The 57,413-nt window shown below is 61.4% G+C and carries 47 protein-coding genes (1 of these 47 running past the window's edge); 10 read left to right on the forward strand and 37 right to left on the reverse strand.

Annotated features, from left to right (window positions below):
- Positions 1 to 164: 164 nt before the first annotated feature.
- Positions 165 to 473: a hypothetical protein gene (locus QMK33_RS18310; RefSeq protein ID WP_283566068.1), complete on the reverse strand. Its 309-nt coding sequence runs from the start codon at positions 471 to 473 to the stop codon at positions 165 to 167.
- Positions 474 to 594: 121 nt separating this feature from the next.
- Positions 595 to 1,842 carry an S-adenosylmethionine:tRNA ribosyltransferase-isomerase gene (locus tag QMK33_RS18315; RefSeq protein ID WP_283566069.1) on the reverse strand — a complete coding sequence of 416 codons (1,248 nt, stop codon included), beginning with the start codon at positions 1,840 to 1,842 and terminating at the stop codon, positions 595 to 597.
- 66 nt (positions 1,843 to 1,908) lie between these two features.
- Between QMK33_RS18315 and QMK33_RS18320 the strand changes: the two genes are divergently transcribed.
- On the forward strand, positions 1,909 to 3,966 hold the full coding sequence (locus QMK33_RS18320; RefSeq protein ID WP_283566070.1) for a peptidylprolyl isomerase: 2,058 nt from the start codon (positions 1,909 to 1,911) through the stop codon (positions 3,964 to 3,966).
- Between the two features lie 27 nt (positions 3,967 to 3,993).
- On the opposite strand, the gene QMK33_RS18325 is transcribed toward QMK33_RS18320, so the two are convergent.
- Entirely contained in the window at positions 3,994 to 5,400 is a 1,407-nt protein-coding gene (locus QMK33_RS18325) for a glycosyltransferase family 39 protein (protein ID WP_283566071.1), read from the reverse strand.
- Positions 5,401 to 5,692: 292 nt separating this feature from the next.
- Between QMK33_RS18325 and QMK33_RS18330 the strand changes: the two genes are divergently transcribed.
- Positions 5,693 to 6,490 carry a mechanosensitive ion channel family protein gene (locus QMK33_RS18330; RefSeq protein ID WP_283566072.1) on the forward strand — a complete coding sequence of 266 codons (798 nt, stop codon included), beginning with the start codon at positions 5,693 to 5,695 and terminating at the stop codon, positions 6,488 to 6,490.
- A 122-nt stretch (positions 6,491 to 6,612) separates the two neighbouring features.
- Here QMK33_RS18330 and rsmG read toward each other — a convergent pair whose 3' ends face one another.
- From rsmG to QMK33_RS18345, 3 genes are all read right to left on the reverse strand, one after another.
- Positions 6,613 to 7,227, reverse strand: coding sequence for a 16S rRNA (guanine(527)-N(7))-methyltransferase RsmG (gene rsmG, locus QMK33_RS18335; protein WP_283566073.1), 615 nt, complete (start codon positions 7,225 to 7,227; stop codon positions 6,613 to 6,615).
- 119 nt (positions 7,228 to 7,346) lie between these two features.
- Positions 7,347 to 7,970: an RNA polymerase sigma factor gene (locus tag QMK33_RS18340; protein WP_283566074.1), complete on the reverse strand. Its 624-nt coding sequence runs from the start codon at positions 7,968 to 7,970 to the stop codon at positions 7,347 to 7,349.
- Positions 7,961 to 9,076, reverse strand: coding sequence for a glycosyltransferase (locus QMK33_RS18345; RefSeq protein WP_283566075.1), 1,116 nt, complete (start codon positions 9,074 to 9,076; stop codon positions 7,961 to 7,963). Before QMK33_RS18345 ends, QMK33_RS18340 begins: the two co-directional genes overlap by 10 nt.
- Before the next feature lie 84 nt (positions 9,077 to 9,160).
- On the opposite strand from QMK33_RS18345, the gene tgt reads away from it, so the two are divergent.
- The 3 genes from tgt to QMK33_RS18360 all read left to right on the forward strand — a co-directional run bounded on the left by tgt (position 9,161) and on the right by QMK33_RS18360 (position 12,562).
- Positions 9,161 to 10,291 (forward strand): tRNA guanosine(34) transglycosylase Tgt, encoded by a 1,131-nt coding sequence (gene tgt, locus QMK33_RS18350; RefSeq protein ID WP_283566076.1) that lies wholly within the window; start codon positions 9,161 to 9,163, stop codon positions 10,289 to 10,291.
- Positions 10,292 to 10,509: 218 nt separating this feature from the next.
- Positions 10,510 to 11,589, forward strand: a complete 1,080-nt coding sequence (locus tag QMK33_RS18355; protein ID WP_283566077.1) for an LptF/LptG family permease — start codon at positions 10,510 to 10,512, stop codon at positions 11,587 to 11,589.
- Between the two features lie 40 nt (positions 11,590 to 11,629).
- A complete protein-coding gene (locus QMK33_RS18360; RefSeq protein ID WP_283566078.1) occupies positions 11,630 to 12,562 on the forward strand; it encodes a DMT family transporter in 933 nt (310 codons plus the stop codon).
- Positions 12,563 to 12,564: 2 nt separating this feature from the next.
- On the opposite strand, the gene QMK33_RS18365 is transcribed toward QMK33_RS18360, so the two are convergent.
- From QMK33_RS18365 to ispE, 13 genes are all read right to left on the reverse strand, one after another.
- Positions 12,565 to 14,007, reverse strand: coding sequence for a phytoene desaturase family protein (locus QMK33_RS18365; RefSeq protein ID WP_283566079.1), 1,443 nt, complete (start codon positions 14,005 to 14,007; stop codon positions 12,565 to 12,567).
- 83 nt (positions 14,008 to 14,090) lie between these two features.
- Entirely contained in the window at positions 14,091 to 14,858 is a 768-nt protein-coding gene (locus QMK33_RS18370) for an ABC-2 transporter permease (RefSeq protein ID WP_283566080.1), read from the reverse strand.
- A 21-nt stretch (positions 14,859 to 14,879) separates the two neighbouring features.
- Positions 14,880 to 15,779 carry an ABC transporter ATP-binding protein gene (locus QMK33_RS18375; protein WP_283566081.1) on the reverse strand — a complete coding sequence of 300 codons (900 nt, stop codon included), beginning with the start codon at positions 15,777 to 15,779 and terminating at the stop codon, positions 14,880 to 14,882.
- 60 nt (positions 15,780 to 15,839) lie between these two features.
- A complete protein-coding gene (locus QMK33_RS18380; protein WP_283566082.1) occupies positions 15,840 to 16,358 on the reverse strand; it encodes a hypothetical protein in 519 nt (172 codons plus the stop codon).
- Between the two features lie 42 nt (positions 16,359 to 16,400).
- Positions 16,401 to 17,372, reverse strand: coding sequence for an HTTM domain-containing protein (locus tag QMK33_RS18385; protein ID WP_283566083.1), 972 nt, complete (start codon positions 17,370 to 17,372; stop codon positions 16,401 to 16,403).
- 14 nt (positions 17,373 to 17,386) lie between these two features.
- Positions 17,387 to 18,061, reverse strand: a complete 675-nt coding sequence (locus QMK33_RS18390; protein WP_283566084.1) for a DUF5819 family protein — start codon at positions 18,059 to 18,061, stop codon at positions 17,387 to 17,389.
- 156 nt (positions 18,062 to 18,217) lie between these two features.
- A complete protein-coding gene (locus tag QMK33_RS18395; RefSeq protein WP_283566085.1) occupies positions 18,218 to 18,508 on the reverse strand; it encodes a hypothetical protein in 291 nt (96 codons plus the stop codon).
- A gap of 59 nt (positions 18,509 to 18,567) precedes the next feature.
- Entirely contained in the window at positions 18,568 to 18,858 is a 291-nt protein-coding gene (locus QMK33_RS18400; RefSeq protein WP_283566086.1) for a hypothetical protein, read from the reverse strand.
- 41 nt (positions 18,859 to 18,899) lie between these two features.
- Positions 18,900 to 19,193, reverse strand: coding sequence for a hypothetical protein (locus QMK33_RS18405; RefSeq protein WP_283566087.1), 294 nt, complete (start codon positions 19,191 to 19,193; stop codon positions 18,900 to 18,902).
- 234 nt (positions 19,194 to 19,427) lie between these two features.
- Complete coding sequence (locus QMK33_RS18410) at positions 19,428 to 19,721, reverse strand: hypothetical protein (RefSeq protein ID WP_283566088.1); 294 nt, start codon at positions 19,719 to 19,721, stop codon at positions 19,428 to 19,430.
- 41 nt (positions 19,722 to 19,762) lie between these two features.
- The gene (locus tag QMK33_RS18415) at positions 19,763 to 20,062 is read right to left on the reverse strand and encodes a hypothetical protein (protein ID WP_283566089.1); all 300 of its coding nucleotides are present in this window, start codon (positions 20,060 to 20,062) and stop codon (positions 19,763 to 19,765) included.
- Positions 20,063 to 20,239: 177 nt separating this feature from the next.
- A complete protein-coding gene (locus QMK33_RS18420) occupies positions 20,240 to 20,980 on the reverse strand; it encodes a LytR/AlgR family response regulator transcription factor (protein WP_283566090.1) in 741 nt (246 codons plus the stop codon).
- Between the two features lie 495 nt (positions 20,981 to 21,475).
- The gene (gene ispE / locus QMK33_RS18425) at positions 21,476 to 22,303 is read right to left on the reverse strand and encodes a 4-(cytidine 5'-diphospho)-2-C-methyl-D-erythritol kinase (RefSeq protein WP_283566091.1); all 828 of its coding nucleotides are present in this window, start codon (positions 22,301 to 22,303) and stop codon (positions 21,476 to 21,478) included.
- Positions 22,304 to 22,487: 184 nt separating this feature from the next.
- On the opposite strand from ispE, the gene QMK33_RS18430 reads away from it, so the two are divergent.
- Positions 22,488 to 23,114 (forward strand): sugar transferase, encoded by a 627-nt coding sequence (locus QMK33_RS18430; protein ID WP_283566092.1) that lies wholly within the window; start codon positions 22,488 to 22,490, stop codon positions 23,112 to 23,114.
- A gap of 31 nt (positions 23,115 to 23,145) precedes the next feature.
- Here QMK33_RS18430 and QMK33_RS18435 read toward each other — a convergent pair whose 3' ends face one another.
- Positions 23,146 to 23,547: a hypothetical protein gene (locus tag QMK33_RS18435; protein WP_283566093.1), complete on the reverse strand. Its 402-nt coding sequence runs from the start codon at positions 23,545 to 23,547 to the stop codon at positions 23,146 to 23,148.
- A gap of 273 nt (positions 23,548 to 23,820) precedes the next feature.
- Between QMK33_RS18435 and QMK33_RS18440 the strand changes: the two genes are divergently transcribed.
- Together QMK33_RS18440 and QMK33_RS18445 are read left to right on the forward strand one after the other, a co-directional pair.
- Positions 23,821 to 24,522, forward strand: coding sequence for a head GIN domain-containing protein (locus tag QMK33_RS18440; RefSeq protein WP_283566094.1), 702 nt, complete (start codon positions 23,821 to 23,823; stop codon positions 24,520 to 24,522).
- A 72-nt stretch (positions 24,523 to 24,594) separates the two neighbouring features.
- Positions 24,595 to 25,314, forward strand: coding sequence for a head GIN domain-containing protein (locus QMK33_RS18445; RefSeq protein WP_283566095.1), 720 nt, complete (start codon positions 24,595 to 24,597; stop codon positions 25,312 to 25,314).
- Positions 25,315 to 25,391: 77 nt separating this feature from the next.
- On the opposite strand, the gene QMK33_RS18450 is transcribed toward QMK33_RS18445, so the two are convergent.
- From QMK33_RS18450 to QMK33_RS18475, 6 genes are all read right to left on the reverse strand, one after another.
- Entirely contained in the window at positions 25,392 to 26,096 is a 705-nt protein-coding gene (locus QMK33_RS18450; RefSeq protein WP_283566096.1) for an SAM-dependent methyltransferase, read from the reverse strand.
- 77 nt (positions 26,097 to 26,173) lie between these two features.
- The gene (locus tag QMK33_RS18455) at positions 26,174 to 26,992 is read right to left on the reverse strand and encodes an alpha/beta fold hydrolase (RefSeq protein ID WP_283566097.1); all 819 of its coding nucleotides are present in this window, start codon (positions 26,990 to 26,992) and stop codon (positions 26,174 to 26,176) included.
- Positions 26,993 to 27,131: 139 nt separating this feature from the next.
- Positions 27,132 to 27,728 carry a PH domain-containing protein gene (locus QMK33_RS18460; RefSeq protein WP_283566098.1) on the reverse strand — a complete coding sequence of 199 codons (597 nt, stop codon included), beginning with the start codon at positions 27,726 to 27,728 and terminating at the stop codon, positions 27,132 to 27,134.
- A complete protein-coding gene (locus tag QMK33_RS18465) occupies positions 27,725 to 28,939 on the reverse strand; it encodes a lipopolysaccharide biosynthesis protein (protein WP_283566099.1) in 1,215 nt (404 codons plus the stop codon). The genes QMK33_RS18460 and QMK33_RS18465 overlap by 4 nt, the downstream gene beginning before the upstream one ends.
- An 11-nt stretch (positions 28,940 to 28,950) precedes the next feature.
- Positions 28,951 to 30,147 carry a glycosyltransferase gene (locus tag QMK33_RS18470; RefSeq protein WP_283566100.1) on the reverse strand — a complete coding sequence of 399 codons (1,197 nt, stop codon included), beginning with the start codon at positions 30,145 to 30,147 and terminating at the stop codon, positions 28,951 to 28,953.
- 127 nt (positions 30,148 to 30,274) lie between these two features.
- A complete protein-coding gene (locus QMK33_RS18475; protein WP_283566101.1) occupies positions 30,275 to 33,706 on the reverse strand; it encodes a TonB-dependent receptor in 3,432 nt (1,143 codons plus the stop codon).
- 738 nt (positions 33,707 to 34,444) lie between these two features.
- On the opposite strand from QMK33_RS18475, the gene QMK33_RS18480 reads away from it, so the two are divergent.
- Positions 34,445 to 35,353, forward strand: a complete 909-nt coding sequence (locus tag QMK33_RS18480) for a YicC/YloC family endoribonuclease (RefSeq protein ID WP_283566102.1) — start codon at positions 34,445 to 34,447, stop codon at positions 35,351 to 35,353.
- Between the two features lie 323 nt (positions 35,354 to 35,676).
- Positions 35,677 to 36,219, forward strand: a complete 543-nt coding sequence (locus QMK33_RS18485; RefSeq protein ID WP_283566103.1) for a hypothetical protein — start codon at positions 35,677 to 35,679, stop codon at positions 36,217 to 36,219.
- Positions 36,220 to 36,375: 156 nt separating this feature from the next.
- Here the strand turns inward: QMK33_RS18485 and QMK33_RS18490 are convergent, their stop codons facing one another.
- The 11 genes from QMK33_RS18490 to QMK33_RS18540 all read right to left on the reverse strand — a co-directional run.
- Positions 36,376 to 38,124: a VanZ family protein gene (locus QMK33_RS18490; protein WP_283566104.1), complete on the reverse strand. Its 1,749-nt coding sequence runs from the start codon at positions 38,122 to 38,124 to the stop codon at positions 36,376 to 36,378.
- 144 nt (positions 38,125 to 38,268) lie between these two features.
- Positions 38,269 to 38,649, reverse strand: a complete 381-nt coding sequence (gene gcvH, locus QMK33_RS18495) for a glycine cleavage system protein GcvH (RefSeq protein WP_283566105.1) — start codon at positions 38,647 to 38,649, stop codon at positions 38,269 to 38,271.
- 153 nt (positions 38,650 to 38,802) lie between these two features.
- A complete protein-coding gene (gene sov, locus QMK33_RS18500; protein WP_283566106.1) occupies positions 38,803 to 46,671 on the reverse strand; it encodes a T9SS outer membrane translocon Sov/SprA in 7,869 nt (2,622 codons plus the stop codon).
- Between the two features lie 181 nt (positions 46,672 to 46,852).
- Positions 46,853 to 47,458 (reverse strand): Holliday junction branch migration protein RuvA, encoded by a 606-nt coding sequence (gene ruvA, locus QMK33_RS18505; RefSeq protein WP_283566107.1) that lies wholly within the window; start codon positions 47,456 to 47,458, stop codon positions 46,853 to 46,855.
- A gap of 167 nt (positions 47,459 to 47,625) precedes the next feature.
- A complete protein-coding gene (locus QMK33_RS18510; RefSeq protein ID WP_283566108.1) occupies positions 47,626 to 49,899 on the reverse strand; it encodes an NADP-dependent malic enzyme in 2,274 nt (757 codons plus the stop codon).
- A 159-nt stretch (positions 49,900 to 50,058) separates the two neighbouring features.
- Positions 50,059 to 52,287, reverse strand: a complete 2,229-nt coding sequence (locus tag QMK33_RS18515; protein ID WP_283566109.1) for a LysM peptidoglycan-binding domain-containing protein — start codon at positions 52,285 to 52,287, stop codon at positions 50,059 to 50,061.
- Between the two features lie 116 nt (positions 52,288 to 52,403).
- Complete coding sequence (gatA, locus tag QMK33_RS18520) at positions 52,404 to 53,840, reverse strand: Asp-tRNA(Asn)/Glu-tRNA(Gln) amidotransferase subunit GatA (protein WP_283566110.1); 1,437 nt, start codon at positions 53,838 to 53,840, stop codon at positions 52,404 to 52,406.
- A gap of 12 nt (positions 53,841 to 53,852) precedes the next feature.
- On the reverse strand, positions 53,853 to 54,377 hold the full coding sequence (locus QMK33_RS23520; protein WP_349361784.1) for a Sec-independent protein translocase subunit TatA/TatB: 525 nt from the start codon (positions 54,375 to 54,377) through the stop codon (positions 53,853 to 53,855).
- A 42-nt stretch (positions 54,378 to 54,419) separates the two neighbouring features.
- A complete protein-coding gene (locus QMK33_RS23525; protein WP_349361785.1) occupies positions 54,420 to 54,773 on the reverse strand; it encodes a Sec-independent protein translocase subunit TatA/TatB in 354 nt (117 codons plus the stop codon).
- Positions 54,774 to 55,168: 395 nt separating this feature from the next.
- Positions 55,169 to 56,683 (reverse strand): lipopolysaccharide biosynthesis protein, encoded by a 1,515-nt coding sequence (locus QMK33_RS18535; protein ID WP_283566111.1) that lies wholly within the window; start codon positions 56,681 to 56,683, stop codon positions 55,169 to 55,171.
- A gap of 95 nt (positions 56,684 to 56,778) precedes the next feature.
- Positions 56,779 to 57,413 carry the 3' portion of an enoyl-CoA hydratase/isomerase family protein gene (locus QMK33_RS18540; RefSeq protein ID WP_283566112.1) on the reverse strand. Its footprint extends 160 nt past the window's final position, so 635 of the gene's 795 nt are visible here — the last part of the coding sequence; its start codon lies beyond the right edge, outside the window — the gene reads right to left on this strand; its stop codon occupies positions 56,779 to 56,781.

A 57,413-nucleotide genomic window follows, 5' to 3' on the forward strand; every position in this document is an offset into this window, starting at 1 on the left:
TCTGCGCCCACACGTGCGCCTGGCCAAACTGCGTCGAAATACTCATACCCGAAAGCTACTGCCAGCACCCAAAAAAAGCGCTGGCCGGGAGGCCAACGCTTTTCTGAGTTTTGGGTAAGGACAAGGCCGAAGCCAGGGCTTTTGTAGCCGTATGCAAGCTAAACCTACTCGGTTTTGGCTTCCATTTTGTTGGTGCTTTTCTTCAGCTTGCGGCTGGCTTTGAGGCTAGTACGCTTTGTGGCACGGGCAGCCTTCTTGGCACCGCTCTTAACGGCGTGGCCGGCATCGCTGGCAAGGTTGCCAGCTGCGTCGGTCGTATTTTCAAGGGCTTGGCCCACGTTGGTCTTACCAGTTTTGGTCACTACTTTTTTCGTACCGTTATCACGCACCTTCACTTCGGTGGTGGGGGTAGTCTGAGCAAACGAAACAGTGGTGAAAGCACAAGCGGCGAGCAGCAGAATTACTTTTTTCATGGCTAAGGAGGAAAATATTTTTCAAGGTCTTGTACGCGGCAGCCCAACCTGAGTTGCCGTACCCGACGGGGCTAACCTTTTCAAAGCGCGTGCCAAAATAAAAAGGCCGCCGGCCGGCCGGCTAAGGCAAAAGCAGCGAGGAGTCGCCGTAGCTCAGAAAACGGTAGCCGTGGCCCAAGGCGTGGTCATACACGGCGCGCCAGCTGGGGCCCAGCAGCGCCGACACTAATAGGAGTAGGGTGCTTTCGGGCTGGTGAAAATTGGTAATCAGCCCCTGCACCAGCCGGAAGCGGTAGCCGGGCGCAATGAGCAGCTGCGTGCTGGCCTCAATGGCGGCCGAGCCCGTGGCTTCCAGGTGCGCCAGCAGGGCTTGGAGGGCAATTTCGGGCGTAATCTCGGCTTCGCCGGGCAGCAGCTCGGCGTAGGGTTGCCACTGGCTCACGCGCAGCTCGGCGGCTGAGGTGGCCGGCTGGCGGGCCAAGGCCGCGCCCAACCAGTAAAGACTTTCGAGGGTGCGCAGGCTGGTGGTGCCTACGGCGATAACCGGCTGCGGCCGGTGCGCCAGTAGTTGTCGCAATAAGCTGGCTTGCACAATGATAGGCTCGGCGTGCATGGGGTGCTCGGCCATTGTGTCAGCCTTTACGGGCTGGAAGGTGCCGGCCCCCACGTGCAGCGTAACCTGGCCGGTGGCGATGCCGCGCGCGGCCAACTCGGCCAGCAGCTCGGGGGTGAAGTGCAGGCCGGCGGTGGGGGCGGCCACCGCGCCCTCGTGGGCGGCGTACACGGTTTGGTAGCGCATGGCGTCGGTGGCAGTGTCGGGGCGGTGCAGGTAGGGCGGCAGGGGCAGGTGGCCGGCCGCGCGCAGCACCTCGGCAAAGGGTAGCGAGCTGGGCGTCCAGCTGAAGTCAATCAGGCTTTCGCCGCTGGTTTCGTGGGCCTGGCGTATGGCGGTGAGGGTGGCGGGCTGGCCGGCAAACTGAAACTCCAGCTGCACGGAGCCGCTTTTCCAGCGGCGGCCGTTGCCTACCAGGCAGCGCCAGGTGCAGGCGGCAGTTTGCTGCAAGGCCAGCTCCAGGGAGCGGTGCGGGGCCACGGGCTCCAGGCAAAATAGCTCGACCACGCCGCCCGTGGGCCGCTGCGTGAGCAGGCGGGCGCGCACTACGCGGGTATCGTTGAAAATGAGCAGGCTGCCGGGTGGCAGCTCGCCGGGCAGGTCGCGAAACGTTTTGTCGGTGAGGGCACCGTGGCGGCTCACCAGCAGGCGGCTGGCGGCGCGGTCGGCCAGGGGCTCGGGCGCGATGCGGGCGGCGGGCAGCTCGTAGTGAAAATCCTGAATGCGCAGCTGGTGCGGGTCGGTAGGAGTGGGCATGGGAGGCAGCTTGAAGGGGCAAAGGTCGGCCCGGCCGCGTTACTTGCGGCCTCAACCCCGTGCCCCATGCGTCTGCTCTCCCTGCTTTTTGTTGCGCTGCCGCTGCTGGCGGCCGCCGCGCCGCCCGCCCACCTCTACGCCGACGCCATGCGCCGCCGCATTGCTACCGCCCAAGACGAGCGCCACACGACTGCCCTGCTGCCCTTCCTCACCCATAAAAACGCCACCTACCGCGCCGCCGCCGCCGAGGCCCTGGCCTCGGTGCAGGATAAAAAAGCCGTGCCCGCCCTGCTGCCGCTGCTGCACGATACCCGCACCGCCGTGCGCCGCGCCGCGGCCTACGCCCTGGGCCAAACCGGCGACAGCCTCGCCGTGCCTGCCCTGGCCCAGCGCCTGGCCCAGCCCGAAGCCAGCGCCGCCGCCCGCCGCACCATCTACGAAGCGCTGGGCCGCTGCGTTACGAAGCAGTCAGTCAATACGTTGTGGAGTATCAGGCTGCCCGACTCGGCGGCCGCGTCCGGGCAGGCCTGGGCGTTGTACCGGGCCAGCCTGCGCGGCCTGGCCACGCCCGAAGTGGTGCGCCACGCAGTGGCGCGGCTGGCGCAGCCGGGCGCAGGGCTGGCCCCGGCGCGGGCCGGCGCGTCGGCCGCCCTCACGCGCATGCGGGGCCAGGACTCGACGCTGGCGCGAGTGGCGCTGCCGGTGCTGCTGCAAGTGCTGGCGAGCGACCCTAGTTATTTTGTGCGGGAGAATTGTGCCACGGCCCTGGGCCGGGTGGCGCGGCCCCAGGCCCTGGCGGCCCTGCTAAAAGCAGCCAGCCAAGATGCCGACTACCGGGTGCGCATTGCGGCGGTGCGGGCGCTGCCCACCAATTTGCTAACCGTAGTATCGGCCACGCAACGGCCAGGCAGCAAGCCCAATGAGGTAATTCGGCTGCTTAAAATGCGGCCTGCTGATAGCCTGCGGGTGCGCGGCGCCGGCCGGATGCTGGGGGCCCGGCTGCCGCAAGAGTCGCTCACCGCGGCCGAGTGGTTTCTGAAAACCGCCCACGACACCTCTACCGCCGATAACGTGCTGGACTGGGGGCGGTACGTGGAGGGCATCCGGTATTCGGCGCGGGTGGCCACACACTGGCGCACCCGCGCCACGCTGCTGCAAGCTGCCCTGCGCCACGCCCCCGCCCGCCAGCGCCCCGCGCTGGCCGATACCATTCGGCAGCGCTACCAAGCTACTGAAAATCAGTATGAAAAGGCTGGCCTGCTCACCGCCCTCAGCGAAGACCCGGCGCAGCTGGATTTCCTGGCCAAGGAAGCAGCCCTCACTACCGGCCCGGCCATTGTGCCCGGCACGGCGCTGGCCGCGCTGGTGAGCCTGCGGGGTAATAAGAGCTTCCCCGCCGCCCAGCAGGCCGATTTTACGGCTGCCCTGCGCCGGGCGCTGGCCAGCGCCGACGTGGCCCAGCTGGCCACCGCCGCCGAGGCCTTTGCCAACCCTGCCCTGGTGCCCGCGCCCCAGCCCGAAGACCTCGCCGCCCTGCGCCAGGCCCAAAGCAAGCTCACGCTGCCCCGCGAAATGGAGGCATGGCTGGGCTTGCAGCAGGCATTAGATAAGCTGGAAAAGAAGCCCACCCCCACGCCGGCCCCCTTGGGCACCGCTAGCCAGCACCCCATCGACTGGGCGCTGGTGCAAACCATTGCGGTGGGCCAGCGCGTGCGCATGACTACCAGTAAAGGCTTGATTATACTGGAGTTAAAAATAGTAGAAGCCCCCGGCTCAGTAGCCAGCTTCGTGCGCTTAGTCAAAAGCCACTTCTACGACGGGCTTTACTTCCACCGTGTGGTGCCCGACTTCGTGGCCCAGGGCGGCGACCCGCGCGGCGACGGCTCGGGCAGCACGCCCTACAACTTGCGCTCCGAGTTGGCGCAGCTCAACTATGGCGCGGGGGCAGTGGGCCTGGCCTCGGCCGGCAAGGATACCGAGAGCTGCCAGTTCTTTTTCACCCACCAGCCCACCCCGCACCTCGACGGCCGCTACACCATTTTTGCCCAGGTAGTGCAGGGCATGAGCGTAGTGCAGCAACTCGAAATCGGGGATAAAATTCTGACGGCCACACTCAGTAAGTAAGTACTTATAATAGTGCAGGTTACCTTATTATTGCGCTGGGACATCCCGTAAGGCCCAAACGCGAAACCCACCCACGCGCTTCACCTCGTGGGCCAGGTTGGGCAGCAGTTTCGGGTCGCGCAGGCCCAGGGTATCAGTGGTGTAGAGGTAGCGGGCACCACCGGCCACGCAATCAGCCAGGTAGGTTTTGCCGCTGTAGGTGCTGGCCGCCATCTGCCCCGGCTCGTCGAAGCCAAAGCCTTTCTTGTGTAAAAAATAGAAGCTGATGCAGCCCGAATCGTCGGGCCCTACTACGCAGAGCGCGCCGGGGGGCGTGGCCGCCTCCAGGGCCGCCCGGGTGGCGGGGGCGAACAATTCTGGGGCCACATCGGGACCGTGGTTGAGCCACCGCCCCCAGTCGATGCGCGCCACGGCCCATAAAGGCTGAATCAGCAGCGCAACCAGCAGCAGGGGGCGGGCCCGCGGAAACCGACGCAGCCACGCGCCGCCCCACACGGCCAGCAGCAGCAGCACGGGCAGCAGCGGTAGCAGGTAATAGGCGTGATTGCGCATTTGGTTTAGCTCGATAAAGTAGTACGCCAGCAGCCCCGCGCCCCAAGCCAGCCCCGGCCCAAACCACGGGTGCTGCACCGGTGCCCGGCGCGCCAGCCGCCACAGCCCCACCACGAACAGCACCAGCGAGCCATAACCCAAAATCACTTCGGGCAGGTCGGATATCAGGTTGCGCTTGAGAATAAACCAGCCAGTGGCTAAGTCTGTCGCCGGCCGGATTTCGAGGCCAAAGTCGGCCAGGCCCGAGCTGGCAATGAGTCGGAGCGCATACGCATACCAAGCCAGCGTAACGCCTACCGATGTTGCGGCGTAGCCAACCAGCTGCGCCACTTGCAGCCCCGAGTAACGCCGCTGGAGCAAATCGCGCAGCACAAAAACGGCAATTGGGAAGCCAATCACCAAAAATTGCAGCTTAGTAAGGCCAGCCAGCGTAACGAATAATAAGCTGATTACCAGGGTACTAACGCGCCGGTTTTCGCGCCAGCGCCCAAACCACAGCAGGCCCGCTATGGAGGCCGTGAGTGCCAGAATATCGGGTAGGGCATTTACGCCGTGGTAGTATACTTCGGGGCTCCAGGCAAGGCCCCACGCGCCCACCGCGCCCAGCCACACGCTACCGCTCACTTGCTTGGCTAAGTGGTAAAAGGCCACCACTCCCAGCATATAAATCACCCAATTGACTAGGCGCGGCAGGGCTTCGTGAAAGCCAACTGCTTTATAACCAATGGCCACCAGGTACTCATAGGAAGGAAACTGCATGCCCGTTACGCCGTTCGTAGCGTTGCGCCGGTCTACGCGCGGCGCCAAAATATTCATGCTCTCCTCGTAGAAATTGCGTGCCACGGCCATTGTGTTGCACTGCCGCCACACGTGCAGGCTCATAGGCGGCAACTGGAAGAAGGGGGCATGCAATAAAAAATTTAACCCTATCAATACCGGCCAAAACCAGCGCGGAAGCCGCTGCGCCTGTAAAATGCTACTCCAATTCATGCCCGCAAGATAAGGATAGAAGTAGTGAATGAAGATTTCAAATGTATATTAATAAATAATAAATTATTATTGAGATTGGTGCTCAGCTTTGAGGCGTGGTGAGTAGCCGTAGCCTCTTGCTGCCCACCCTAAAACCTCTATCTGTCGTAAATACTGACTTGCCCAAACTTATCCTAGTTGCCTTATGCCTTTGCCCGAAGCTCTTTCTGCCTCACAATTAAGTATTTATACCGAGCGCCTGATGAGCCTGGTGGTGCTCTACCTGCCCCGGCTGTTTTCGGCGCTGCTGCTGCTGGTGGTGGGCTGGTGGGTTATTGGCTGGGCCAGCCGGCTGGTATCGGCGGCGGTGTCGCACTTCGATGTGTCGCTGCGCTCGTTTCTGAGCAGTATGTTCAGCATTGCGCTCAAGGTGCTGCTGCTTATTTCGGCGGCGGGCATGGTGGGCTTCGAAACCACCTCGTTTGTGGCCATTCTGGGGGCGGCGGGCCTGGCCGTGGGCCTGGCCTTGCAGGGTACGCTGGCCAACTTTGCGGGTGGCGTGCTCATCCTGGTTTTTAAGCCCTTTACCGTGGGCGATGTTATTGAGAGCCAGGGCAAAAGCGGTACCGTGCAGGCCATCCAGATTTTTAATACGTTGCTGCTCAACTCGCAGGGCGACCTCGTTATTCTGCCCAACGGCGCTACCTCCAACGGCGTTATTACCAACCGGGCGCACCCCATGCGCGCCCTGGTAGAAGTACCCCTCGACCTGCCCAGTACCACCAACCTCGATTACCTGCGTGCGCAGGTAATTCCACTGCTCCAGTCGCTGCCCGATGTGCTGCCCACGCCGCCGCCGCAGGTCAGCATCACCACCCTCACGCCGGGCGCCAACATGACGCTGTCTTTCCAAACGCACACCACGCCTGGCAAAGAGGATGCCCTGCGTAAAGCCATGATTGAGAGCTTGCAGCAGTTTTTTGCGGAACCACTCCAAGGATAAAAAGAACGCCGGGCAGACTGAAGAAAAGCCACTCGTTCGCATCGTTGGGTTGATATCCCAGCGGCGCGAGCGAGTGGCTTTTCTTCAGTCTGCCCGGCGTTCTTTTTATCCTTGGCTCAGCCCTACACGGGCACTACCACTACCTTTTTCGTCTCGAAAAACTCTTCCTCGAAAAAATCACTCACATTTAGTACCCGCGCTACGAGGCCGCTTTCGGCGATTTCTTCGGTGAGGTCGCCGCCTTTGAGGTAGTAAAGGCCCGCGCCCGGCGCGGGGTGTTTTTTGTAGCTGTGCATTATCCAGGGGTGGAAGGTGGCGAGGCGGGCCACGGCGCGGCTCACTATGAAGTCAAACTTCTCGCGCACGTCCTCGGCCCGGATTTGCTCGGCCGTTACGTTGTGCAGGCCCAGGTCGGCGGCCATAAACTGCACGGCCCGAATCTTTTTGCCAATGCTATCGACGAGGTGAAACCTCACCTCCGGGAACAGGATGGCCAGCGGCAGGCCAGGCAGGCCGCCGCCGGTGCCTACGTCAAGCACCGCGCTACCGGCCGGGAAATCAATCACCTTGGCCAGCGCCAGCGAGTGCAGAATGTGGCGCTCCACGAGGTTGTCGGCGTCGGTGCGGGCCACCAGGTTTATCTGCGCGTTCCAAGCCTTAAATTCGGTTTCGAAGCGCGCAAACTGCGCCAGCTGGGGCTCGGTGAGGTGGGGGAAGTACTTGGTAAGCAGTTGCATACGCTATAAATAAAAACTGTCATCCTGAGCTTGCGAAGGACCTTATGCCCAGCGAACGATTTGTTCGGGCGGGATTAAGGTCCTTCGCAAGCTCAGGATGACAGCTGGGTGCGAGTCAGTTAAATAAACTCTTTCTTGTCCTTCACCATGTCGTAGAGCAGCTCACGGGCGCGGTGCAGCTGGGCTTTCACGGTGCCGAGGGGGGCTTTGAGCTCGGTGGCGATTTCCTCGTAGCTCAACTCATCAAAATAGCGCAGGCTCACGAGGCGCTGGTATTTATCGGGCAGACGCGACACGACGTGGCGCATGATTTCGATTTTCTGGTTCTTAATCGTGGTGTCGGCCGGGTTGAGGTCGTTGTCCCGAAATTCAAGCTGAATCTCGTCGCCGTCGCCCATTTTCACGGCCGAGTCGATGCTCATGGTCTTGATTTTATTCTTGCGAATAAAGTCGATGCAATTGTTGGTGGCAATGCGGAAGAGCCAGGTGCTGAACGCAAACTCGGGGTTGAATTTGTGCAGGTTCTTAAACGCCTTGGCGAAGGCCTCGATGGTGAGGTCCTCGGCATCGTCAGGGTTGCGCACCATCTTGAGCACCACGTGAAACACGGGCTTCTTGTAGATGTGCATCAGCTCGGCGTAGGCCTTCTCGTCGCCGTGGTCCACGGCGGCGCGAATCAGCTTAAAGTCGTGCTTGGCTTTAGTCGAAAATTGCTTCTGGATATCGGCAGGATTTACTTCCATTGGAGCGGGCGGCGGCGGGCTAAGGAGAGGCCCCAGGCGCAATAAAAGGCAAAGTAGAGAAAGTCGAGCGCTGGCAGGGTCAGCGGGGGCAGCGCGGTGCCCAAGCGGCGCGCCAGCGGTACGTAAGCTGCCAGCACCAACAATGTTCGCGCCAACCAGATTATTCCCAAAGATACCAAGTTTTCCCGGGACAATCCAACTGCCAGAACGACCGGCGTGGCCAAATAAAACAGCACGTTGCTGCCCATAAACAGGGCCAGGCGGCGGCGGTCGGCGGCCCGGTAGCGGCCCCCGGCCGAGAGGTGCCGCCGCTTCTGGCGCCACCAGGCGGCCCAGGTTTCGGCGGGCTGGCTCAGGGTCTGCGCCTCGGGGTCGGCCACTACGGCGGCGCGCGCGCCGGCGGCTACCGCGTCCTGCACCAGCAGGTCGTCGTCGCCACTAAGGCGCCTGATGTGACTGGCGAAGCCCTTGGTACTGTGGAAGGTAGCCTTGTTGTAGGCCAGGTTGCGGCCCACGCCCATGTAGGGCCGGCCGGCCCAGGCCAGGCCCAGGTACTGCGCGCCGGTGAGCAGCGTTTCGTAGCGAATGAGCTGGTTGAGCAGGCCCGGCGCTTCGGCGTAGCCCGAGAAACCAAGCACCATGCCGGCCCCGCCGCGCTGGGCAAAGCCGCGCTGCATCAGCCGCAGCCAGTCGGGGCTGCCAGGGCGGCAGTCGGCGTCGGTGAACAGCAGGCGCGGGTGGCGGGCCGCTTTTATGCCCAAAGTGAGCGCATATTTTTTGGGCGAGAAGCCGGCCGGCGTGTGCGTCACGGTCACGAGCCGGAAGCGGCCGGGGTAATACTGGCTCAGCTGCTGGGCAAACAGGTAGGTATCGTCCTGGCTGCGGTCGTCGATGAGCACCAGCTCGAAGCCGGCTGGGTACTCTTGGCGCAGCAGCAGCGGCACCAACTCGCGCAGGTTGTCGAGCTCGTTGTGGGCGCACAAAATGAGCGACACCGGCTCGGCATCGGGGCCGGGCTCGGTGGCCGCGGCTTCGGCGGGCCGGCGCACAAAGGGCCGGAAATAACGCAGCCAGAACCACGCCTGCACCAGCAGCAGCGGCAGCAAAAGCAGGGCAGGCGGAAAGTGGGGGAGCGGGGGTAACAACACGGTACTAGCCTACAAAGGTAAGCCGGCGGTAATTTTGTAGGAATGACTTTTGACCTCCAAGCGCAAGACCCCGGCACCAAGGCCCGCGCCGGCCGCCTCACCACGGCCCACGGTACCATCGAGACGCCCATTTTTATGCCCGTGGGCACGGCTGGCACCGTGAAGGGCGTGGGCCAGCGCGAACTGAAAAACGAGGTGCAGGCCCAGATTATCCTCGGCAACACCTACCACCTCTATCTGCGCCCGGGCCTCGACGTGCTGCAAGCCGCCGGCGGCCTGCACAAGTTCAACGGCTGGGACGGCCCCATTCTCACCGATAGTGGTGGCTACCAGGTGTTTTCGCTCAGCGGCACCCGCAAGATTAAGGAGGAGGGCGTCACGTTCCGCTCGCACATCGACGGCAGCCAGCACCTGTTTTCGCCCGAGGGCGTGATGGATACGCAGCGCCGCATCGGGGCCGATATCATCATGGCCTTCGACGAGTGCACGCCCTGGCCCTGCGAGTACGACTACGCCCGCCGCTCGCTGGATATGACGCACCGCTGGCTCAAGCGCTGCATCACGCGCCTCGACAACACGGAGCCGCTCTACGGCTACGAGCAGTCGCTGTTTCCCATCGTGCAGGGCAGCACCTTCAAGGATTTGCGGGTGCAGTCGGCCGAGTTTATTGCCGCGCAGGGCCGCGCTGGCAACGCCATCGGCGGCCTCAGCGTGGGCGAGCCCGCCGAGCTCATGTACGAGATGACGGAGCTGGTCTGCGACATCCTGCCCAAGGATAAGCCGCGCTACCTCATGGGCGTGGGCACGCCAGCTAACATATTGGAAAACATTGCGTTAGGCGTCGATATGTTCGACTGCGTGCTGCCCACCCGCAACGCCCGCAACGGCATGCTCTTCACCACGCAAGGCATTATCAACGTGACGAATAAGAAGTGGGCCGACGATTTTTCGCCCATCGACGAGGAATTGGGCGGCTACGCCAGCACGTTTTATACCAAGGCCTACATGCGCCACCTGCTGCAAGCCAAGGAGATGCTGGGCGCGCAAATTGCTTCTATGCACAACCTTACGTTTTATCTGTGGCTGGTGAAGGAAGCGCGCAAGCAAATCGTGGCCGGCACGTTTGCAGCCTGGAAAACAGTGATGGTGGAGAAGCTGATGCGCCGCCTGTAATCGCAGATTTAGACGGATTGCGCTGATTTCGCTGATTCGAACGGCGCTATTTGCGCAGTCTGCCTGAATGTAAAGCGGGCTTGCGAGTTTTTATTCATAATAAACTATATTATAAGTAGTTAGCTCATCATTCTATCCGCACTCAACAAGCTCATGACCAGCCAAGTAGTGCCGTTCGAATCAGCGAAATCAGCGCAATCTGTCTAAATCTGCGATTCATGAAGATTCTCGATAAATACATCATCAGCAAGTTTCTCACCGCGTTTTTTTTCACGGTGATAATGCTCGTGTCAGTGATTTGCGTGATTGACTACACGGAAAAGAACGACGACTTCCTGCACCATAACCTCACGTTCTGGCACGTGCTCACGCACTACTACGTGTACCTGTTTCCGTATTTCGCTAATCTGCTGGCGCCCATTACCATCTTTATTGCGGTGGTGTTTGTGACGTCGCGGCTGGCGGCGCGCACCGAGCTGGTGGCCATGCTGTCGAGCGGCATGAGCTTCGAGCGGCTGCTGGTGCCCTACACGGTGGGGGCGGCCATTATCGGGGCGCTCACGTTTGGCCTCATCAGCTGGATTATCCCGAAGGGCACCAAGGAAATCGTGAAGTTTGAGAACCTGCACGTGCAGGAGCCCTGGAAATACGAGGGCCGTAATATTCACGTCAAAATCGGCCCGCGCACCTACGCCTACCTAGAGAGCTACGACGCCACGCACAACATCGGCTACCGCTTTGCCCTCGAAACCATCGACAGCACCAGCCTGCGCCGCCGCCTCACGGCCGATGCCATCACCTGGGACTCGGTGAAGCAGGCCTGGAAAATGACTACCCAATCGGTGCGCACCTTCCACGGCCAAACCGGCGAAACGCTCGTCAGCCAGCCCGCCCGCGACACCACGCTCAACCTCTACCCCAAAGACTTTGCGAGCACCTACCGCCTCGCCGAAACTCTCACCTCGCCTGAGTTGAGTGCCCTGATTGACAACAAGATACTGCGCGGGGCCAACGACACGGCCCAGTACTTGAGCGTGAAGTACGAGCGCTACGCCTACCCCTTCGATACCATCATTCTGACCCTCATTGGGGTGGTGCTGAGCGCCCGCAAGAGCCGCGCTGGCGTGGGCGGGCAAATCGCGCTGGGCTTCGTACTGGCCTTCGTGTTCATCATTTTTGTGATGCTCTCGCGCAATCTGGCCTCGGTGGGCAGCGTGCCGCCCATAGTGGCCGCCTGGATACCGGGGGCCGTATTTTCGACCATCGGGCTGTTTTTGTACCGGGTGGTGCCTAAATAAAGAAGCAATTGTACTAAAATAAAGGTCATTGCGAGCGCATATGTTAAAAGACTACCTCAAGCTGCATTTTATCGTCCTGTTGTGGGGCTTCACCGCTATCCTGGGCAAGCTGCTCACGGTGCCGCCCGTGGAGCTGGTGTTTTGGCGCACGCTGCTGGCCAGTACGGGGCTGGCGGGCCTGCTGCTGGCGCGGCGCACGGGCTGGCGCGTGGCTCCCGCCGAAGCCTTCAAGCTGCTGGGCGTGGGCGCGCTGGTGGCCGCGCACTGGATTACGTTTTTCCTGGCCGCGCGCCTCTCCTCGGTGAGTGTGTGCCTGGCCGGCTTGGCCACGCTGGCCCTATGGACCTCCCTGCTGGAGCCGCTGCTGCTGTGGCGGCGCGTGCGGCCCTACGAGGTGGGCCTGGGTTTGCTGGCCATGCTGGGCCTCTACCTGATTTCGCAGGCCGAGCTGACGCAGCTCACCGGCCTGCTGGTGGCGGTGGCCTCGGCGGGGTTATCGGCGCTGTTTAGCGTGCTCAACTCGCAGCTGGTGAAGCGCCATGCGCCCACGCGGCTCACGTTTTACGAGATGCTGGGGGCCTGCCTGAGCATCGTGCTGTTCTTCCCCATTTACAGCCGGTATTTCACGCAGGGGCAGGGCTTGCAGCTGGCCTGGCACGGGCTCGACTGGCTGTGGCTGCTGCTGCTGGCGGGCGTGTGCACGGTGTACGCGTTTTCCACTTCGGTAGAACTGATGAAGCGCATTTCGGCCTTCGTGGTGAATCTGACCATCAACCTGGAGCCGGTATACGGCATTGTGCTGGCGCAAATCATGTTCGGGCTGCGCGTTCCGGGCTTTGGGCAGGAGCGCATGTCGGGCGGCTTCTACGCGGGCACGGTGCTCATTCTGGCCAGCGTCCTGGTGCACCCGGTGCTCGACCGCTGGAACCAGCGGCACGTAAGGCGTGCGGCCCTGGGTGAGGTGGTGCGTTGAGATTATTCCTGTACGCCTAGCCTTTTGGCGATGCTTTGGGCTGCGTAGTAGCCACACATGCCATGCACGCCCCCGCCCGGCGGGGTAGAAGCGGAGCAGATAAAGAGGGCTGGGTTGGGCGTGCTATACGGATTGGGGCGGGCTACGGGGCGGGTAAAGAGCTGCCAGATATCGGCGGCGCCCCCGGTGATGGCACCGCCTACGTAGTTGGGGTTGTAGGCGCACAGGTCGCGGGTATTCATGGAGCGCCGGGCCACTACCACGTCGCGGAAGCCCGGCGCGAAGCGCTCAATCTGGCTTTCTATGAGGGGAGTCATATCCTTGGTCGAGCCAGCCGGCACATGGCAGTAGGCCCAGCCCGTGTGCTTGCCGTGGGGCGCACGGGTGGCATCAAACTGGCTTTGCTGGCAGAGCATCACAAAGGGCTTGTTGGCGTGCTGCCCGGTCCAGGCCGCTTTTTCGCTTTGGGCAATTTCAGCAAAGGTGCCTCCTACGTGCACCGTCGAGGCTTGCAGGCACCGGGGGTCTTGCCAGGGTATGGGCCCGGCCAGGGCGTAGTCAATCTTAAAAATGCCTGGGCCAAAGCGGTAGCGCGCCAAGCGCTGGCAATAGGCAGCCGGTAGCTGCTGCCGCGCAATGCTGGCCAGCTGCAAGGGGTCAGTATCAAATAAATACGTTTTGGCCGGTGGTAATTCCTCGAATCTGGTAATGCGTTTCGAGAAGATAATTTCTCCGCCCAGCCCAGTGAAGCAGGCCGCTAGCGCCTGGGCAATATGCTGCGCGCCGCCCTTCGGGAAAGCCCAGTTCTCGGCGTGGCCGGTTACCAAAAAAAGCAGGCCAACGGCCGAGGTAAATACCTTGTCGAGCGGTAGTACGCTGTGGGCCGCGCAGCCCGCAAACAGCGCGCGGGCGCGCTCACTTTTGAAAAAAGCCTTGGCAAAAAGCGTGGCTGGCAAGGCCGCTTTCAGGCCAAACCGGGCCAGTAGCAACGGGCTGCGCGGCATTCCCAGCGGCTTCAGGGTGTCGGCCAGCAGGTCTTCGATGCGGGCTGCGAACGGCTGCACCAGCTCCTGGTAGTTAGCGGCATCCCCGCCCAGGTTCTGCGCCGTGGCCGCCACCGACTTGGTAAGCAGCACCGCCTCCTCGTGGTCCAGCGGATGGGCCACGGAAGCCTCCGGAATTACCCATTCCAGGCCGTGCTTCTCCAGCCCCAGCGTTTTGAAGTACGGCGATAAATAAGCCATGGGGTGCACTGCCGAGCCCACATCGTGCAGGTAGCCGGGTAGCGTCAGCTCCTGGGTGCGGGTGCCCGCGCTCAGGGAGTCGGCGGCTTCCAGAATTAATACACGCAAGCCCTTGGAAGCCAGGTAAATGCCCGCGCTCAAGCCATTGGGCCCCGAGCCGATAATGACCGTGTCCCAGGGCGGGCGTGTGTTAGTAGTCATAGTAGTGTTGGGTGGCGTGCACGCCGCCCGGGGAAATAATGATTGCCCGAGCCACAAAGGCTGGCTGCTGCCTTCGCAAAGGGCTATAAGTCGCGCCGCCGTAGCAGCCAGTAGCTCAGGCCCCAGCAGGCGGCCATGTAAAGCAAGGCTACCAGCACCAGGGGTAGTGCATGGCTCAGTAGGCCGGGGCCAGCGCTGGCCGGCAGCTGGTGGCTGGGGTCGGGGGTGAGGTCGAGAAATACCCGGCAGGGTAGCCAATGCCCCACGGCTGCCGGCAGCTGGCTGCGCAGCAGTGGCTCTACTACAAACAGGTAGAGCACAAACAGCAGAATACTGAGCCCACCCTTGCGCACGCCAATGGCCACCAGGCCGGCCAGGGCCATAAAGCCCAGCGTTTGCAAGCCAGCCAGCAGCACGGGCGCGCCCTGCGCAGGGGCCAGCTGCCAGGTGCCGGCCGCGTACCAGCTGCCCAGCCCCAGGCCAATGGCCAGCAGCACTACCAGCCCAGCGCCTGCCAGCAGTACCGACGCGGCAATCTTAAAGCCGATGAGCTGCCCGTGGGTGGCACCGTCGATAAACTGCTGCCGAAGGGTGCGGTACTGAAAATCATCCGTGACCAGAATAATAAACAAGACAACGAGTAGCACCGTGCAGCCCGCCCCGGTAGTAGCCAGCTTGGCCCAGAGTGTCGGAAACGCATAAACCTGCGCTGGCGGCAGCCCCCCGGCGTGTCTGGTGCCATAAATGGTAACTACCGCGAATAAAAACAGTGCCGCGTACAGGCCCAGAATAATGCGGGCGGTGGGGTAGTGCCGGAGCTTCTGAAATTCGAGTTGGAGGGCAGGTAGCATAAGGAAAAGCAAAGAGAATAGTTAATCGGCCACCAGGCTCAGGAATTCTGTTTCCAGGGTTTGGCGCACCGTGTGCAGCTCGGCCGCTACAAGGCCGTGCCGGAAGAGCTGCTCGTTGAGCTGGCCGGTATCGTGGCCGGGCGCCAGGTGAAAGCTGATGCTGCCATCGGGGTCGCTACGCACCGCGCTCACCCACGGCAGCGCGGCCAGGGCCGCAAGCACCCGCTGGCCCGAGGTAGCGGCGGCCGGGCGCAGCACCGTGCGGCTGGTCGGGGCCAGCAGGTCGGCTACCAGGCCGCTGGCCCTGAGCTGGCCCCGGCTGAGGATGGCGACGTGCGTGCATATCTTCTCTATCTCGTCGAGCAGGTGGCTGGCAATGAGGATGGTAGTGCCCCGCGCGGCCAGGCTGCGGATAAGCTCCCGAATTTCGACAATGCCTTGGGGGTCGAGGCCATTGGTGGGCTCGTCGAGCACCAGCACCTCGGGCTGGCCCAGCAGCGCGGCGGCCAGCGCCAGGCGCTGTTTCATGCCCAAGGAAAACCCCTGAAAACGGTCGTGCTGCCGCTCGGCCAGGCCGGTAGCCGCCAGCGCCGCATCAATGGCGGTCGGTGCCACGCGCTTGATAGCGGCCGTTTGGTGCAGGTTTTGGCGGGCCGTGAGGTAGGGGTAAAAATTGGGGGTTTCCAGCAGCGTGCCGATGCGCCGGCGGCTGGCCGCCGTAGGGGCTTGCCCAAACCAGCGCACCGTGCCGCTGGTAGCGCGCAGCACGCCCAGGGCAATGCCCAGGGTGGTTGTTTTGCCGCCGCCATTGGGGCCCAGCAGCCCAAACACGCTGCCCTGCGGCACACGCATCGTCAGGTCTTGCAGGGCCAACCGGCTGCCATACCGCTTGGTAAGGTTTTCTACTTCGAGAACATACATGGCGAAAGCGCTTGGCTGACTTGCCGCTGGCAAGGGCAAGAATAAAAAAAACGTGACCGACTAGGCAAACTGGGGCCGCTTGAGCAAGGCCTGGGCCACCGGCAACGCAATGATATACCCGAGCACCACACTAATGCAATTAATGCCAAGGTTTTGCGAGAAAAACGGCGTTTTGGCAAATTGCAGCAACTCTGCATCTGGCACCACCATCGTGCTGCCGCTTAGCATAGCGCGCATTCCGCTGGCGTAGGCCTCCGGCAACGAGCTGTCGGCCAGGGTAAAAAAGCAGTAATCGAGCGAAAAGGCTAGGCCAATCGTGAGTGCTGCCAGGGCTACTAAAACGTACTTCTTTGGTATGGCCGGCTCGGTGGCGGCGGCCTGGCAGTAGGCGTGGCTGCCCACAACCACCGTTACCAGCAGGGCCACGAGCCCCGGCACGATGGAGAGCAGCGACGCGTGAATGGAGCTGCAAGCGCCATCTTCTATCCAAGAGTAGCCAATGCCGTACATGCCCACGAGTAGGACCAGGGCGGCCAGCAGTGCTTGCGGCAGCAGGATGGGAATAAAGATTTTTTTCATGACGAGAGGAGAAGTAAAAAACAGGCTGGCGACCAGGGGCCGCTACTCTGAAATGAGGGGGGTGGCTTCGACCTCGGCAGCCAGCGCTGCGGGCTGGCGAGGCTTCAGCCACGAGCGCACCAGCAGCCGGGCGCGGTCGAAGGCGCGGGCACCCAGGCGGTATTCCTGGTTCGTGACGAACACGAAGTAGGTACCAATCATAATCCACGAGAAGTTATCGATGCGCATGAAAAACCAGATGCCTACGTGCAGCGCTACTCCACACAGCAGTACCAGCAGCCGGGTTCTGCGAAACCACACCAGAAAGGCAAAAGACAATTCCCAGAGTACCGTGAAGTAAGTGCTCAGTACCACGAAGTAGTGGTTGTTGGTGAGGGGAATATTCCAGGCCGTTTGCCGAAACTCCTCAACCCGCATGGTGTAGTAGGTAGCCGTGCCATTGAGCCACATCGAGCCCTGCATTTTGGCAATGGCCGTGAAAAAATAGATAAAGCAGACCTGAATCATGAGGGCCCGCGCGGCCCAGGTAGCGCCGGTCGAGGTAAATAGAGCCACCCAGCGGTTGCGCTGCAGACCATCGAGCGCCCGCAGGCGCACATCATAGACGAAGTAGTTGTAGGAGTGCGCCAGCACCAAGAAGGGCAGCGTCACCTGCATCACGTTGTCGGAGCCATCCAGAATAAAATTATTCCGCAGATTAAGCACCATCAGCGACAGGCAAAACAGGGTGCCCACCACCCGCTTATAGATACCAAACAAGAATAGAAAAGCCAGCACGAACACCAGGAAAATGTAGGCCTTGGCTGCATAGGGTAGCTGGAAAGGATATTCGAGCCAGGCCAGTACACTGCGGTTGATAATCTGGTGGTAGAGCTGATAATTTACCATCGTATCGGCCCCGAACATCTCGTCGGCCGTGCCATAGTAAAAAATCATGTTCTTGATGACCAGGAACGACAGGATTACCCGGTAAATGGATAAGCCGATGGTGTGGGAATCGGGAGAATTTTTCATGGAAAAGCAAGGACTTAGTGAGCAGGACGGGTGGTGAGCAGCGTGTAGCGCCGGCTCATAATCTGCGAGTAAGTGTAGTTTTTGGTGTCAAAGTAATCGAGGTTGCGTTTAGAAAACCGAGGGAAGTAGGCGCACTGGATGTCGTAGCGAAAAGCTACCGAATCGGGTGATTGGAACGCCGCCGGCAGGGCCATGCGGGCATACACAAACTGCGAGTACTGCACCAGTGCATTGTGCCCCGAGCACTCGCGTAGTGCCCGGCCATAGAAGCGGTCGAGCTTGGCCGGGTTGTTTTTGAGCGTGTCGTTCTCCGCCGTCAACTCCTTGAACTTGCGGTTGAACTCCATAATGTCCATAATGCCCGACGACATGTGCTTGAGTACCCGCTGCACGGGCGACCAGAAGGAGGTGCGCTTGGCGTACACGAGCGGCGTCACCACATCGAGCCAGCTCGTGGTGTACAGCTGGCCGTGGCGGTACACCTGGTACTGGTATTTCACCGTCCAGTTGGAGCTGACGGGGTTGGGAGCAAACAAATTCCAGTTTTGCTGAAATAGCGGGGTCGTGTAGCGCGCCATCTCATACTTGTACTGGTGCTTAATCGGGTTGTCAGGCAACAGGGAAAAAGCAATAACCAGAAAGTGGGCTGCCAGCAGGGTGCCAAAAAATAAGTTAATGGCTGTTTTCATAAAGCAAAAAAATTAACTAGTGGAAAAGGCGTAGGAGACGCCGGGAAAAATGCCCGCGCATCCTGCAAGGCAGTGGGCAGGGCGCACGGGCATTTCCTGGCTAGTGTTGAGTGGTTGTTTTAAGCGCGGTTGGCTGACCCCAAAGGCCAGCCCGGCTTAGTCGAAAGTCGAGAAGTCGGTGCTTTGGTAGTGCTGCATGGCCACCAGCGTATTCTGCTCGCTGAACTGCGGCGAGCGTTGCAGCCCATCGACAATGCCCTGAACAAAATCGCCGGTGATGGCGGCCCACCACATTTGGGCTTGCATCGAAGTGGTTGTCGTGGGAACGGTAGCGGTAGTGGCATTGGCCGCGCCTAGTGCCACCTGGTTGCCGGAAGAAGCTACCAGCAGTACGGCAGCCAGGGCGCCCGCACTCAGGGCCTTCGAAAAACGGGAGAAAATTTTCATGAAGTAAGTATTTGAAAGTAAGTAAGTTGAAATGAATTTAAAAAAGTACTTGCCGCTACTTAGTCGAAGGCTGAGAAGTCAGTTGTGTGGTAATTGGCGGCTACCACCTGCGTTGCAGTGGTAGTCTGACCTATCATACCCCACAAGACGGGTTCTCCTATCAGTACGCCCCCTATCTGGATGTACTGCTCCTGCTGCTGGCTAGAAGCTAGCATCGTGTGCTGCCCTTTGGCTGCGGCCGCGGTATTGGCCGCGCCCAAGGCTGCCTGGTTGCTGGTGGCGGCTACCAGCAGTAGGGTAGCCAGGGTGCCCATGGTGAGGGCTTTCGAAAAACGGAAAAGGGATTTCATGAGAAGCTAAGTAATTGAACGCGAGAAGAAAGCAGTTGAGACTAGTCGAAAGTCGAAAAGTCGGTAGCCTGGTACTTGGCCACCGGCAGCTGCGTACTATTGCTAAGCTGCGCCTCCGCTTGGGGGGCATAGCCCGCCAGGTTGAGCAGCGCCCCAATGATGTAGCCAATATTATAGGCATACTCTGCCGCCACCATATTGTCGGCACCGCCGGCAGGAGCAGCGCTATTGATAGCGGCACCCAGTACCGGCGTGTTAGCCGAAGCCATCCCGAACAGGCCGGTACACAGTAGGGATACGGAGAGAAAACGACGGAATTTGCGTAGGTTTTTCATGAATGAGGAATATTTAACTGATTGATTAAAAAGAGTATGGGCGCCGAAATGCACCGCAGTCAACTCGCTTTTTTAGCCACAAGGCTGGAAAGCGGAGCTGCTATACAAATCCCTCCGGCCAAAGCCGCACAACTAGCTGACAATCCGTCAAATGGCCATTTGAATGGCGGGGTGCAAGTCGCTCGGGCGCAAAAAGGGTAAGCTTATACCAAGGCAGTGCAATCGGCGCCTTTACTACATCGGGGCGCCGTCGAACTGCGAAAAGTCAGCGCTTTGGTAGTGCTCCATGGCTACCAGCGTGTGCTGCTCCTGCGATTCGGTAACGCCCACTTGGTTGAGGGCGGCGCGGAAGCCCGCCAGGAAGTCGGCCCAAAAGCCTGATTCCTGGGCTACGGCGGTAATGCCTACCGGCATGGAGGTAGCGCGCGCCGCGCCTAATGCAACCTGGTTGTTGGCCGAAGCCAGCACCAATAGGCTGGCTACTACGCCCACGGTAAGGGCTTTTGAAAAATGAGAGAGAGACTGCATAGAAAAGAAATTAGTGATGAGCAGGTCGGCGCTGGACGTGGCTACTTATCGAATGAGGAAAAATCCGCCGCTTGGTAGCGGGCAGCGGCGAGCTGGTCAGTGCTCATGTTGGCGGTTTCAACTTGCGGCGAGCAAATGCCAGCTGCCGCCGCAATCACGCCAAAAAAGTATCCGATGTTGTAGCCCCAGGCAGCTACAACCATGGTTTCGGACGAGCCCGTAGGGGCGGTGCCCTGCGTAGATGCGCCCAGGGCGGTGTTGTTGACCGAGGCCAACCCGAACAGGCCGGTGCACAGCAGCATAACAGCTAGCAGGCGGCGGATTTTGTGCAATCTCTTCATGTTTGAAAAGGGGGGTTAAGGTGGATGCCCCGCAAGTAGCGCACATAAAATGGCCCGCCGCCAGATAATCTGACGAGTGGTAAAAAATAGCTGGTGAACTGCGCGCATACCCCGCGAGTTGCGAAAAGGTAGCAGTAGAAGCCTGGTAGTGTGGCACTCTGCCAGACTGCTGGCTGGCTACCTCAATACATTAATGCGGATTCTTAATTCCTCCTGGCACGAGCGACTAACCGGGATTTGATAGCGGCCAAGCACTACAGAGCTCTCTTGATACGATTTAATGTTATCTAAATTAACTATATAAGAACGGTGCGTTCTGAGGAAGTAGTCCGGTAGCTTCTGGCCAAAATTTTTGAGTGTAGAATCGACAACGAAATTATCGGTATCGGTGTAGACGCGCACGTAGTTTTGGAATGATTCTATGTATAAAATATCCTTTAAAAATAGCTTTACATGCTCACTACCCTTTCGAACAAAAATGAACTGGCTAAACCCAGCTGGTACAGCCTTGGGAAGTGTGGGAACGGCTCGCTGCTGGGCCAAAAAAGCCGGCTGAGATTTACTCATTGCCAACTCCAGCGCGGCCCGAAGCGAAGAATCGGTGTAGGGTTTGACCAGGAACACGGCTGGCTGCGCTGCCCGGATATGTTGCAGAATGCTGGAGGCGCTGGGAGTGGTTAGAAATAGTATCGGCGTAGCAAATAGGCTGCATACATGCAACGCTGTTGCAATTCCATGGCATCCTCCGGCAACGCTGACATTCATCAGGACCAACTCAATGGTATTGGTAGCAAGCAGGGCCCGCACCTGGCTACAATCCTGCACAGGACCGACCGGCAGGTGCCCGAGGCGTACTACTGCGCGCTCAGTTTCTGCAGCGAGCAGCAACTCATCTTCTGCAATCAGAATCTTGTGCATAAAAGTCAGGCGTGAAGGGTAGGTGCTGCGTGGGCTAGCAGACGGAGCCTGAGCGTACTCAAGTCGAGACTGCTGCCACTACTGCCGAGCGCAACGGGGCGGGCTACGCTGCCTTTCGCATTGCTTGCAACAAACCTATCTACCTATCCCCACTCCCTTGTTGTAAAGTACACCACCTTAGCTATTAGCAGTACCAAACTAGCTTAGTAGTGCAATTGCAGCGCCCAGCAGCTGCCGCTGCTGCCGGGTAGCGTTGCTAAGCAGCGACACCCCTCCCCACCACACGACGCACGGCCCGGTAGCCACCCGGTATCGTGAATAAAAAAAAGGGCTATTGCTTGGTGCGGGCTCGAAGGGGCTGCGCAGTAGCCGCCAGCGGGTGCGCAGCTTACCCTTCCACTCACAGCCAATGGCAGGCCAGCGTACGCTGCTTAGCTTGGGCTACCGCGCTTATGCTGGCCTGAAAACGGAGTTAACTAATAGGCTATGAGTAGATTATCCTAGAAGACCACGCCACACCAAATACTCACTGGGCCAAGGTAGGGCAGGGGCTTCTGCATCGGCAAATAGCCCATACACTGCTGAGCCAGAACCCGATAGGCTAGCGTAGGCTGCGCCCGCCTCGTAAAGCTGCTGCTTAATTTCGGCCAGCACCGGGTGCGTGGGAGCCAGGGAAGCTTCGAAGTCGTTGCTGACCGTGTGGCGCCATGTGGCCAGGGGCTGCGCCAGGGCCGCCCGCAGGGGCTGGGCCGGTGCCTGCGGCACAATGCCCGCAAACGCCTGCGCCGTGCTAATGTGCAGCCCCGGATAAACTACCACGCAGGCTATGCCTTTCAAATTCAACTCAATAGGTTCGAAAACGTCGCCCTTGCCACGCGCCAGCCGGGGCGTATTCTGGATGAAAAAGGCGCAGTCGGCCCCTAGTTGGCGCGCGTAGCCTTCCAGCGCCTCGGTAGACAAGCCCAGCCCAAACACCTCGCCGATGGCCCGCAGCGCAAACGCCGCATCGGCCGAGCCGCCGCCCAGCCCCGCGCCGATGGGTACTATTTTATGCAGGTGTAGCTGCGCGGCGGGCAGGGCGGGGAAATCAGCTTTCAGAAGCTGGTACGCCTGCAGGCACAGGTTGGTAGCCACGTCGCCGGGAATAGGCCGGCCGGTGAGGGTGAGGTCGCTGGCCACCTGGCCCTTGGGGGCGGGCAGTACCTCTAGCACATCGGCCCAGGGCAGGGGTAAAAACACGGTTTCCAACTCGTGGTAGCCATCGGGCCGCCGCGCTGTCACGTAAAGGCCCAGGTTGAGCTTGGCGTTGGGGAAGGTGAGCAATGGGTAGTGGGTAATAGGTAGTGAGTAGTAAAGAACGTCATGCTGAACGCAGGGAAGCAGCTCACTTGCCTCGTTGAAGCGAAGGTCAGCGGAAGCTAACGATGGAGTTGCTACCCCACGCGAGCTGCTTCCCTGCGTTCAGCATGACGTTCTTTACTACCCATCACCCATCACCCATTACTGCATGTACCCTGGCAAGCGCCTGCTCGACCTGGCCGTGGCCCTGCCGCTGGTGGTGCTCACCGCGCCGCTGCTGGCGCTGGGGGCGGTGCTGGTGGCCCGCCAAAACGGCGGGGCCTGGCTGTTCAGGCAGCAGCGGCCGGGGCTGGGCGGCCGGCTGTTTGGCCTGTACAAGCTCCAAACCATGACCAGCGCCCACGACCCGGCCACCGGCCAGCTGCTGCCCGATGCCCAGCGCTTGCCGCCGGTAGGTGGGTGGCTGCGAGCTACTTCGCTCGATGAACTACCGCAGCTTTGGAATATTGTGCGCGGCGATATGAGCCTGGTGGGCCCCCGGCCGCTGCTGCCGCAGTACTTGCCCCTGTACTCGCCTGCCCAGGCCCGGCGGCACCTGGTGCGGCCCGGCCTCACGGGCTGGGCCCAGGTAAATGGCCGCAACGCCATTGGTTGGGAAGAAAAATTTGCCCTCGATGCCTGGTACGTGGACCACGAAAGCCTGGGGCTCGACCTGCGCATCTTGTGGCGCACGGCGGGGCGGGTGCTGGGCCGCCGCGGCATTGCGGCCGCCGGCGAAGCCACAATGCCACCCTTTCGCGGCAGTGCGCCGCCAAAGGATGGCACCAGCAGGTAGCAAGGCTGCGCTCCGAAATAGCCGCCCGGCCTTACTTCACGGCCAGGGGCAACTGCCACTGCTGGCCGTTTTGACTCAGGCGCAACCGGTAGGCCCCGGCGGGTAGGCTGCGCAGGTTGAGCGCCAGTTGCACGCGGCCGCCTGGCAGCCCCCGCCAAGTGTGGCTGGCCACCGGGCTGGTGCCCGCGCCCAGCACATCGGCCGTGAGCGGGGCCGTGGTGGGCAGCTCGCCCACCAGCGACAGCCAGCCGGGCGTGCCGTTGGGTACCAGCACCAGCGGCGCAGTGACCTCGCCGGCCTCGCCGGCCCCGCCGGCCGTGTGAGTGGGCGCAACCCCCGGGCGCGTTAGCCCCGAGGGAGTGCTGTGGCTCTGGTGAGCCAGCAGCAAGCAGAGAAGGACAGCGCCTTGCGGCAAATAGGAAAGCTTGTTCATAGTCAGAAAGAGATAGGGTATGGGGCAAAGGTCCGTTGCTAAGTAGCTAGTGCGCAATAGCATAAACATGCTAGGTATAAATACCTGGTAAGCAGTGGCCCGGCCCGGCGCGCCGCAACTGGCACAGGCCAGGCAACCGCTACAGTACCAGCTGCATTTAGCTGGTTAGATGCTTATTAGGGGTTAGTGCGCAGTATTTTTGAAGTAGCCCGTAACGAACGGCCAGCGGGCCCGGTACCCACCGCATCAACTCCCTGTTTTTCAGTACCTCCCATGAAAAATCTCCTCCTCGCTGCCCTGCTGTGGCTACTGGCCCTGGTGCCCGCCCTAGCCCAAAATTCGCAAGTGCGCCCGGTGGCCGCTTTCACCGCCATCAACGTGGGCACGGGTATCGAGCTGGTGCTCACAGCCGGCCCGACGCAGCGGGTAGAGGTGAGCGCCAGCGCCGCCGAGTACCGCGACCGCATCGAAACCACCGTGGCAAACGGCGTGCTCACGCTGCGCTACAAAAACCCCGACGACCGCCACAACCGCGACCGCACCAACAAGCAGCTGCGGGCCAGCGTTACGGCCGACCAGCTCCAGGCCCTCACGGCCAACAGCGGCTCGACGGTGCGCACGAGCGGCAACTTTGCGGCGGCCCAGGAATTTCGGCTCGATGTGTCGTCGGGTGCGGCCGTGAAAGCCGATGTGGCCACGGCGGCCCTCACCGTGCACCAAAGCAGCGGCAGCACCATCGACCTCAGCGGCCGCGCCGCCCGCCTCGACCTCGATGCCAGCAGCGGCGCCACGTTTGACGGCGAAAAGCTCTACACCGACCACTGCCGCGCCGAAGCCAGCAGCGGCAGCTCGGTACGCATCGCCGTGAAGGAAGACCTCGTGGCCGAAGCCAGCAGCGGCGGCAGCGTGCGCTACTACGGCGCCCCGGCGCTTACCAAGCGCACCAGCAGCGGCGGTAGCGTGAGCGGTAAGTAGCGGCGGCTAGGCCAAAATCCCATTCCTTTGTGGGCGTAACCCCCTTAGCGGTTCACTTTTCCGCGTTTTGCTATGAAGAAGTATGTAGTATCGGCCCTGCTGGGGCTGCTGGCCGCCGCCCCGGCCCTGGCCCAACTGGAGCCTCAGGCGCGTCCCGTCGAGAAGTTTCACGCCATTACCGTGGGCACGGGCATTGCCCTGGAGCTCACCGGCGGCTCGGCCCAGCAAGTGCAAGCCAGCGCCCTCACCGCCGACCTGCGCGACCACATCATCACGAAGGTGGTGGGCGGCGTGCTCAGTATCAAGTACGAAGACCTGGACGAAAGTGAGCGCGAGCGCAAGGATAAGAAACTGGCCCGGCTCGATAAAAAGCTGCGCGTAACCGTCACGGCCGACCAGCTCACGTCTCTGCTGGCCAACAGCGGGGCCACCGTAACGGCCACCGGCCCCTACGCCGCCCCCGATTTTCAACTCGATGTATCGTCGGGAGCCAGCCTGCGGGGCGAGGTCAACGTGGGTGTGCTTATCGTGCGCCAAAGCAGCGGCAGCGCCGTGGCCCTCAGCGGCCAGGCTCCGCGCTTCGACCTGCGCCTCAGCAGCGGCTCTACCTTCGACGGCACCGCCCTGCAAACCAACCGCAGCCAGATAGAAGCCAGCAGCGGCAGCACCGCCAAGCTGGCCGTGCGCGAAGTGCTGATGGCCGAAGCCACCGGCGGCGCCAACATCCGCTACATCGGCTCGCCCGAGCTCACCAAAACCGTGAGCGGCGGCGGCAGCGTGAGCGGCAAATAGTAAATGAGTAGCCGAGTAAATGAGTAATGCCACCTGTTACCTGGAAGACATTGCTCATTTACTCAGCTACTCATTTACTACTTCCCCCAGGCGAATACGGCTGGGCGCTTGTGCAGGGCGGGGAGCGCGGGCAGGCGGCGCCACTCGGCCACCGATAAGGTGCGCAGGTACTCGGTGGGTGCGGTGAGGTCGGTGGCTACGCAGAGGCGGGTGCCGGGTGCCAGGTGGGCCAACAAGTCGCTGAATAACTGGTCGTTGCGGTAGGGTGTTTCGATGCACAACTGGCTTTGGTCGCGCTGGAAAGCTTCTTTTTCCAGAGACTTGATGGCCGCAATGCGGGCCCCCTTTTCAATGGGCAAGTACCCGTGAAACGCAAACCGCTGCCCATTGAGCCCCGAGCCCATGAGGGCCAGCAAAATGGACGATGGCCCCACCAGCGGGCGCACCGGCAGCCCTAGGCGGTGGGCCTCCTGGGCCAGCGCCGCGCCGGGGTCGGCAATGCCGGGGCAGCCGGCCTCGGAGAGCACGCCGGCCTCCAGCTTTTCTTTTACCAGGGGCTCCAGGGCGGCTTTTACCTGGGCGGGCGTGCTGTCTTTGTCAATCAGCACGAAGCGAATTTCTTCGATAACGCGGTGCGGGGCCACCTCCTTCACGAAGCGGCGGGCGGTGCGCAGGTTTTCGACCAGAAAGTAGGTCAGCCGGGCCACGGTGGCCACCACCTGCGGCGGCAGCACCTGCGGCGCAGTATCCTCGGCCAGCGGCGTGGGAATTAAATAAAGCATCGTTTTAAGGGTCAGTCAATAGGTAGCAGGCAGTAGTAGTCTGCACGACCATTAAGCAATAACTAATTGATTATCAATTAGTTATTGCTTAATGGTCGCGAGCTGCTCATCAAAACGAAGTTCCTCACCAGGTCAAATACCTCTTCGGGCTTTTCGGCGTGCAGCCAGTGGCCGGCGTCGGCCACGGTGGCTACCTGCGAGTTGGGGAAAAGGGCCGGAATACCGTGCAGCTTATCCTCGGCCGTGATGTAATTGGACTTGCCGCCCCGCACAAACAGCGTAGGCTTGAGAAATGGCTGGGCCGAAGTGATTTCCTCGCCCACGGCCACCAGGTTGGCCACCAGCGCGGGCAGGTTGATGCGCCAGGCAAAGGAGTTATCGTCGGTGCGGTACAGGTTTTTGAGCAAAAACTGCCGCACGCCGGGCTGCGGAATGAGGGGCGTGAGCGCCGCCTCGGCCTGCTGCCGGGTTTGGATGCTGGCCAGGTCCACGGCCTGTAAGCCGGCAATAATATCGTCCTGGTGCTCCATGTCGGAAAAGCGCGGGGCGATGTCCATCACAATGAGCTGGGCCAGGCGCTCGGGGTAGCCCAGGGCCAGGCACATGGCCACCTTGCCGCCCATGCTGTGGCCCATCACCGTGAGGCGCGCCGGGTCGAGGGCCAGGTGGTCGAGCACGGCCAGCACATCGGTAGCCATGAGAGCGTAGCTGTGCTCGGGCGAGTGAAACGAGCGCCCGTGGTTGCGCAAATCGACGGAAATAACCCGCAGCCCGGCCTCTTCGGCCCAGCGGCGGGCCAGCGTCTGCCAGTTGTCGAGGGTGCCAAACAGGCCGTGCAAAATGACGAGCGGCGTAGCCGTAGGCTCGCCCTGCTCGATAAAGTGTAAGAGAGACATTTTTGGAAAATAAAAAATAAAGAATTTTGAAGGAAAAACGCTGAATTGAGCGGAAGGGAAGAAGCTATTTAGGGTTTGTAAAAGCTAAAAAGAACGTCATGCTGATAAAACCCAAGTAGGTTCAACTTCTCCATTCACCTCACACCCAGGCCCAGCCCCGGCGGCGCTCCACTACCACTACGCCGAAGTGGCGCAGGTAGCGCACCAGCGTATGCATATCACTGATTATCAAAGAGGTAAGAATAATATCGCCCTGCGGCAGCGGGAGGCGCAGGTACTCGTAGCGCCGCCAGAACACGCCGGGCCAGCGGCAGCGACCCCACTCCACGGCCTCGGGGCCGGGCCAGCCCTGGCGGGCGGGGTCGTAGGCAAGTGCCTCATCCAAAGCCACTTGCAGGCGGCCTTCGAGCGGGTCAAATACCAGCGTGGTAGCCGCGTTGAGCGTGTAGTAGCGCAGGTGCAGCGCCAGCGCAGGCGCGGCCAGCGCCAGCACCGCCAGCAGCAGGCCCCAGGCCAGCCAGTGCTCAGCAGATGTAGTGGCCACCAGGCCCGGTGCAGCGGTGGCCAGGCCGGTGCCCACCGCCAGCAGCGGCCAGGTGAGCAGGGCTAGCTGCCGGGCCGGGGTGGCGCGGTACACCGTGGTTTTTTTGCCAAAAAACCCCAGCGCCCAGCGCGCCAGACCCAGCAATACCACCATCGTTATGGCGGCTTCGAGCAGCGAGCGGAGAACATTCATAGGGTGGAAGGGTGGGCGGTGCGCGCGGCAGCCAGGTGGCCCCGCAGCTGCCAGAAAAGATAGCCGGCGCTGGCCAGGTACGAGGCCGACATGGCCAGTGCCGCCCCCACAATGCCCAAGTGCGGCACCAGCCCCACCGTAAGCGGCAGCACCACCAGTAGCCCCAGCCCCGCCGCCCGGTTGTTGATGCCGTAGCGGGCCTGCGCCGCAAAGTACGTGCTCACCAGGTTCACGCCCGCGTTGGCCACAATGCCGGGGGCCAGTGCCCACAGCACCGGCCGCGCCGCCGCAAAGGCGGGCCCAAATGTGCCAGCCAGCCAGCCAGCCGGCACGGCCGCCAGCACCGCCGCGCCCAGCGCCGTGAGCCCCAGCACTGCCAGCCCCATGCGCCCCATAGTGCGGCCGGCCCCGCCCTGGCCGGCCGCCGGCGTGCGCACCAGCGCCACGTACTGAATAAGCGAGGTGCTGCGGGCAATCAGCCACAGGCCCTCGGCCACAGCCACGCCCACCGACAGCACTCCCAGTGCCGGCGTGCCCAGCAGGTAGGCCACCACGTAGTAGCCCAGGCGGTAGTTGGCAAAAACGATGATATTGGAAAAATGCGCGCCCCGGCTGTGTCGGGCTAGCTCGCGGGCGGTGGCGCGCCGCCGCTGGCGGCGGCCCCGGCGCACGTCGGGCAGTTGCCACAGCCGGGCGGCGCTCAGCAGTAGCGGCAGCCCATAGGCCAGGTAGCTGGCGTAGTAAAACACGGGCACCGTGCGGTAGCCCAGCGCCAGCAGCGCCGCCAGGGCCGCCGCCAGCAGCCCCACCTGCCCCGTAGTGAGCAGGTTGAATAGCCGCTCGTGCCCGCGCCCCAGCAGCAACGATAAGTTGATGGATAACAGCGCTTGCAGCCCCGCCAGGGCCGCCAGGTTTAAGCCGTAGGGCCAGCCGCCCCCGCGTAGCGCGCCGGCCACGGTGGCACCTAGTGCGCACACCAGCAGCGCCCAGCCGTAGGCCGGGGCCAGCAGGTGCCACACGTTGCGGCGCGGCACCAGGTAAATGAGCGACGAGCCGCCCAGCAGCCCCGTAAACAGCAACAGGGCCGCCGTGTCGGTCACAAACAGGCTCACCTGCCCGCGCCCCGCGGCCCCCAGGTAGCGCGCCGTGAGCCACACGACGGCCAGGCTGCCCACGGCCCCGCCCAGCCGGGCCACGAAATGATGTGCCACGCGCCGCAACATCAAACCTCGCCGGAAAGAAGCTGTTGATAGAGCTGCCCAAACGCCACCCCCACCGCCGCCGGCCCGCACCGCACCGCCGCATCGGCCCGCAGGCGGGCGGGGTCAAAGGCAATAGTGCCGCCTAGCACGGCCGCAAGCGCGGCGGCCAGGGCAGCCTCATCGTCGGCCGCTACCAGTAGCCCAAAGGCCCCGGCGGGCTCAAACAGCTCGGGCACGCCGCCCACGCGGGTGGCCACCACGGGCCGGCCGCTGGCCCGCGCCTCCAGCAGCACCACGCCAAAGGTTTCGGCCCGGCTGAACGACACCAGCGCCGTGGCTTGCCGCATCTCATCGGCCACGGCTACGTGGGGCAGCTTACCCAGCCATTGCACGGTACCATCGGCCAGCAGGCCGAGCCCGGTGGCGTAGGCGCGCAGCTTGGTTTCGTCGGGGCCGTAGCCGGCCACGCGCAGCCGCAGGCCGGGCCAGGTGGCGCGCAGCCCCGCCACCACCCGCAGCACCCCCGCCAGGTTCTTGATGTCATCGTGAAAAGCGGCCACGTGCAGCAGCCGGCGCGCCGGCCCAGGGTCAGCAGTAAGGCTTGGGTAGAAAATATTGATATCCACTACGTTAGCAATAACGGCGGTGCGTGGGGCCCGCGCTCCCAGCCTCGCCAGCGCATCGGCCAGCGCCCGCGACACCGTGTGCAGCGCGCCCGCCCGGCGCACCACGGCCCGCGTGAGCCCGCGCCGCCACGCCGGAATGCCCGCCGCCCGCGGTGGCAGGTACAGCGTCCAGTGCTCCGTAAGCAGGTAGGGCACGCGCCAGGCCGCGCCCAGCGCCCAGGCCAGCAGGCCCGTGCGCAGCAGCACGTGAGCGTGCACTACGTGGGGCCGCTGGCCGGCCCAGTGGCGGCGCACCGCCCGTAGCCCCCGCCGCTGGCACCACAGCCACAGCCCCAGCTTCAGCAGCTTATCGAGCGGGGCCAGGCCGGTGGGGCGGGCGCGGTAGTAGTAGCGCCAGGTGGGCACCGGCCCGCGCAGGTCGTGGTCTTCGGCAATAAGGGCCGGCAGCGGCCCCCGCGCCACGGCCGCAAACACCACCGCCGAGGCAATGCCCGGCTGCCGGGCAATGGCCGCGATGTGCCGGGCCACGAAGTCGCCATCCTGGTCGTCGTAGCGGTGCGGGTACCACTTGGGCAGGTGCAGGATTCTCAAGAGTAGTGACTGATAGCGACTGGTTGACCGATAAAAACCACGTCACCACCCTACAAAAGTAAAGCTCGCCCCAGGCAGGGCGAGCTTTACCAAAGCGACTAAGCAGTAGCCGCCGTGTGAAAGATGTTTAGAACGAATACCGCACGCCCAGCTGCCCCTGCCAGCGCGAGGCCAGCTGGTCGATGGAGTAGGTGGCGGGCGTGCCAAAGGTGAAGGCCGGGCGGTTGTACTGCGCGGCGGTGTAGGCGGCGGCGATGTTGCCCGCCCCGTCGGCGTAGGCCACTTGCGTGAGGCCGGTGCCCAGGGTCGAGTTAAACGTGTTGGGCACGAAGTACTGGCGGCCCCAGCTGCTGTTCAGGAAGTTACCGAAGTTTACGATGTCGAGCGATACCTGGATGCTGTGGCCGGTAGGAGTGACGCCGGCGGCGTTGGCGTCGAGCTTGCCCAGCTTGGCCTCCACCATCAGGCGGATATCGGCCTGGTTGTTCCAGGGCGTGCGGCCGCCGTTGCGCTCGGCGTACTGGCCGCGGCGGGTGCTCAGGTAGGAGTCGTTGCTGAGGAAGCTGTTGAGGGCGGCGTACTGCGGGCCGTTGTTTTCGGCGGTATAAGCGGCCGCGCTGCTGGCCCGCGACACGAGCACGATATCAGCCGTAGAGGTCGGGATGTAGGCCAGCTGCACGTTCTGCTGGCCATTGCCCAGAAAGTTGTTGTTGTACACCCACGTAAAGGGCGAGCCGCTAGCGTAGGTCAGCACCGAGGTGAAGTAGCCGGTGAAGCGGCCGTCGCGGGTCGATTTGTGCAGGTTGAGGCTGGCTACCACGCGGTGGCGCAGGTCGAAGTTGGAGTACGACAAAGCCGGGTCGTTCACGTTCAGGGCCGGGTTCAGCTCCCAGTTGCTCTGGGGCGAGTTGCGGATGCCGTTGCTGATGTCGCGGCTCTGGCCGTAGGTGTAGGCGGCGTTCACGTCGAGCAGGTTGGCCACGCGCTGGCCCACCGAGCCCGTGAGCTGGTAGCGGTAGCCCTGGCTGGTGTTGGTGAGGTAAAAGGCGTTGGAGAAATTCGAGTTGACCTTGGTACCAAACGCGGCGGCCGAGTAGCGCGGGCTCAGGTTGGGGCCGGTGGGGGTAGTAGGGGTAAGCTTGGGTCCGCCGTCGAAGTAGCTCACGTTGTCGGCCAGGTTGATGTTCTCAAACTTCACGTCGTAGATGGTCTTCGTGTACAGGCCTTCTACCGAGAAGCGGGTGCCGGTGGGCAGCTTGAAATCGAGGGCCAGCGACGAGCGCCACACCTGCGGCATCTTGAAGTTGTTGTCAATCAGGTTCACCTCCGTGGTGCCGGCCTTCAGGTTGTTGGGGTTGTAGGCCGACGGCTGGAGCTGGCTGTAAATCTGGTTGGGGTCGGCGTTGAGCAGGTACGGCTTGTTCACCAGCGGGTCGGGCGAAGTCCGGATGCTGTTCACATCCACCGAGTTGAAGTTTACGCCGTTGTTGTAATAAGCGTAGCCAAACCAGGCAAACGGCACGCGGCCGGTGAAGATGCCCGAGCCGCCGCGCACCACCAGCGAGCCGTCGCCCTTCACATCGTAGTTGAAGCCCAGGCGGGGCGACACTTGCAGCTGGCCCAGGTAGCCGTTGTCGAGCTGCTGCCAGGCGGTGTGGGCGTAGGTCTGGTTCAGGGTGCGGGCGTCGTTCTGCGGGTTGTTCACCAGGGCCGAGTTCAGGGCCGGCTTGGTGGGCAGCGAGGCAATATCGAAGCGCAGGCCGGGCGTGATTTTCAGGCGGTCGCTGATGGTCCACTCGTCCTGCAAGTAGGCGCTGTAGAAGTTGATGTTGAACGCGGCCGACGGGTTGTTGTAGTTATACTGGTACGAGTTATCGCCCACAGTACCATTGTTGTACGTGCCCCGGATGCGGTTGGGCCGGTCGGCCAGAAAGTCGTTCACGTTGTTGTACTCGATGCGGCCGTTCCAGGAGTTGATGAAGCCGTAGTCGATGTGGTAGAACTCGTTGTGCGTGCCCAGCGTGAGGGCGTGCGCGCCGGTGTAAAACGTGAAGTTGTCGGTGAGCTCGTACGTTTTCTGGCGGGTGTTGAAGATGCTGGCCTCGCGGTCAGAGCCCAGCAAAATCTGGTTGGGGCCGGCGTAGTAGCTGCTCGTCCCCAGGGTGCCCGGGGTGGTGCCCACCCCGTTTATCTGCACCGACGGAAACAGGTTGGCCTGCCCGCCCAGCAGGTTGCGGTAGTCATGAATGTTGGTGTAGCCCAGAATTAGGTTGTTGGCAAAGCGGCTCGAAAAGTTCGACTTCACCTCCAGCACCGTCGAGTTCTGGATGTTGTTCTGGGTAAAGTCCTGCGAGCCAAACTTAAACAGGCTGCCCGAGCGCTCCAGGTTGGTGGCTTCGGCCTTGATGTAGTTGTGGCGCAGCGCAATGCTGGTTTTGTCGTTCAGGTTCCAGTCGAGGCGGCCAAACACCTTGTTGCTGTTGGCGTAGATGTTGTAGTTGCCGTAGTCGCCCACGTTGTAGCCGTAGGTGGTTTGCAGCTTGGTGGCAATGGCCTGGGCCAGGTCGGTGGTGACGGTAGAGCCGGGCGCGCCCGCGCCGTAAAACTGGGGCTCGGTGCGGCGGGCCAGCTCGCCGTTCACGAAGAAAAACAGCTTGTTCTTGATAATCGGCCCGCCCAGGCGGAAGCCCGTTTGGTAGTCGTGGTAGGCCGAGCCGATTTTGGAATCGGCCCCGTCCACGCTCTTGCCCGTAATGCTTTGGTTGCGCCCAAAGCCGTAGAGGGAGCCGTGAAAATCGTTGGTGCCCGAGCGCGTCACGGCGTTGATGGAGCCGCCCGTGAAGTTGCCCAGCTTCACATCATACGGCGCCACCGAGGCCTGAATTTCCTGAATGGCATCGAGCGAGATGGGGTTGGAGCGGGCCGAGCCGCCCGGCAGGCCGCTGGTGCCGCCCTGCCCACCCAAAGAGGGCGAAAAACCAATGGCGTCGTTGTTCACGGCGCCATCGAGGGTAATGTTGTTGTAGCGGAACGAGCTGCCCGCAAACGAGTTACCCGAGTTGCGCGGGTCGAGGCGGGTAAAGTCCTGGATGCTGCGCGAAATGGTGGGCAGCTGCTGCAACGCCTCGCGGCCCACGTTGGTACCGGCCCCGGTTTTGGTGGCCTGGTTGCTGCCCACTACCACTACTTCGTTCAGGGCCTGGGCCTCGGCGGCGAGGGTCAGGTTGAGCTTGGTGGTGTTGCCCAGCGTGAGAAATATGTTGTTGATTACCTGCTCTTTATAGCCAACGTAGGTAACCGTAACCGAATAAGGCCCACCAGGGGCCAGGTTGGGGATGGTGAAGCGGCCGTCGGGCTCGGTGGCCGTGCCGCGCTTGGTGCCGGTGGGCACGTTGGTGGCCACCACGGTCACGCCAATCAGCTCTTCATTCTTATCAGAAATGATTTTGCCACTGAGCGACGAGGTCGTAACCTGGGCCGAGGCGAACTTCGCCAGCAGCAACAGGAGAAATAAAATGGCCAGCCGCGAGGCGGTTCGGTTACTGGTAAGAGTGCGCATAAAAAGGGGGTTAGGCCAATGCGAGCGCAAAGGTCCCCCTGCTTCTTCACCCTATGGTCAGGTGCGCGGTTATCAAATCATTGGCAATCAGCTTTCTCCGTAACACTGCCGTAATGAGTCGCTTATTCAGCAAGCGGGCGAAAAGTCCAAAAAACAGGTAGGCAATCCCCAGGCTCCGGCCTTATCTGGCCGCCACAAGGCGCACCTGCCGGGTGGTTTCCTGGGTGGTAACCGGGGCCAGCTAGCAGCCGGCAGCCAGCTAGCTGCCAGCGGACACGGTGGCTACCGGGCGGCCCAGCAAATCGACGGTACGCACGGTGACCAGAGTGGCGCGGGTCGGTCTGCCCAGTGCCTGTTACCAACATGGTGGCCCCCAATGGCACCTTCGCCCATTACCATCCCCAACACGGCTTCTTGCTGGGCATAGGCAACCGCAGCAACTGATAAATTGAAGATAATCAATAAGATGCGCAATAGACTGCCATAGATTTTTGATGCGGTAGAGGTGCCGGGCTCCTGCTTAGGGCAGCATAACCCTGGCGTTATGCCGTACATTACTGGCCGGCCGGCCCATCCTTGCCGCCCTTTTCCTGGGGCTGCCGCCGCACATTCGGGTGGTTTCCAGGCCCGCTCGTCGGGCCCTACCCGCAGTTGGGCCATTTTGCGTTTTTAAGATGCGCCCGTCGTAGTTTCTTTGTTACACTCTCGCAGCTGGCTCGGCCGGCTTACCAGTACTTTATGTTGCTCTCCATGACCGGCTTCGGCCAGGCCCACCGCGAAACTAACCGCTACACCGCTACGGCCGAGCTGCGCTCGCTTAACTCCAAAACCCTCGACCTCACCCTGCGCCTGCCGCGCTTTCTGCAAGCCCACGAGCCAGAAATCCGCCAGCAAATCACCAAAGCGCTGCTGCGTGGCAAGGTCAATTTTAACTTCGATTACAGCCGCCCGGCTAGCACGGCCGCCGCGCCCACCCTCAACCAGCCTGCCCTGCGCGCTGCCTTTCACGAGCTGCAAGCCATTGCCAAGGGTATGGGCCTGCCCGTAACCGAGGCCACGCTGCTAGCCGCCCTGCGCCTGCCCGGCGTGGTGCCCACCGCCTCCGAAGCCGCCCAGGCCAGCCAGGCCGAAGCCGGCACCGACGAGCCCACCTGGGCCGACCTGCAACCGCTGCTCACCGAGGCGCTGGCCGCTATGCAGCAGTTTCGCCATGACGAAGGCCGCACCCTGGAGCACGAGATACTGGGCTACATTGCCACCATCCGGCAGCAATTGGCCGCCGTGGAACTGCACGACCCGCAGCGTGTGGCCCATGTGCGCCAGCGCCTTACCGCCCACCTGGCCGAGCTTACCCAGCACGAGCAGTTTAATGCTACTCGCTTCGAGCAGGAAGTGCTTTATTATATTGAGAAGTTGGACATTGCCGAAGAAAAGGTGCGCCTAGCTGCTCACCTCGACTACTTTGAGCTAGCCACCCGGCAGCCCGACGATGCCGCCGGCAAGAAGCTGGGTTTTCTGGCTCAGGAAATCGGCCGCGAAATCAATACCATCGGCTCCAAGGCCAACGATGCCACCGTGCAGCACTTGGTAGTGGGCATGAAGGAAGAGTTGGAAAAAATCAAGGAGCAGCTAAATAATATTCTTTAGGGCAATCCGAAAAGGTTACGTCTACGTAAAGAAATAAAAAAAATGCTGCACCATTCTTTGGCTTTTTTGCACTTGTCAGGGAAATAAAAATTATTTCCGCAGCCTGGTTGCACATTAGATAATAGGCTTTAGTTTAAGGCAAGCATGCTAAAGCTCTTTCCAGCAGTATTGTAGATTAAATAATCGGCAGATAAATAGTATTTTTCAGTTGCCGTTGGCCATAAGTAGATTTTTGGAACAACGTTTGCCTTTTGTATGTATCTTAGTTCCCAGAACGACAGAAATACTCTCTTTTACCTCATAAATCCAGTTATCAATTTCTCATGAAGACACTCCTACTCTTCCTGCTCACCAGCTGCGCTAGCCTGCTCATGGCGGCCCGCCCGACCTCCGAGATTGAACTGGTAAAAAAGCACGTACTCAGCGAGCGCGTAGAGGTGCTGATTCCTAAGGGCTTCGAGGTGATGACCGAGCAGCAGATGGACTTCACCTACGCCCACGCCAGCAGCCGCCCCAGCGTGGTATTCACCAACAACAACCTGGTGTCGCTGGCCTTCAACTACTCCGACAACGACGCCGACCAGGACATGGTGCAGGTGTACCAGGACAACTTCGCCAAGGCTTACCACAAGCAGTACAACAAGGCCACTTGGTTTAGCGAAGGCGTGAAGGAAGTGGGCAACCGCAAGGTGGGTTTCATGGAGTTCATGAAGCCCGAAATGGGCCACGAAGTGTACACGCTGGTGTTCTTCACCGACGTGCAGGGCAAGCTGCTCATCTGCACCTTCAACTGCGCCGACCGCCAGAAGCCGGAGTGGGAACCCCTCGCCAAGCGTATTCTGAATTCGTTGAAAGCCAACGGCTAGCCCGTGTTCTATTCTTTGTGGATTACGCCGTGACGATATCAGTTAGCAAGTAAGAAGTACCCTATCATTACCTTATGTTATCAGCTGCCCCGGTAGCGCCAGACGCGGAAGACTCCGGCCACTAGGTCGGGGTTTTTTGCGTTTCAGGGGGTTTGGTTAGCGGGCGCCCAGGCCATCGAGAAAATCGCGGGCCAGGCCATACGCGCCGGCAAAGCCGGCCAGCGACAGGGCGGCGGGGCGGTCGTTCACGTCGTGGTAGGCGAGGCTGCCGCCGCGAGTATACAGAAAAAAGGCCGGCACGCCCGCCTCCGAAAACGGGAAGTGGTCGGAGTTGGCGGCCCGGCCGCGGGCGGTGAGGCGCGGCAGGTAGTGGTGCGCGTCGTTGAGGGCCGTGAATTGGCGAAAGGCGGCCTCGTGCACGCGGCCGTTTACCACGGTCGCGCCATCTTCACCAGTGCCCAGCAAGTCAAGGTTCAGCAAAAACTTGATGCGGGCCAGCGGTACCAGCGGGTGCTGCACAAAGTAGGTGGAACCCACCAGCCCCGCCTCCTCGGCCCCAAACAGCAGGAATACTACCGAACAGGCGGGCCGGTTTTCGGGCCGGGCGTAGTGGGCGGCCAGCTCCAGCAGCAGGGCCACGCCGCTGGCGTTGTCGTTAGCGCCGGGGAAATAGGTTTTGCGGCCCATCATGCCCAGGTGGTCGTAGTGGGCCGATACTACCAGGAAGCTGTCGGGCTGGGCGCTGCCGCGCACGATGGCGGCCAGGTTTTGGGTGGGGTAGTTGTGGATGAGCTGGGCATCAAGGGTCAGTTTGAGTAGGCCTGCTGAGCCATTGTGTGCCCGCAACCGCCAGATAGCAGGGTTATCTAAAGCTTCCAAGCGAATGGCTGAATTCTGCGTTGGGTTTAGCGAGGCAGTAAGCTTAGGAAGTAATACAACGCGATTTGGAATAGAGTCGAGGGTTTGCTGCACCAATAGCGGCAAGGTGGGCAGGCGCTTCTCATCGCGAGCAGTCAGCACAAGAAATGGGGAGCCTAGTTTGTCCTTGAGACTATTCCACTGCCGGATTTGCTGCTGAAGACCTTGCTGTTTGAAATGGCTGGCAAAAACCAGTGTGTCGAGCCGAAATGCTACCGAGCTAGTATTTTGCCGAGTGCCGCTCGAAGCGGGCGCCGCGATAAAATCAAGGCCTGGTTTCAAGTGATAAACTTCTTTATCAGGCTGCGTAGTAGCACGGCCTAGGGGGCCTACCGTCAGTTTTATCTCACCCGGAAACGTATTCACATCCAGCGTGAACGGCTGGGTATAGTCAGAAGCCAGGGGCTGCAAGCCCAGTTGCCGCAGCCGGCCGCGCAGGTAGGCCGCGGCCACGTGCTCGCCCTGCTGCACGTAGCCGCGGCCGTGCATTTTCTCCGCCGCCAGCTCGGCAATGGTGCGGCGGGCGCGGGCCAGGTTGGGCTCGGCCTGGGCCTGGCTATGGGTGGGGAGCAGCAGCAGGCCCACGGCCAGCGCCGCCGCGCTGCGCCCGGTTCGGCCGGCTGCTGCCACTACCAGGGCCAAGCCCAGCGCGGCCCCGAGGCTGTCGCCGAGCAGGTCGCTCCATTCGGCGTGGCGGCCGGCGTGCATGGCGTATTGCAGCCCCTCGATGAGTGCGCCGAACGCGACGCAGCCCGCCAGCACCAGCCAGGCGGCGCGGCCGGGCTGCCCCGGCTGCCGCCGCGCCCACAGCCACGCCAGTCCGGCCAGCACCGCAAACACGCCCGCATGGGCCGCCGTGTCAAACGACAGAAACTCCCACTCCGGCGTATGCGGCATCTCCTGGGCCGGCGTGAGCGTGAGCACCAGCATGATGGCCACCCAGAGCAGCGTGAGGATACCGTAGAAGCGCGGAGTTAAAAATCTCATGGCCAATATATTAAACAAAAAAAGAACGTCATGCTGAGCTTGCGAAATATCGCGCTCGCGCCGTTGGGTTTAGTGGTCCAACGGCGCGAGCGCGATGCTTCGCAAGCTCAGCATGACGTTCTTAACTTGAAGACAAAGAGGGTATTATGCCCCAATCAGCTCGCCGTAGGCCTCGGCCGACAGCAGGCCAGCAATTTCGTCCTGGTTGGATACTTTCATCTTGATAATCCAGCCCTCGCCGTAGGGGTCGGCGTTCACGGTTTCGGGCGAGTCGGCAAGCTTGGTGTTTACCTCCAGCACGGTGCCGCTGATGGGGCTAAACAGGTCAGAAACCGTTTTTACGGCCTCCACGGTGCCAAACACGTCGTGCTGGGCCACCTCCTTGTCGAGGGTGTCGATGTCCACGTACACAATGTCGCCCAGCTCGCGCTGCGCGTGGTCGGTGATGCCGATGGTGGCCGTGTCGCCGTCCAGGCTAATCCATTCGTGGTCCTTGGTGTAGTGCAGGGTGGCGGGGATAGTCATGGGGAGTGGAGTGTAGGGTAAGCTTTAGCTTGCCGCAGTGGGGAGATGGCGCAAAAATACGGTGGCGCGCGTAGTATGTGGCTTGGGTTGGGCCGGATAATCTTCGGGCGTTATCCGGTGGGCGGCGGCAAGCTAAAGCTTACCCTACTTTGCCTATTGCAGGCTGTAGCGCAACTGCAGGCCGCCCTCGGTGGTGGCGTTGCGGAAGGCGTTGCTCACGCGGGGCTGCGTGATGGTCTGGCTGAAGTAGAACTGGAGGTTGAGGCGGGCGTTGAGCAGGTAGTCGATGGTGGGGCGCAGCTGCATTTGCAGCGAGCCGTTGGTAATCTGGCTGGTGGCGGTGCCCACAAAGCCCACTACTGCGGGCGAGGGTAGCGCTACTACTGGCGGCGTGGTGCCAGATACTACGCCGCCCGTGGTGGCCGGAATGGGGTCAATCGAGCCCAGGATGCTGCGCTGAATGGTGGAGTTGTCGCGGATGCTCAGGTCCATGCGGGCGGTGAGGTTGTTCTTTAGCACACGCTGCTCGCCGCCCACCCGGAAGGGCAGCCGCAGGCCGGTGGCCGCGTAGCCCAAGCCGATAATCAGCTCGGTGGTGTGCAGTTCGGTTACCTGAGCGTTGGTAATGTTGAGGGCTACGGCGCGGTTGGTGTTGTACTGCACCCGGCCGGTTACATTATTCACCGTCTGAAAGTTAACCCCAATTAAAGGCGTCAGGCTTTCGATAATGCTTACCTGCCCGATAACGTAGTAGGGTACAATTTGACCAGTAGAGTTGGAAGTGAACGGCACCGGCCCCTGTGCCTGCCCCGGCTGTGCGGGTGGCACATCGAGGCCAAATACTGGTTGGTCACCGTAACCGGTAGAGGTGGTGTAGCCGCCCATATTGTAACGCGACGAGTAGGCGTGGTTGAGCGTGAACGAGCGGAACACGTCGCGGATGCCCGGCAGGTCGGAGAAGCCGTTGTAGTCGACGCGCCAGTTGGGCAGCGGAATTACCGCGAAGGGGTTAAAGCTCTTGGCCTCGTAGCCGTCCGACGACTTGCCGTGGTAGGCATCGAGGAAGCTTTGCAGCAGCACGTCCTGCGAGTTGTAGCTGTAGAGGTTGGTAGCCCGGCGGGTATATACCGCAGGAGTATTGCCCGAGGCAGGCGTAGTCACCACATCCTGCACGCCGATGGGGCGCCCGCTTGCCTGCAAGCGCTGCTGCACAATGGCCCGGTTTTGCACGAAGCGCTCGAAGGCCTTGCTGATTTCGCCGTTGGCACTGAGGTCGCCAAACAGGGTTTGGATGGTGACGGTGCTCACCGTGTACGAGCCCGTACCCAGCGCTTGGGTGGGGGCCAGGTAGTTGGGGTCAGTGGTGGGCAGGTCAAGCGGCGTTAGCGTGCCGTACTGCTTGTAAAACGCGTTGGTCGTGTCAATGGCCCGGCGGTAGTATGCTTCGCTGTTACGCACTTTCTGGCGCAGCAAGTCAAGCTGAATGTTGAAACCCCGGAACGGCTCCAGGGTGGTGCGGGCCGTGAGGTTCTCGGTGAGGATATTAGACAGGGGCGTATTCAGGTACTGGCTCTGGTCGGTGTACCAGCCGTTGTTGCTGGCCAGGTTGTAGAGGGCAGTGGGCTCGTACTGCTGGCCAAATATAAACGGCACGCCCGGGGCCAGGCCGCCCAGCGCCTGCCGGTTGTTCAAGCCAAAAAACTGGGTGCTAGGCAAGTAGCCCGGTAGCAGCGTGCCATTCGAGCGGGAGTAGGTGAAGTTGAGGCTGCGCGCCGTCATCACGGCCCGTAGTACGGCCTTCACGAAGCGCAACGGGTCCTTCTTGGCCGTGTCGGGCTCTATTGGGGTGGGGCGGATGGCGGCCGTGGGGTTGTTGGGGTCAACCACCGCGGGCTGCGGCCGGGGTGGCGGCGGCGGCGCGTTGTTGATGATATTGAGGAACTTAACTTTATTATAAAGCTTCACTAAATCAATTTTGCCATTGGCGCTGAGTTCCGCATTGTTCTGAATGGTGTTGCCCAGGCGCAGCAACGAGTCGCTGGACGCTCGCGGGTCCGGGAACGGAATGCTAAGCGCCGTGGAGGCCGCCTGCCAGCTGTAGTGCGCCGAGTAGCGCGTGTCGGCCGACAGCCAGTCTGTGAGCGGAAACTTGTCGAGCGGCAGGCGGTAGGTGAGGGCGATGTTCTGGTTGAAGTTGGTGGTGCGGCCGCCCTTCTTCAGGTTATTCCACTGCTCAGCCCGGTTGGCAACGGCCACGGCGTCATTACCCACGCTCTGGCCCACGCCCTCGTCAATCACGCCCCGGTTGGTGGCCGTGTAGTCCAGAATAAGCGACTTGGTGAGGTCCCACTTCAGGTCATATATCCGACTGATGTAGAAGGACTTGTAGAAAACCCCCGCAATGCCGGCCGTACTGGGCAGCGAGCCGGGCTCGGTTACGCGCTGCAAAAAGCGCTCGTTGTAGCGCCGGTCGAGGTCGGTGCGGAACGAAAAGCGCGAGGGCAGGGGCGTGAAGTTGATTTGCTGGAAAATCTTGAGGTACGGATTGTCCAGGGCCTTGAAGCTGGCGAAGGGCGTGTAGTTGCGCGGCTGCGTTTGGTAGAGGTAGGCCAGGGCCGCGGTGTACGACTGCGTGTAGTCGCGCTGGGTGTTGATGTCGGTGTGCAGGCGCTCGGTAATGGCGTAGCTCACGGCCACGTTCTCAATGTCCCAGGGGTGCTGCTTGGTTTGGGTGGGGGCGCGGTCCTTGCGCACGTTCAGCACCGAGATGCTGCGGGTGGTAGTGCGGTCCACCACCAGGTTTTTGTAGGCGGCGGCAGCGGCGGGGTTGTTCTGAAATTTCAGCAGGCTCTGCTCCAGCTTGGTATCGGGGTCGAGGGGGTCGTACTGCGGCGTGATGGTTTGGCGGCCGGCCTGCACCAGCACCGGCACCTTCAGGCGCAGCTGGGGGGGCAGGAACTTCTCGGCCGCCACCGTGGCGTTGAGGTCGCCGCGCAGAATGTCGCTGGTCGAGCGCTGCTGCGCCTTGTCCTGCAAGCCCCCGAAGCCCACGCCAATAAACGAACCGGTGGCCGTGATGTTGGCCAGGTCGGCCAGCTTCACATTTAGGCGGGCATTGGCGGCCCAGCCCCCCTGGCTGTCAAAGTCAAACACCCGCAGCTCATCAGCCCACAGCGTAATGGTTTTGGGGTTGCCATCGTCGTTGAGGTCAGTCAGCGTTTTGGCGGGGTTCAAAATACCAATCATCGCGCCCTGCACCTGCGAAAAGTCGGGGTTGCCAATGATGTTGATAACCGCGCCGTTGGCCAGCGGGTAGGGGAAAGCTACGGTGTAGCTCACGCCCTGCACCCGGTTGGTAATGGCCAGGTTGCGAGCGGCCTTGGCATCGATAAAGTCCTGCAAGGCCACGTCGATGTTGTTGGCCTCGGGCCACACGCCCAGCTGGGTAGCCGCGTCGGCGCTGCCCGCAAGGGTGAACGTGAGCGGCAGCGAGTACTCGTAGTAATTCTGGCTGTAGTCGGTACCGATGCGAATAAACGCGCGGGCATCGCCCGTCAATATGCGCGCATCGGGCGATTCGGCGTGGAAGTACATCCGTAGACGCTTATAGCGTAACAAATTGGTAGTCAGGTTCTTGTAAGCACCCTTGGCGTAGCCATCGCGCAGGTTGGTTACGGTCAGGCGCAGGCTCTGCTCGTTCTGCCGGCGCGATACGGCCGTGGAGCCGTACTCCACATCGCGGGTGATATTGGGCGGCACCAGGTAGGGGATGGTGCCGGTGGTGGTGGCTATCGAAGGGCCGTTTTCCTCCACGCTCACCGTCGAAATGGCGAAGGCATCGGCATCGGTAGCCGTGCCAATGCCGGGCACCTGAATGTTGGGGTCCACGATGCGGCTCAGGTACTGGCGCCACTGGTTGGCCACAAACTGCGGCTGCACCATGCGCAGCACCACCGGCTGCTGCCACTTGGTCATGTACATCCGCATGAAGCGAATATTTTTGAAGCCAAACGGCTGGCCGCCATTACCTTCCACGCGTTGCGGCGTGCGAATGGGAATGCGGAACTGGTACCACGTCACGTTCTCGGTGGTAGTCGAGCCCGTGCCCACGGGGGCCACCGGGGCTATCACCTTGTCGGTGATGTAGTTCTGGCCGATTTCCAGCTGGCCGGGCACCAGGTGAATGGGGTATTCGTAGTACTGCTCGGTGGTCTGAATCACGTTGTCGCGGTTCAGGTCCTCCTTATCAGGGTAGGCCGTGGAGCTGAGCTGCGAGTTTTCGGGCGAGTTGCCCTCGTAGTTGTCGTAGTCTTTGTAGCGGCCCAGAATCTGGGTGTTGTTGTCGTTGTAGCTCGGGTCGAGGTGGTGGCGGAAGTCGTCGTTCGACGGGTCGGCCAGCGCGCCGTAGCCCGCAATATTGTTGAAAAATACCTGCTCCTGGGCGTTGGTCAAACCGTCGAGGCCGATGTCTTGGCTGGCGCGCGCGCCGGGCGTGGCATTGAAGGCATCGAGCAAAAACTGCTGCGTGGTCACGTTGCCCCACACCGTGGGCTGCACAAAGGTGGCCGGGTCGTCGCCGGGCACCGGCAGGCCGTTCTCAAACTCGTGCTGGCCCTGGTCGCGCAGCACGTCCTCGCTCACGTTGCCCAGGTTGAGAATAAGGTCGCCACCGCCGCTTTGCGGGTTGGTCAGTTGCTTATCATCAAAAGGCACAGGATTGCTCGGGTCCAGATTGTTCGGGTTTGAGTTGAGGGCATTGGCAAGTCCGTTTGCACCTGTGATAAATGGGTCGAGTAGCCAGAATTCCAGATACTCGACGTTAGAGTTATCAAAGTCAGTGTCAAACGTAATGCCCCGCGAAATACCTGCGTATTTGTTTATTCCTGAGCCCGTTGCCGAAGTAAAGAAATGGCCATTGGTGGCCGGGTTAGTGGTAGTCTGAACATTCGGCGTATAGTTATACGGCCCCCGCTCGCCGGGGTAATACGCCATGTCGAAGGTGTACTCGAAGCCGTTGCCGGTGGCGCCCAGGTCCTTGTTAGGGAATACCTCGCTGCGCGGAATGCCCCGCGTGTAGTGGTTTTGGAGCGTGGTGGCCGCAATGCCGGCCGGCACGTTGGGGCCGTTGGTGTAGTAGCTCTGGTCTACGGTGTACCAGGCCAGCTTGGCGCGGCGGTAGCCGTTGTCGAGGCCGTTGCTGGTGCTGCCCAAAACGGGCGTGGGCGTAGCCGCCAGCCGCCACGCTGGAATGGCGGCCAGCCCGCCCAGCGTGTAGGGCGTGCGGGCGTTCTCAAAGTCGTCGAGGTAGCTCACGCCGTTTTCGCCGCGGCCCAGCTGCGAGCGGCCCGCAATAAGCTTGGCCACCTCGCCGGTAAAGGCCACCGTCGATATTTCCTTGGTCGCCAAAAAGGGCAGGCGGTCGACCAGCTTGGTCAGTACGCGGCTGTCTTTACGCAGGCTGATGTCGGCCCCCAGGATGGTGTTGTTGGCTGGCTCATCGCCAATATTCACCCGGTTGATGCCGGGGGCCTGGTTTTCCAGAATGTGCATGGCCGTGCCCCCTAGAATCACGTCCTTATTAAGGGCGTAGTCGAGGCGGGTGCCCACCAGCTTGCGCGGCTGCACCTGCACCAGCGCGTTCTTCTCGAAGGCCACCCGCAGCTCGTTGGCCGAGTTGAGGTAGGCCGGGTTGAGAATCTTCACCTTGGCCTGGTCGTAAAATACCTGGTAGTCAACGCCCTCGGTGAGTAGGGTGCTGCCCGCGTACACTCGCACCGAGCCCTGCGCCACCCCAATGCCGGGCAGCGTAATCTCGTCGGTGCTGGTGCCCTGGTAGCGGCCGCGCAGAAAGAACTTGTCCTTGGTTTGCTGCTGCTGGGCGTCGCTCTGCGTCTGGTTGTATAGGGCGCGGTACACGTATTTCTGGGCCAGTGCCTTCTCGTTGGCCACGTTGCTACCGGGCTGCGTGCCCAGCGTATCAAACTGCGCGGCCAGGTACGAGCCAAACGGCTGCACGCTGGGAAAAATGATTTTACCCAGCTCGGGGTCGATGGTGATGCCCGGGAAAAAGTCGAAGTTGCCGTCGGCGTTGCGGTCGTTGTTGGCATTCACCCGGTCCAGCCCCAGCACCTGAATCAGCGGTACGTTCTGCACCCGCACGCCCTCCTTCAACGAAATCAAATCCACCCCCGTAATGTCATCCTTGTAAATGAGCTGGAGCTGAAAGTTGTCGCGGTTTATCTGCGAGGTGTTGAGGGGATAGATGTTTTTCATCATCAAGTCCCAGGTTGGCGTGTTGCGCGTCAGCAGGTTGGGGTTGGCGGGGTTCACGGCGGGGTCGGCCACGCCCACGCCGGGGTTGGTGGCCTTCAGCATCTTCAGGAAGATAACCTCGTCGGCCTGGGCACCCTGGTACTCGGTCTGGGTTTCGCCCACCGTGTAGGGCTTGCCGTTGTAGAGGTACTCGTAGCTCACGGCCAGCACCTGGTCGGGCAGCAGGGCCGTGTTCAGGTTCACGTAGCCGAGCTGGGCATTGAAGGTGTATTCGCGCGGGTCGAGCTTGCGGGCGCGCAGGCGCTCGTAGTCAAGGCTTTTCACCAGCGGCACGGGGCCGCCGGGCGTGGCCAGGTTAGCTAAGTAGCTTTCTACCTGCAAGTTATTGCGGCCCGCCGACCCCGTTAGGGGCAGCGACTGGTAGAGGTAGTTGACCTGGTTTTTGGCTGGGGTAACGGGGGTGGCCGCGCCGAGGGTGTTGTAAAACTGCGGCCGGTAGAGGCGGTCCAGGCGGGGCTCGCCCAGGTCCATCAGCGACACCACGTTGCGCAGGTTGTCGGTGGTGCGGTTGTCGTTGGTCACCCACACTTCGAGGCGCCGAATCTCGAAGCCGCTCTGCACCGTGGGCAGCCCGCGCAGGGCCTGGTCGTAGCGGTCGCGAAAAAACTGCGACAAAAAGTAGTGTCGGTCCTTCTCATACTGGCTGGCCTTGAGCTCAAACGTGCGGCTTTGCGCGCCGTTCTGCACCCGCACCTCGTCCTGCGAGCCGCGCAGCGTGGCCGCCACCGCCGTCACGCCCAGCCGCCCAAATTGCAACTGCGTTTTGATGCCAAACAGGTTGGAGCCGCCCGTTATCAGCGAGTTGTTGAGGGGCATGCTCACGTTGCCGAGGTCCAGCTTGCGCAGGATGTCGGTCGGCTGCCCGGCGTAGTCAAACTTCATCTGATTGTCGAAGTCGAACGCCGCCTTGGTGTCGTAATTGAACGTGAGCTTGAGCTTGGTGCCCACCTGGCCGCTCAGGCTCAAGTTCATGTTTTGCTCAAAAATGAAGTCGCCCACGCTCTGCTGGCGCAGCGTGAGGGCGGGGTTGCGGTTCACGTTGTACTTGGCCCCCGCCTTGAGCGTGAGCGAGCCCGCGGGCCGAATATCAATGTACGAGCCACCAAAAATGCGGTCGGCAATGGGCCCGAGGTAGATTTTCGGAATCAGGCGCTGGGCCTGGGCGCTGCCCGGCGCGGCGGGCGCGCCGGCCACGCCGCCCATAGCCTTCTGCCGGTAGTAGTCGTTGATGGCCTGCCGCTCCTGAAACTTGAGCAGCTCCTCCTGCGAGATGACAGTGGGGCTGCGGTAGTCCACGTTGCCACCCACCGTTTCGCGCACATTGTAGTTCTTGAGGCTATCGTCGGGCGTTACTTGCAGCTGCACCGTTTTGGGCAGCGGCAAAATGAGCGGCGAGCGCCGGCCAGTGGGCGAGAAGCGGCTGCCCTGGCGGTCGCGCACGGTGCGCAGGCGCGGGCGGCGGCTGGGCCGGTAGCGGCCGGTGTCGGCGGGGGCGGTTTGGCTGGGCACGCCTTGCGGCGGCAACCCCAGCCGGGCCACCCACGTAGACCACGCAGCCGGGTATCGGCGGCCGGCCGCTCCCGCCGGGGCTGCCCACACGGCCGCCAGCAGCACCGACGATACCATGGCCGCTGCCAGCAGCGCGCCAGGGGTAGCGATTTTAGAACCAGCAGACAGTAGAGACTTCAAGCAGATAGCAGGTGCGGCGGCCGTGGCAACACGGGAAGCCGGATTTAAGCAGGAAAAGCAAAGCAACTACCCCACTGGGCAGGCGTGAGTTGGCGGGCCGCCACCGTGGGCGCACCAGCAGGCCGGGGCCGGGACACCGCCCGCCTCGCAGCCGCCGGTGTGCCCTTCCCCTTGCCGCTACTTAGTGCGACTTCAGGGCAAACTTAATGAGTTCTTCCACGCTCAGGTCGTTGCCGTGCTTGTGCTGAATCTGGTCCAGATTTTTCTCAGCGGCGGCACGGGCAAACCCCAGCATGACTAATGCCTGCAACGCCTCTTGGCGCTGCGTATTGTGCTGGCGGGCCAGGGGCACGGTGTCTACCCCGGCTTTGGCCAGCAGCTCGTCTTTACGCAGCTTGTCTTTCAGTTCCAGTATCACGCGCTGGGCGGTTTTGGGCCCTACGCCCTTGATACTCTGGATGGCCCGCACATCTTCGTTCACAATGGCCTGGCGAATCTCGCCCACGCCCATGCTGCTCACCATGTTGATGCCCGTGCCCGGCCCAATGCCCGACACCGATATCAAGTGCAGAAACAGGGCCTTCTCATTGGGGTCGAGGAAGCCGTAGAGCGTTTGCCCGTCTTCCTTCACGTGCTGGTACGTGTACACCTTCACTTTCTCCAGCTCAATGGGCAGCTTGGAGTAGGTGGCCAGCGAAATCTTGACCTCGTAGCCCACGCCATTGGTGTCGATAATGGCCTGAGTAGGGTCTTTATAAGCAAGTTTACCGTCGAGGTATGCAATCATGGGGGTGGGCTGGGGGTGAGGCTGGCTACAGCAGCCACGCCGGGGCAGGGTTGGCTGGTGGCTATCAAAACGGGCAGCAAGCAGTCGAAAAGTAATTTCCGGCTATTTGCTGCCCGCGTTCAATCCTTCAAAAATAACATGGAATCTTCATCCCCCAAGCTCCCGCCCTACAGCGTTTTGCCTTCGCGCTGGGCTTCGACCACCGCAATAGCGGTCATGTTCACGATGTCGCGCACGCTAGCGCCGAGCTGCAAAATGTGCACCGGCTTGCGCATGCCCATCAGCACCGGCCCGATTACCTCGGCCCCGCCAATCTCCTGCAGCACTTTGTAGGCAATGTTGCCCGACTCTACGTTGGGGAAAATCAGGGTGTTAGCGCCTTTTTCGGCCAGGGGCGAGAAGCCGTAGTTTTCTTGCAGCAGCTGCGGGTTGAGGGCCACGTTGGCCTGCATTTCGCCGTCGAGCAGCAGGTCGGGGTAGCGCTGCTTGGCCAGTTGGGTGGCGCGGCGGGTTTTTTCGGGCAGCGTGCCCCCGGCGTTCGAGCCAAAGTTGGAGTAGCTGATGACAGCCACCCGCGGCTCGGCATCGAAAAAGCGCACCGCCCGCGCCGCGAGGCCGATAATCTCCACCATTTCTTCGGCCGTAGGGTCGATGTTCACGGTAGTATCGGCAAAGAAATACGGCCCCTTGCGATGCTGGATAATGTACATCGACGACACGCGTCGCACGCCTTCGGCCGGCCCAATTACCTGCAGCGCCGGAATGAGGCTTTTGCCGTAGTCTTTGGTGAGGCCCGTGATGCAGGCATCGGCCGCGCCGGTTTCCACCATCATGGCCGCGTAGTAGTTGCGCTCGCGCATCAGGCGCTTGCCTTCGTAGAGGGTGATGCCCCGGCGCTGCCGCTTCTGGTAAATCAACTCCGCGTACTCATTGCGCTTGTCGTTATCCTGCAGAACATCAATAATCTCGCAGCCTTCCAGGTCGAGATTATTCTCCGTGGCAATAGCCTGAATACGGGCGTGCTGCCCTAGCAAAATGGGGTGCGCAATGCCTTCGTCGCGCACCAGCTGCGCGGCCTTGAGAATCTTGTAGTTGTCGGCCTCGGCAAACACCACGCGCTTGGGGTTGGTGCGGGCCGCCGACGTGATGCGGTTCATCAGCTTGCGGTCCACGCCCAGGCGGGCGCGCAGCTCGTCCTCGTAGGCCGTCCAGTCGGTAATGGGCTTGCGGGCCACGCCGCTTTCCATGGCGGCCCGCGCCACAGCCGGCGAAATACTGGTAATCAGCCGCGGGTCCAATGGCTTAGGTATCAGATAGTTGCGGCCAAAGGTGAGCGTGTTGTCGCCGTAGGCGTTGTTCACGATATCGGGTACGGCCTCCTTGCTCAGCTCGGCCAGAGCGTGCACGGCAGCCAGCTTCATGGCCTCATTTATCTCGGTGGCTCGCACGTCGAGCGCGCCCCGGAAAATGTAGGGGAAGCCCAGCACGTTGTTCACCTGGTTGGGGTGGTCCGAGCGGCCGGTGGCCATAATGAGGTCGGGCCGGGTGCCCATGGCTACCTCGTAAGCAATTTCGGGGTCGGGGTTGGCCAGGGCAAACACGATGGGGTTGTTGGCCATGCCCAGTAGAAACTCGGCCGGCAGCACGTTGGCCGCCGACAGGCCCAGGAACACGTCGGCCCCAACTAGGGCCTCGCGCATAGTCGTGACCGCCTGCTCGGTGGCAAACTGCATCTGCATGTCGGCCAGGTCGGTGCGAGCGGGGTTGATAATGCCGTCTTTATCAAAGACAAGCAGGTTTTCTTTCCGCAGGCCCAGCGAGAGGTACAACCGCAGGCAGGAAATGGCCGCCGCACCCGCGCCGCTCACCACCAGCTTGATTTCGTCAATCTTTTTGCCCACCACTTCCAGCGCGTTCAGCAACGCCGCCGCCGTAATGATGGCCGTACCGTGCTGGTCGTCGTGCATCAGCGGAATCTTCATCAGCTTGCGCAGCTCCGTTTCGATGCGGAAGCACTCGGGAGCCTTGATGTCCTCCAGGTTGATGCCGCCAAAGGTGGGCTCCAGGGCCTTCACAATACGAATAAACTCATCAGGGTCGGTGGCGTCAATCTCAATATCGAAGCAGTCGATGCCCGCGAACTTCTTAAACAGCACGCCTTTACCTTCCATCACGGGCTTGCTGGCGGCGGGGCCGATGTTGCCCAGGCCTAGCACCGCCGTGCCGTTCGAGATAACGGCTACTAGGTTGCCCTTGGCGGTATACTTGTACACATCGTCGGGGTTTTTGGCAATTTCCTTGCACGGCTCGGCCACGCCCGGCGAGTAGGCCAGCGCCAGGTCGAGCTGGGTGCTCACGGGCTTGGTGGGCACCACTTCGATTTTGCCCTGGGGGCTTTGTTCGTGGTAGGCGAGAGCGTCTTCTCTGTTTATTTTGAGCATAGGAATTGGCAGCTGGTTGTCTGGCGCGAGGTGGCAAGTTCCGGCTAAAAAGCCGGATTACCCCTGGTAATCCCCGGTTTTTAGTTTTGCCAACACTAATAATAGTATAGTTATTAATATTTTGCAGAATAACTTATTCCCCGTTGCACTGCGCCGCTACTAGCTGGCCTGCACCACCAGCTTCTGGCCCAGCTTGAGCTTCACCTTATCGGAGGTCAGGTGGTTGAGGCGCTGTAACTCCTGCACGCTCACCTTAAAGCGCTGCGAAATATTATAGAGCGTGTCGCCGGGTTGCACCGTATGCGTGCTGAAATGCAGCTCGGCCCGCTCGGTGGTGCGGGGGCGCGCCGCGCGGGTAGCTACCGCATCGGGGGCGGGCGCTGCAAAGCGCAGCCGCTGGCCCACCACCAGGGTTTCGGTACTGAGGTGGTTCCACTCCTGCATCTGCGCCACGGTGGTGCCGCGGTCGTGGGCCAGCGCGCTCAGGTTGTCGCCAAACCGCACGGTGTATATTTCTCCCTTTGGGCCTACAGCCCCCGGCTTAGCAGCCGGGGCTACCTGGGCGTTTTCCTGAAAAGCTAACGTATTAATAGATAATGACTTGCTTCGGCGGCGCTGGATAGGCTCGGCGGCGCGGCTGGTGTCGGCGCTGACAGTTGCTTCTTCCGAAACGACGGCGGCATTCGTAGCAACCGCCAGCTGCGCCGCTTTTTCTTCCTTCGCGGTGGCTTTAGCCAGCGCCGCCGCCTGAAAAATGGCCCGCTGCTGCTGGGCCACCACGCGGGCGGCTTGCTGCCGCTGGGCGCGCAGCAAGTCTTTGGCTTGGTCGGCTTCGCGCAAGGCGCTGGCCTGGGCTTCGCGGGTGTAGCGGGCATTGGCGCTGGCCAGGGCCAGTAGGGCGCTGTCGGCGGGCGCGGCGTGGCGCGGCACTGCGGGCAGGGCTACGGCTACCGTAGCTGCGGGGGCGGCGGCTGGCGGTAGCGGCACCAGTACCAGCAGCTCGCGGCCGGGCTTCACAATGGCCCGTTGGGGCAACTCGTTCCAGCGCCGTACCTGGGCTGGGCTCACGTCAAATTTTTCGGCTACCGTGGCAATCGTCTGGCCGCGGCGCACGGTGTAGTACACGCGCCGGTAGCGCGGGGCCGCGTTGCCAACTGCTGGCTGGGCACCGCCCGCCGCCAGTGCGCCCCCCGGCGTGGGCCAGGCCGACCCGGGCAGCCCCACCAGCCGCACGGGAAGCTCCTGCGGTAAGTCACTGATTGGCTGGCAGTAGGCCAATAGCGTGGCGTAGTCTACATCGGCTAGGCGCTCGCGGGCGGTGCTGGGGTAGCGCAGCACGTAGGGCCGGTAGCCGGCGGGCAGGCTGCCGTGGCGCACCTCGGGGTTGTAGCGGCCCATGGTGAGCGAGTCGGTGTAGCCCAGGGCGCGGCTGAGGCGGCGCAGGTCAAAAGCCTGGCCGCGTACGCCCAGCGTGTCGAGCTGCTCGTACACTTGGTAGCGCAGCGTGGGGTCGTTGAGGCTGTGCTCAGGCGCATACTTCATGGCGTACATAATGGCCGTGAAGGTGGGCACGTAGTTGCGCGTTTCGGCGGGCAAGTGCGGGTACAGCTCCCAGAAGCTGCGCTTGCCGGTTTTGCGCATCACGCGCTGCATGTTGCCCGCGCCCCAGTTGTAGGCGGCCAATACCAGCTCCCAGTCGTGAAACACGCCGTAGAGGTAGCGCAGGTGCTTGCAGGCGGCCTCGGTGGCCTTCTCGGGGTGCATGCGCTCATCCACCCACTCGTCGCGCTTGAGGCGCAGGTCGCCGGCGGTAGGAGGCATAAACTGCCACAGGCCCACGGCTCCCACCGGCGACTTGGCCGTGGGTATCAGCGCCGACTCTACCACGGCTAGGTACTTGAGTTCGATGGGTAAGTTGTACTGCGTCAGGTACTTCTCAAAAGTGGGAAAGTAGAACTGCTCGCGCTCCAGCACGCGCTGGGTGTAGCCGCGCTGCCGCTCGGTAAACAGCCGCACGTAGGCCAGTACCGCCGCGTTAAACTGGTGCGGGGCCTGCGTTTCGATGCAGCCCATGCGGTCGCCCACCGTTTCGTAAAGCGTAGCCGGCGTTTGCAGCCACACCAGCCGGGCCAAGTCCACGGCGGGTTCGGTCAGCGGCTCAACGGCCAGCGAGTCGAGCGTGGCGGCCGGTAGCTCCACCACTTGCTGAATGGTATCGCCCGGAATAAGATTGGGCTGCGGAGCCGGGGCCACCTCGCGGCGGTGGTGCCCCCGCTGGGCCACGGCCGGCAAGCTGCCCAGGGCCAGGGCCAACACCAACAGCCGCCGCACCAGTCGCGGCTTGCGCGAGGTGGTAGTAGGGGCCGGTAGTTGGTGTAAAGCTTTCATAGGGCTAAGGTAAATCGCAATTACTGAACAATCTAAACGAAACGCGGCGCGCAACAGTACGGCTGGGTAGCCGGTACCGTTGCGCGCCGCGCGCAATGCTAAAGCCGCTGGCTAACTTAATTGGCCACCTCCACGGGCATCAGAGTATTGGCAAAAGCCAGTAAATCAGCCTCCCGGAAAGCGCCACTCATAATCTGTAAGCCAATGGGCATTCCCTCCTCATCGACTCCGGCGGGTATCGAAATGGCGGGCACGCCGGCCAATGAAGCCTGCACCGTAAAAATGTCGGCCAGGTACATCGAAACCGGGTCTTGCTTCTCGCCAATCTTAAACGCCGTGGTGGGCGTGGTGGGCAGCACCAGGAAATCGTACTGGCGCAGTAGCTCGTCGGTTTTCTCCTTGATGAGCCGGCGCACGCGCTGGGCTTTGGTATAGTAAGCGTCGTAGTAGCTGGCACTCAACACAAAGGTGCCCAGCATTATACGCCGCTGCACCTCGGGGCCAAAGCCCTGCGACCGCGTCTTTTTATACAGCGATTCCAGGTCCGTTACGTCGGGCGCACGGAAGCCGTACTTCACGCCATCGAAGCGCGACAGGTTGGAGCTAGCCTCGGCCGTGGTGAGGATGTAGTAGGTCGGAATCATCTCCTCCAGCAGCGGAAAGTCCATGGCTTCCACGACGTGCCCCTGGCTACGCAGGGTGGCGAGGGTACTTTCCAAGGCCGTGTGCACTTCGGGCTGCAAGCCGTCGCGGTCAATAGCATTGGCGAGGTAGCCTATGCGGTACTGCGCCGCTGGGGCAAGTAGGGCCGTATAGAGCGGCACGGGCTGCTGGCTGGCGGTGCTGTCGAAGTCATCGGCCCCGGCCATCACCTCCAGCAGGCGGGCGGCATCTTCTACCGAGTGCGTAATTGGTCCAATTTGGTCAAACGACGAGGCAAACGCCACCAGCCCGTAGCGCGAAATGCGTGAGTAAGTAGGCTTCAGCCCCACCACGCCGCAAAACGCCGCTGGCTGCCGCACCGAGCCGCCTGTGTCAGAGCCAATGGATGCCAGGCACATATCGGCCTGCACCGCCACCGCCGAGCCGCCCGACGAGCCGCCCGGCACCCGGCTGGGGTCCTGAGCATTGCGCACCGGCCCAAAGGCCGAGTTCTCGTTCGAGCCGCCCATGGCAAACTCGTCGCAGTTCTGACGGCCAATAAAAATGGCGTCCTCAGCCAGCAGCCGTTGCACGGCCGTACCGGTGAAAAGCGACTTGAACCCGTCGAGAATGCGGCTGCTGCTTTGCAGGGCGTGCCCCTGGTATGCTAGCACATCCTTGAGCCCGATGACCATGCCGGCGAGCTTGCCGGCCGTGCCCTGGGCCAGTTTTTCGTCCACAATAATGGCCTGCTGGCGAGCCTCATCGGCCCATACTTCCAGGAAAACATTAAGCTCGGCATTACGCTGCGCAATGTTATCAAGGTAATACTCAACGAGCTGGCAGCAGGACGTGGTGCCCGCTGCCAGCTCGCGCTGAATTTCCGAAAGGGAGGAAAAAAGAGGTTTCAAATCTTGGTCGGTTTAGGGCTGGTCGAGGCGCGGCCGCGTGCCGGGTATACCATCCGTGGTGGGCGGGATGGGCGTGCTCTGGTGGTAAGTGGGCTGGGCCGCCGCGGGCAAATCTACGGCAGCCGGGGCAGTATAGTCAGCTACTGGGGCCACGTAGTCGCCCGAAGCGGGCGCGGGCTGGTACGGAGCCGGCTGCTGCGAGTAATCCTGGTTCTGCGGCTGGTAGGGCTGGTTGGGGTCGTAGCCCTGGGGCTGGTTGGGGTTATAGCCTTGAGCCTGGTTCGGGTTGTAGCCCTGGCCTTGGTTGGGGTTGTAAGCTTGGTTCGGGTTGTAGTTCTGGTTAGCGTTGGGCTGGCCGGCGCGCTCAAACTCGTTCCGAATCTCGCTACTGGCGTCCTTGAATTCGCGAATGCCCTTACCCAGGCCCCGCGCCAGCTCAGGTATCTTGTTGGCACCAAAGAAGATAAGAATAACGACCATTATCAAAATCAGCTCGGAGCCGCCGATGTCGCCTAGAAAAAGCAGGGGAGATTGCATGAGTACGAAGAATAAAAGCGAGAAATAAAACGTGCGGGCTGCTTAGCTAGCCGGCGTGTTAGTGGGGTTGTTATAGGGAGCCGGCGGAATCTGGTTCGGCTGGGGCTGGTTGTAGGGCTGGGGCTGCTGGGGGTAGCCCTGCTGGTTGTTGTAAGCTTGGTTCTGCTGGTTGGGGTATCCTGGCTGATTGGGGTAGCCGTTGGGCTGCTGGTTGTAGTTGGGGTTAGCGGGCTGCTCCACGTTATTCGTAGCGTCCTTAAACTCACGCACGCCCTGCCCCACGCCCCGGAAAAGCTCCGGAATTCGCTTGGCTCCGAAGAACAGTACCAAAACGAAGATGATAAAAATGATGGTTCGGGGATTGCCGAGAAACAGAAAAAGCGTGGTTAGTAGCATGGGTAGGACGGCCAGGAGGCCGCGTATAGTGATGAGAACGAAGATACGTAATAGACGAAGCTTTGGACGGGCAAAGGTATCGGTTTGCTGCCCAGTGCCGCCAACACGCCTGCTGTAGCCGCACATAGGTAAACCCCAATTTCTGAAGTTTAATGCCCATTTCTGAAATTGTCAATTCTGAATTAGCGAGGTTAACGCACTGTTAAGACCCATAAGCTGTGCATTCAGCGAAAAATCGTTGGCACTTACCCCTTACCCGATGCACCTTTGTATCGGTTAGCAGCCTTAACCCCGGCAACGTTGCTCGCGCAGCCTGTCGAGGCATAGGAAGTTGGCTAAGTTTGTTTTCATAGCTCAGAAAGGCATCGAATTCTATTCGATGCTTTTTTTCTGCCCTATGCTGCCAGTTTACGCCGGCCTTCTACCGCATATATCAGCCCGGCGTAGGCCAGCGGCAAGCCTAGCCCCAGCGCGTAGCTTGCCAGTGGGCGCAGGTGCTGCCCACCCGCCCGGCCCAACCCCACCAGCAGCACGGCCCCCAGCAGCCACAGCAGCAGCCGGCCCACCGGGTAAGGCACCGGGAAGTGCCGCTCGCCCAGCCACCAGCAAATAGCGGCCATCATAAAGTAGCACGCCAGCGTGGCCCAGGCGCTACCCTGGTAGCCCATTACCGGAATCAGCACGAAGTTGAGGACAATGGTGAGCACCGCGCCCGCCGCCCCAATGTAGGTGCCAAAATACGTTTTATCAGTGAGCTTGAACCAGACCGATAAATTGTAGTACACCCCCAAAAACAGGTTGGCCAGCAGCAGGATGGGTACTACGCCCAACCCCTCCAGGTACTCGGGTCGCCGTAAAAAGAGCGGCCCTATCCAGCTCAGATTCAGGCTGATACCAACAAAGATAAACGCGCAGCACAGCGTAAACCATTTGAGTACCAGGGCAAACGTGGCCGGCGAATTCTTCTCAGTGCTTTGCGCGAAGAAGAACGGCTCAGCCGCGTAGCGAAACGCCTGAATTATCAGCGACATAAAGATGCTGAGCTTGTAGCACGCCCCGTACACGCCCACTGCCCCCAGGCGGCTCTGGCCAGGGTAAAAACCCTCCGGTAGCCAAGCCGGCAGCAAAATGCGGTCGAGCATCTCGTTCACCATGCCCGCCAGGCCCATCAGCATCAGGGGCAGGGCATAGGCCAGCAACGGCCGCAAAAAGCTGAAGTTGGGCCACCGAAAGCGGAAGTCCAGCAGCTCGCGGCCCAGCAGTAGTAGCGTGAGCGCTGAGGCCGCCAAGTTGGATAAAAAGATGTAGCCTACCCCCATACTAGGGTCGTACACTGCTGCCACCAAAGGCTTTAGCGAAGCCAGCAGGCTACTGGCCGAGCTTTGCACTACGGCCGGGCACAGCACTACAAAAAACAGATTCAGCCCTACGTACAACAGGATGTTGGTGAGGCGAATAGCGGCAAACTTACGGGCTTTATTCTCCAGCCGCAGGCGGGCAAATGGCAGTGCAGCCACCGCATCGAGGCCCAAAATGAGCGCCACCCACAGGGCGTATTCCTCGTGGCCGGGCGGCAGGTGCAGCAGCGCCAGCAAGGGCCGGGCCAGCAGCATGAGTAAGGCCGTCAGCACCACGCTACTGAGTAGCAATAGGCTCAACGTGCGGTTGTAGAGCTCGCGGCGGTCCTCGCCCGGCCGGTTGGCAAAGCGAAAAAATGTGGTCTCGAGCCCGTAGGTAAATACTACGTTCAGAAACGACACGTAGGCGTACAGCCCCGTCACTACTCCATACTCTGCCGCCGCAAAATGCCCCGTATATATCGGCACCAGCAGGTAGCTGAGCACCCGCCCCACAATGCTGCTAACCCCGTAGATAGCCGTTTGGGAGGCAAGCTTTTTAGCAATACTCATTGAGCTTACGTATAAATTAAAAATCATGTTTCAGCAACCAGCAAATAACCAAGTAGTTATGGCCTGGTTATTTACTGGTTGCTAATCCATTATTCTTAATTCCCCTTGAACACAGCCGGCCGTTTTTCCAGGAAGGCTGCCGTGCCCTCTTTAAAATCGGCTGTATCAAAAGCCTGCCCAAACGCAGCTGCTTCGGCCGTGAAGCCGGCCGCGCCGCCCTCATCGAAGAAGTTATTAACGCAGTCTATGGTGAGCCCGATGGCAACGGGAGCTTTGCTTATAATCTTGCTTAGCAAGGCTTTGCAAAAGCTGATAAGCTCACCTTGAGGCACCACATGGTTGGCTAAGCCCAGGCGTAAAGCTTCGTCGGCCTTTATCTGGTCGGCGGTGAGTAGCAGCTCCAGGGCTTTGCCTTTGCCCACCAGCTGCACCAGGCGCTGGGTGCCGCCGTAGCCGGGCAGTAGGCCCAGGTTCACTTCGGGCTGGCCGAAGCGGGCATTGTCGGAGGCCACGCGCAGGTGACAGGCCATGGCCAGCTCGCAACCGCCACCGAGCGCAAAGCCGTTTACAGCTGCCACCACCGGCTTGGGGCTGGTTTCGAAGCGGCGGAACACAGCTTGGCCCCGCGCAGCGGCGTCTTGGGCACCGGGGCCATCGAGGGAGGCCAGCTCAGCAATATCGGCTCCAGCCACAAAAGCTTTTTCGCCGCTGCCCGTGAGCAGAATGCCCC

It is taken from the genome of Hymenobacter sp. H14-R3, from assembly GCF_030063445.1.
GTDB lineage: Bacteria > Bacteroidota > Bacteroidia > Cytophagales > Hymenobacteraceae > Hymenobacter.

What these genes read in the sequence shown, in the direction of transcription:
- QMK33_RS18310 (WP_283566068.1), bottom strand. Translation starts at nt 473, where the DNA reads ATGAAAAAAGTAATTCTGCTGCTCGCCGCTTGTGCTTTCACCACTGTT.
- QMK33_RS18315 (WP_283566069.1), bottom strand. Translation starts at nt 1,842, where the DNA reads ATGCCCACTCCTACCGACCCGCACCAGCTGCGCATTCAGGATTTTCAC.
- QMK33_RS18320 (WP_283566070.1), top strand. Translation starts at nt 1,909, where the DNA reads ATGCGTCTGCTCTCCCTGCTTTTTGTTGCGCTGCCGCTGCTGGCGGCC.
- QMK33_RS18325 (WP_283566071.1), bottom strand. Translation starts at nt 5,400, where the DNA reads ATGAGCCTGCACGTGTGGCGGCAGTGCAACACAATGGCCGTGGCACGC.
- QMK33_RS18330 (WP_283566072.1), top strand. Translation starts at nt 5,693, where the DNA reads ATGCCTTTGCCCGAAGCTCTTTCTGCCTCACAATTAAGTATTTATACC.
- rsmG (WP_283566073.1), bottom strand. Translation starts at nt 7,227, where the DNA reads ATGCAACTGCTTACCAAGTACTTCCCCCACCTCACCGAGCCCCAGCTG.
- QMK33_RS18340 (WP_283566074.1), bottom strand. Translation starts at nt 7,970, where the DNA reads ATGGAAGTAAATCCTGCCGATATCCAGAAGCAATTTTCGACTAAAGCC.
- tgt (WP_283566076.1), top strand. Translation starts at nt 9,161, where the DNA reads ATGACTTTTGACCTCCAAGCGCAAGACCCCGGCACCAAGGCCCGCGCC.
- QMK33_RS18355 (WP_283566077.1), top strand. Translation starts at nt 10,510, where the DNA reads ATGAAGATTCTCGATAAATACATCATCAGCAAGTTTCTCACCGCGTTT.
- QMK33_RS18360 (WP_283566078.1), top strand. Translation starts at nt 11,630, where the DNA reads ATGTTAAAAGACTACCTCAAGCTGCATTTTATCGTCCTGTTGTGGGGC.
- QMK33_RS18365 (WP_283566079.1), bottom strand. Translation starts at nt 14,007, where the DNA reads ATGACTACTAACACACGCCCGCCCTGGGACACGGTCATTATCGGCTCG.
- QMK33_RS18370 (WP_283566080.1), bottom strand. Translation starts at nt 14,858, where the DNA reads ATGCTACCTGCCCTCCAACTCGAATTTCAGAAGCTCCGGCACTACCCC.
- QMK33_RS18375 (WP_283566081.1), bottom strand. Translation starts at nt 15,779, where the DNA reads ATGTATGTTCTCGAAGTAGAAAACCTTACCAAGCGGTATGGCAGCCGG.
- QMK33_RS18380 (WP_283566082.1), bottom strand. Translation starts at nt 16,358, where the DNA reads ATGAAAAAAATCTTTATTCCCATCCTGCTGCCGCAAGCACTGCTGGCC.
- QMK33_RS18385 (WP_283566083.1), bottom strand. Translation starts at nt 17,372, where the DNA reads ATGAAAAATTCTCCCGATTCCCACACCATCGGCTTATCCATTTACCGG.
- QMK33_RS18390 (WP_283566084.1), bottom strand. Translation starts at nt 18,061, where the DNA reads ATGAAAACAGCCATTAACTTATTTTTTGGCACCCTGCTGGCAGCCCAC.
- QMK33_RS18395 (WP_283566085.1), bottom strand. Translation starts at nt 18,508, where the DNA reads ATGAAAATTTTCTCCCGTTTTTCGAAGGCCCTGAGTGCGGGCGCCCTG.
- QMK33_RS18400 (WP_283566086.1), bottom strand. Translation starts at nt 18,858, where the DNA reads ATGAAATCCCTTTTCCGTTTTTCGAAAGCCCTCACCATGGGCACCCTG.
- QMK33_RS18405 (WP_283566087.1), bottom strand. Translation starts at nt 19,193, where the DNA reads ATGAAAAACCTACGCAAATTCCGTCGTTTTCTCTCCGTATCCCTACTG.
- QMK33_RS18410 (WP_283566088.1), bottom strand. Translation starts at nt 19,721, where the DNA reads ATGCAGTCTCTCTCTCATTTTTCAAAAGCCCTTACCGTGGGCGTAGTA.
- QMK33_RS18415 (WP_283566089.1), bottom strand. Translation starts at nt 20,062, where the DNA reads ATGAAGAGATTGCACAAAATCCGCCGCCTGCTAGCTGTTATGCTGCTG.
- QMK33_RS18420 (WP_283566090.1), bottom strand. Translation starts at nt 20,980, where the DNA reads ATGCACAAGATTCTGATTGCAGAAGATGAGTTGCTGCTCGCTGCAGAA.
- QMK33_RS18430 (WP_283566092.1), top strand. Translation starts at nt 22,488, where the DNA reads ATGTACCCTGGCAAGCGCCTGCTCGACCTGGCCGTGGCCCTGCCGCTG.
- QMK33_RS18435 (WP_283566093.1), bottom strand. Translation starts at nt 23,547, where the DNA reads ATGAACAAGCTTTCCTATTTGCCGCAAGGCGCTGTCCTTCTCTGCTTG.
- QMK33_RS18440 (WP_283566094.1), top strand. Translation starts at nt 23,821, where the DNA reads ATGAAAAATCTCCTCCTCGCTGCCCTGCTGTGGCTACTGGCCCTGGTG.
- QMK33_RS18445 (WP_283566095.1), top strand. Translation starts at nt 24,595, where the DNA reads ATGAAGAAGTATGTAGTATCGGCCCTGCTGGGGCTGCTGGCCGCCGCC.
- QMK33_RS18450 (WP_283566096.1), bottom strand. Translation starts at nt 26,096, where the DNA reads ATGCTTTATTTAATTCCCACGCCGCTGGCCGAGGATACTGCGCCGCAG.
- QMK33_RS18455 (WP_283566097.1), bottom strand. Translation starts at nt 26,992, where the DNA reads ATGTCTCTCTTACACTTTATCGAGCAGGGCGAGCCTACGGCTACGCCG.
- QMK33_RS18460 (WP_283566098.1), bottom strand. Translation starts at nt 27,728, where the DNA reads ATGAATGTTCTCCGCTCGCTGCTCGAAGCCGCCATAACGATGGTGGTA.
- QMK33_RS18475 (WP_283566101.1), bottom strand. Translation starts at nt 33,706, where the DNA reads ATGCGCACTCTTACCAGTAACCGAACCGCCTCGCGGCTGGCCATTTTA.
- QMK33_RS18480 (WP_283566102.1), top strand. Translation starts at nt 34,445, where the DNA reads ATGTTGCTCTCCATGACCGGCTTCGGCCAGGCCCACCGCGAAACTAAC.
- QMK33_RS18485 (WP_283566103.1), top strand. Translation starts at nt 35,677, where the DNA reads ATGAAGACACTCCTACTCTTCCTGCTCACCAGCTGCGCTAGCCTGCTC.
- QMK33_RS18490 (WP_283566104.1), bottom strand. Translation starts at nt 38,124, where the DNA reads ATGAGATTTTTAACTCCGCGCTTCTACGGTATCCTCACGCTGCTCTGG.
- gcvH (WP_283566105.1), bottom strand. Translation starts at nt 38,649, where the DNA reads ATGACTATCCCCGCCACCCTGCACTACACCAAGGACCACGAATGGATT.
- ruvA (WP_283566107.1), bottom strand. Translation starts at nt 47,458, where the DNA reads ATGATTGCATACCTCGACGGTAAACTTGCTTATAAAGACCCTACTCAG.
- QMK33_RS18510 (WP_283566108.1), bottom strand. Translation starts at nt 49,899, where the DNA reads ATGCTCAAAATAAACAGAGAAGACGCTCTCGCCTACCACGAACAAAGC.
- QMK33_RS18515 (WP_283566109.1), bottom strand. Translation starts at nt 52,287, where the DNA reads ATGAAAGCTTTACACCAACTACCGGCCCCTACTACCACCTCGCGCAAG.
- QMK33_RS23520 (WP_349361784.1), bottom strand. Translation starts at nt 54,377, where the DNA reads ATGCAATCTCCCCTGCTTTTTCTAGGCGACATCGGCGGCTCCGAGCTG.
- QMK33_RS23525 (WP_349361785.1), bottom strand. Translation starts at nt 54,773, where the DNA reads ATGCTACTAACCACGCTTTTTCTGTTTCTCGGCAATCCCCGAACCATC.
- QMK33_RS18535 (WP_283566111.1), bottom strand. Translation starts at nt 56,683, where the DNA reads ATGAGTATTGCTAAAAAGCTTGCCTCCCAAACGGCTATCTACGGGGTT.